Source organism: Alteromonas infernus (assembly GCF_902705815.1).
In genome coordinates, this window is record NZ_CACSIG010000005.1 from 1 (window position 1) to 57671 (window position 57671).

42 protein-coding genes and 5 pseudogenes (1 of these 47 running past the window's edge) are annotated in these 57671 nt (G+C 43.5%); 8 read left to right on the plus strand and 39 right to left on the minus strand.

Features of this window, described 5'->3' with window-relative positions; translation table 11 throughout:
• Together ccoO and ccoN are read right to left on the minus strand one after the other, a co-directional pair.
• A pseudogene (gene ccoO, locus ACX5J7_RS01155) lies at nucleotides 1-502 on the minus strand (cytochrome-c oxidase, cbb3-type subunit II); the annotation flags it as partial.
• A gap of 15 nt (nucleotides 503-517) precedes the next feature.
• Nucleotides 518-1951: a cytochrome-c oxidase, cbb3-type subunit I gene (gene ccoN / locus ACX5J7_RS01160; RefSeq protein ID WP_012518545.1), complete on the minus strand. Its 1434-nt coding sequence runs from the start codon at nucleotides 1949-1951 to the stop codon at nucleotides 518-520.
• Between the two features lie 229 nt (nucleotides 1952-2180).
• Between ccoN and ACX5J7_RS01165 the strand changes: the two genes are divergently transcribed.
• The gene (locus ACX5J7_RS01165; protein WP_015067288.1) at nucleotides 2181-2660 is read left to right on the plus strand and encodes a hypothetical protein; all 480 of its coding nucleotides are present in this window, start codon (nucleotides 2181-2183) and stop codon (nucleotides 2658-2660) included.
• A gap of 69 nt (nucleotides 2661-2729) precedes the next feature.
• On the opposite strand, the gene bfr (ACX5J7_RS01170) is transcribed toward ACX5J7_RS01165, so the two are convergent.
• The 3 genes from bfr (ACX5J7_RS01170) to ACX5J7_RS01180 all read right to left on the minus strand — a co-directional run bounded on the left by bfr (ACX5J7_RS01170) (nucleotide 2730) and on the right by ACX5J7_RS01180 (nucleotide 5378).
• The gene (bfr, locus tag ACX5J7_RS01170) at nucleotides 2730-3197 is read right to left on the minus strand and encodes a bacterioferritin (RefSeq protein ID WP_012518543.1); all 468 of its coding nucleotides are present in this window, start codon (nucleotides 3195-3197) and stop codon (nucleotides 2730-2732) included.
• Nucleotides 3197-3673: a bacterioferritin gene (bfr, locus tag ACX5J7_RS01175; protein WP_014949586.1), complete on the minus strand. Its 477-nt coding sequence runs from the start codon at nucleotides 3671-3673 to the stop codon at nucleotides 3197-3199. Before bfr (ACX5J7_RS01175) ends, bfr (ACX5J7_RS01170) begins: the two co-directional genes overlap by 1 nt.
• Before the next feature lie 133 nt (nucleotides 3674-3806).
• Nucleotides 3807-5378 carry a cation:proton antiporter domain-containing protein gene (locus ACX5J7_RS01180; RefSeq protein ID WP_498705799.1) on the minus strand — a complete coding sequence of 524 codons (1572 nt, stop codon included), beginning with the start codon at nucleotides 5376-5378 and terminating at the stop codon, nucleotides 3807-3809.
• 399 nt (nucleotides 5379-5777) lie between these two features.
• On the opposite strand from ACX5J7_RS01180, the gene ACX5J7_RS01185 reads away from it, so the two are divergent.
• Nucleotides 5778-7409, plus strand: a complete 1632-nt coding sequence (locus ACX5J7_RS01185) for an FMN-binding glutamate synthase family protein (RefSeq protein WP_278385736.1) — start codon at nucleotides 5778-5780, stop codon at nucleotides 7407-7409.
• Between the two features lie 92 nt (nucleotides 7410-7501).
• On the opposite strand, the gene ACX5J7_RS01190 is transcribed toward ACX5J7_RS01185, so the two are convergent.
• Nucleotides 7502-7975 (minus strand): c-type cytochrome, encoded by a 474-nt coding sequence (locus tag ACX5J7_RS01190; RefSeq protein ID WP_015067285.1) that lies wholly within the window; start codon nucleotides 7973-7975, stop codon nucleotides 7502-7504.
• Nucleotides 7976-8176: 201 nt separating this feature from the next.
• On the opposite strand from ACX5J7_RS01190, the pseudogene ACX5J7_RS01195 reads away from it, so the two are divergent.
• Nucleotides 8177-8600: pseudogene (locus tag ACX5J7_RS01195) on the plus strand (universal stress protein).
• Between the two features lie 68 nt (nucleotides 8601-8668).
• Nucleotides 8669-9022 carry a diacylglycerol kinase gene (locus ACX5J7_RS01200; protein WP_012518537.1) on the plus strand — a complete coding sequence of 118 codons (354 nt, stop codon included), beginning with the start codon at nucleotides 8669-8671 and terminating at the stop codon, nucleotides 9020-9022.
• Between the two features lie 23 nt (nucleotides 9023-9045).
• Here the strand turns inward: ACX5J7_RS01200 and ACX5J7_RS01205 are convergent, their stop codons facing one another.
• From ACX5J7_RS01205 to ACX5J7_RS01230, 6 genes and pseudogenes are all read right to left on the minus strand, one after another.
• Nucleotides 9046-9396 carry a hypothetical protein gene (locus ACX5J7_RS01205; RefSeq protein ID WP_012518536.1) on the minus strand — a complete coding sequence of 117 codons (351 nt, stop codon included), beginning with the start codon at nucleotides 9394-9396 and terminating at the stop codon, nucleotides 9046-9048.
• Between the two features lie 219 nt (nucleotides 9397-9615).
• On the minus strand, nucleotides 9616-10890 hold the full coding sequence (locus tag ACX5J7_RS01210; RefSeq protein WP_278385732.1) for a tyrosine-type recombinase/integrase: 1275 nt from the start codon (nucleotides 10888-10890) through the stop codon (nucleotides 9616-9618).
• Between the two features lie 1765 nt (nucleotides 10891-12655).
• Nucleotides 12656-13978, minus strand: coding sequence for a DUF2254 domain-containing protein (locus ACX5J7_RS01215; RefSeq protein WP_498705807.1), 1323 nt, complete (start codon nucleotides 13976-13978; stop codon nucleotides 12656-12658).
• Between the two features lie 54 nt (nucleotides 13979-14032).
• Nucleotides 14033-14170 (minus strand): DUF2256 domain-containing protein, encoded by a 138-nt coding sequence (locus ACX5J7_RS01220; protein WP_024016339.1) that lies wholly within the window; start codon nucleotides 14168-14170, stop codon nucleotides 14033-14035.
• Nucleotides 14157-15697: pseudogene (locus tag ACX5J7_RS01225) on the minus strand (cryptochrome/photolyase family protein). Before ACX5J7_RS01225 ends, ACX5J7_RS01220 begins: the two are co-directional and overlap by 14 nt.
• 3 nt (nucleotides 15698-15700) lie before the next feature.
• Nucleotides 15701-17125, minus strand: coding sequence for a cryptochrome/photolyase family protein (locus ACX5J7_RS01230; protein WP_015067279.1), 1425 nt, complete (start codon nucleotides 17123-17125; stop codon nucleotides 15701-15703).
• A 111-nt stretch (nucleotides 17126-17236) separates the two neighbouring features.
• Here ACX5J7_RS01230 and ACX5J7_RS01235 point away from each other — a divergent pair, with 111 nt between their 5' ends.
• The 3 genes from ACX5J7_RS01235 to ACX5J7_RS01245 are packed head-to-tail and all read left to right on the plus strand — an operon-like array spanning nucleotide 17237 to nucleotide 20188.
• Complete coding sequence (locus tag ACX5J7_RS01235; RefSeq protein ID WP_498705810.1) at nucleotides 17237-17470, plus strand: deoxyribodipyrimidine photo-lyase; 234 nt, start codon at nucleotides 17237-17239, stop codon at nucleotides 17468-17470.
• A complete protein-coding gene (locus ACX5J7_RS01240; RefSeq protein ID WP_498705811.1) occupies nucleotides 17427-18545 on the plus strand; it encodes a DASH family cryptochrome in 1119 nt (372 codons plus the stop codon). The genes ACX5J7_RS01235 and ACX5J7_RS01240 overlap by 44 nt, the downstream gene beginning before the upstream one ends.
• 11 nt (nucleotides 18546-18556) lie before the next feature.
• Nucleotides 18557-20188, plus strand: coding sequence for a cryptochrome/deoxyribodipyrimidine photo-lyase family protein (locus ACX5J7_RS01245; RefSeq protein WP_498705814.1), 1632 nt, complete (start codon nucleotides 18557-18559; stop codon nucleotides 20186-20188).
• Here ACX5J7_RS01245 and ACX5J7_RS01250 read toward each other — a convergent pair.
• Nucleotides 20185-20473: pseudogene (locus tag ACX5J7_RS01250) on the minus strand (hypothetical protein). The gene ACX5J7_RS01245 and the pseudogene ACX5J7_RS01250 overlap by 4 nt on opposite strands.
• Before the next feature lie 206 nt (nucleotides 20474-20679).
• On the opposite strand from ACX5J7_RS01250, the gene fabA reads away from it, so the two are divergent.
• Nucleotides 20680-21198 (plus strand): bifunctional 3-hydroxydecanoyl-ACP dehydratase/trans-2-decenoyl-ACP isomerase, encoded by a 519-nt coding sequence (gene fabA, locus ACX5J7_RS01255; protein WP_014998413.1) that lies wholly within the window; start codon nucleotides 20680-20682, stop codon nucleotides 21196-21198.
• Between the two features lie 94 nt (nucleotides 21199-21292).
• Here fabA and rmf read toward each other — a convergent pair whose 3' ends face one another.
• The 26 genes and pseudogenes from rmf to ACX5J7_RS01385 form a co-directional block, all read right to left on the minus strand.
• Nucleotides 21293-21469 (minus strand): ribosome modulation factor, encoded by a 177-nt coding sequence (gene rmf, locus ACX5J7_RS01260; RefSeq protein WP_015067275.1) that lies wholly within the window; start codon nucleotides 21467-21469, stop codon nucleotides 21293-21295.
• Between the two features lie 301 nt (nucleotides 21470-21770).
• Nucleotides 21771-23528, minus strand: a complete 1758-nt coding sequence (locus ACX5J7_RS01265) for a DUF3466 family protein (protein WP_498705817.1) — start codon at nucleotides 23526-23528, stop codon at nucleotides 21771-21773.
• A gap of 12 nt (nucleotides 23529-23540) precedes the next feature.
• Nucleotides 23541-25481 (minus strand): ATP-binding cassette ATPase Uup, encoded by a 1941-nt coding sequence (uup, locus tag ACX5J7_RS01270; protein WP_012518500.1) that lies wholly within the window; start codon nucleotides 25479-25481, stop codon nucleotides 23541-23543.
• On the minus strand, nucleotides 25478-25711 hold the full coding sequence (locus ACX5J7_RS01275; RefSeq protein WP_020743623.1) for a glutaredoxin family protein: 234 nt from the start codon (nucleotides 25709-25711) through the stop codon (nucleotides 25478-25480). Before ACX5J7_RS01275 ends, uup begins: the two co-directional genes overlap by 4 nt.
• Nucleotides 25708-27807: a bifunctional 23S rRNA (guanine(2069)-N(7))-methyltransferase RlmK/23S rRNA (guanine(2445)-N(2))-methyltransferase RlmL gene (rlmKL, locus tag ACX5J7_RS01280; protein WP_498705820.1), complete on the minus strand. Its 2100-nt coding sequence runs from the start codon at nucleotides 27805-27807 to the stop codon at nucleotides 25708-25710. Before rlmKL ends, ACX5J7_RS01275 begins: the two co-directional genes overlap by 4 nt.
• Nucleotides 27808-27878: 71 nt before the next feature.
• On the minus strand, nucleotides 27879-28886 hold the full coding sequence (gene pyrD / locus ACX5J7_RS01285; RefSeq protein ID WP_015067270.1) for a quinone-dependent dihydroorotate dehydrogenase: 1008 nt from the start codon (nucleotides 28884-28886) through the stop codon (nucleotides 27879-27881).
• 69 nt (nucleotides 28887-28955) lie between these two features.
• Nucleotides 28956-33794 (minus strand): NAD-glutamate dehydrogenase, encoded by a 4839-nt coding sequence (locus ACX5J7_RS01290; protein WP_015067269.1) that lies wholly within the window; start codon nucleotides 33792-33794, stop codon nucleotides 28956-28958.
• 196 nt (nucleotides 33795-33990) lie between these two features.
• Nucleotides 33991-36311 (minus strand): annotated as a pseudogene (locus tag ACX5J7_RS01295) (efflux RND transporter permease subunit).
• A 15-nt stretch (nucleotides 36312-36326) separates the two neighbouring features.
• Nucleotides 36327-37373 carry a WD40/YVTN/BNR-like repeat-containing protein gene (locus ACX5J7_RS01300; protein ID WP_278385710.1) on the minus strand — a complete coding sequence of 349 codons (1047 nt, stop codon included), beginning with the start codon at nucleotides 37371-37373 and terminating at the stop codon, nucleotides 36327-36329.
• 79 nt (nucleotides 37374-37452) lie between these two features.
• Entirely contained in the window at nucleotides 37453-38820 is a 1368-nt protein-coding gene (locus ACX5J7_RS01305) for a DUF1329 domain-containing protein (RefSeq protein ID WP_278385708.1), read from the minus strand.
• Nucleotides 38821-38831: 11 nt separating this feature from the next.
• A complete protein-coding gene (locus ACX5J7_RS01310; RefSeq protein WP_278385706.1) occupies nucleotides 38832-40892 on the minus strand; it encodes a DUF1302 domain-containing protein in 2061 nt (686 codons plus the stop codon).
• 336 nt (nucleotides 40893-41228) lie between these two features.
• Nucleotides 41229-41471: a DUF2835 family protein gene (locus ACX5J7_RS01315; RefSeq protein ID WP_015067264.1), complete on the minus strand. Its 243-nt coding sequence runs from the start codon at nucleotides 41469-41471 to the stop codon at nucleotides 41229-41231.
• Nucleotides 41458-44067 carry an aminopeptidase N gene (gene pepN, locus ACX5J7_RS01320; protein WP_498705823.1) on the minus strand — a complete coding sequence of 870 codons (2610 nt, stop codon included), beginning with the start codon at nucleotides 44065-44067 and terminating at the stop codon, nucleotides 41458-41460. The genes ACX5J7_RS01315 and pepN overlap by 14 nt, the downstream gene beginning before the upstream one ends.
• 46 nt (nucleotides 44068-44113) lie before the next feature.
• On the minus strand, nucleotides 44114-45589 hold the full coding sequence (nhaC, locus tag ACX5J7_RS01325) for a Na+/H+ antiporter NhaC (RefSeq protein WP_015067262.1): 1476 nt from the start codon (nucleotides 45587-45589) through the stop codon (nucleotides 44114-44116).
• Between the two features lie 71 nt (nucleotides 45590-45660).
• Nucleotides 45661-46995 carry a sodium-dependent transporter gene (locus ACX5J7_RS01330; protein ID WP_020743615.1) on the minus strand — a complete coding sequence of 445 codons (1335 nt, stop codon included), beginning with the start codon at nucleotides 46993-46995 and terminating at the stop codon, nucleotides 45661-45663.
• Nucleotides 46996-47077: 82 nt separating this feature from the next.
• Complete coding sequence (gene prc, locus ACX5J7_RS01335) at nucleotides 47078-49120, minus strand: carboxy terminal-processing peptidase (protein WP_498705825.1); 2043 nt, start codon at nucleotides 49118-49120, stop codon at nucleotides 47078-47080.
• Nucleotides 49121-49122: 2 nt separating this feature from the next.
• Nucleotides 49123-49791 carry an RNA chaperone ProQ gene (proQ, locus tag ACX5J7_RS01340; RefSeq protein WP_012518489.1) on the minus strand — a complete coding sequence of 223 codons (669 nt, stop codon included), beginning with the start codon at nucleotides 49789-49791 and terminating at the stop codon, nucleotides 49123-49125.
• A gap of 16 nt (nucleotides 49792-49807) precedes the next feature.
• On the minus strand, nucleotides 49808-50098 hold the full coding sequence (locus ACX5J7_RS01345) for a hypothetical protein (protein ID WP_012518488.1): 291 nt from the start codon (nucleotides 50096-50098) through the stop codon (nucleotides 49808-49810).
• 2 nt (nucleotides 50099-50100) lie between these two features.
• Nucleotides 50101-50556 (minus strand): free L-methionine (R)-S-oxide reductase MsrC, encoded by a 456-nt coding sequence (locus ACX5J7_RS01350; protein WP_012518487.1) that lies wholly within the window; start codon nucleotides 50554-50556, stop codon nucleotides 50101-50103.
• Between the two features lie 12 nt (nucleotides 50557-50568).
• Complete coding sequence (locus ACX5J7_RS01355; RefSeq protein WP_498705826.1) at nucleotides 50569-51285, minus strand: SIMPL domain-containing protein; 717 nt, start codon at nucleotides 51283-51285, stop codon at nucleotides 50569-50571.
• A gap of 319 nt (nucleotides 51286-51604) precedes the next feature.
• Nucleotides 51605-52726, minus strand: coding sequence for a pyridoxal-phosphate-dependent aminotransferase family protein (locus tag ACX5J7_RS01360; protein ID WP_498705827.1), 1122 nt, complete (start codon nucleotides 52724-52726; stop codon nucleotides 51605-51607).
• A 501-nt stretch (nucleotides 52727-53227) separates the two neighbouring features.
• Nucleotides 53228-53752 carry a gamma carbonic anhydrase family protein gene (locus tag ACX5J7_RS01365; protein WP_498705828.1) on the minus strand — a complete coding sequence of 175 codons (525 nt, stop codon included), beginning with the start codon at nucleotides 53750-53752 and terminating at the stop codon, nucleotides 53228-53230.
• Nucleotides 53753-53762: 10 nt separating this feature from the next.
• A complete protein-coding gene (gene tesB / locus ACX5J7_RS01370; RefSeq protein WP_498705830.1) occupies nucleotides 53763-54623 on the minus strand; it encodes an acyl-CoA thioesterase II in 861 nt (286 codons plus the stop codon).
• A complete protein-coding gene (locus tag ACX5J7_RS01375; RefSeq protein ID WP_498705832.1) occupies nucleotides 54616-56490 on the minus strand; it encodes a protein kinase domain-containing protein in 1875 nt (624 codons plus the stop codon). The genes tesB and ACX5J7_RS01375 overlap by 8 nt, the downstream gene beginning before the upstream one ends.
• 93 nt (nucleotides 56491-56583) lie before the next feature.
• Nucleotides 56584-57462, minus strand: coding sequence for a 23S rRNA (adenine(2030)-N(6))-methyltransferase RlmJ (locus ACX5J7_RS01380; protein ID WP_012518447.1), 879 nt, complete (start codon nucleotides 57460-57462; stop codon nucleotides 56584-56586).
• 168 nt (nucleotides 57463-57630) lie between these two features.
• Nucleotides 57631-57671, minus strand: the final stretch of a protein-coding gene (locus ACX5J7_RS01385; protein WP_015067256.1) for a dihydrolipoyllysine-residue acetyltransferase. The gene runs 1621 nt beyond the window's last position; the window shows 41 of its 1662 coding nt (coding positions 1622-1662); the start codon falls outside the window, past its right edge; the stop codon is at nucleotides 57631-57633.

Sequence of the window (57671 nt, forward strand, 5' to 3'; positions counted from 1 at the left end):
CAGCCCTAACTGTTGTTCTAACNCTTCCATTTTTTTAGCTGTTAACTCGCCGTCAAGCGTGTTTTCCGCAAGCCAAGGGAAACCTGGCATGTTCGACTCTGGTACTACGTTACGAGGATTAAGCAGGTGAACACGATGCCATTCATCGCTGTAACGACCACCAACACGTGCAAGGTCAGGACCAGTACGCTTAGAGCCCCAAAGGAAAGGGGTGCTCCCATACTGACTCACCAGCAACGCTGTAGTGACCATAACGCTCTGTTTCTGCGCGAAATGGACGGATCATCTGACTATGACAACCTACACAGCCTTCACGAATGTAGATGTCACGGCCTTCTAGCTCAAGCGCGGTATATGGACGTAAGCCTTTTACCGGTTCCATGGTTTGCTGTTGAAACATCAACGGCGTAATTTGCACCATGGCACCAAAGCTGATAGCGATAAGAATTAATACCGTTAACAGACCGACATTTTTTTCAATTAACTCATGTGCGTTTTTCATTATTCGTCTCCTTAACTACGCTGGCTGAGTCGCTGGATCTGCAGCGATACTGCCTTTAGGTGCACGAACGGTTTTCCATGTGTTGTATGCCATAATGAGCATACCCGCTACCACGAAACAACCACCAATGAAACGAACCACATAGAACGGCTTAGACGCTTCTAATGACTCAACAAAGCTATAGGTTAACGTACCATCAGCATTTACTGCACGCCACATTAGACCCTGAAGTACACCAGACATCCACATTGCTACGATGTATAGAACAACACCGATAGTAGCGAACCAGAAGTGCACGTTAACTAGCTTGGTGCTGTACATTGCACGCTGACCAAATAGCACTGGAATTAAGTGGTAAATTGAACCAATTGAGACCATTGCTACCCAACCTAGTGCGCCAGAGTGTACGTGACCAATTGTCCAGTCAGTGTAGTGAGATAATGCGTTAACGGTTTTAATTGCCATCATTGGGCCTTCGAAAGTAGACATACCGTAGAAAGACAATGAAACAATTAAGAAACGCAGTACTGGGTCAGTGCGAAGCTTATGCCACGCGCCAGATAGCGTCATGATACCGTTAATCATACCACCCCAAGATGGAACGAATAAGATAATAGACATCACCATGCCTAGTGACTGAGTCCAGTCTGGTAGGGCAGTGTAGTGAAGGTGGTGTGGACCAGCCCAGATATACAGAGAAATAAGTGCCCAGAAGTGAACAATTGAAAGTCTGTATGAATAAACCGGGCGACCAGCTTGCTTAGGCACGAAGTAATACATCATACCAAGGAAGCCCGCAGTTAGGAAAAAACCTACCGCGTTATGGCCGTACCACCACTGCATCATAGCGTCTACTGCGCCTGCATACAGTGAATACGATTTAGTGAAAGATACCGGAATAGCCATGCTGTTACCAATATGAAGAATTGCAACAGTTAGCATGAACGCACCTAAGAACCAGTTCGCTACATAAATGTGCGAAACTTTACGGATTACTAGGGTTCCGAAGAAGTTGATGATGTAAGCGACCCAAACCAGTGCCAAAAGGATGTCAATTGGCCATTCTAGTTCAGCGTATTCTTTAGTGCTGGTTAAGCCCATAGGTAGGGTAATTACAGCTAAAACAATAACGGCTTGCCAACCCCAAAAGGTAAATGCGGCAAGTTTGTCACTGAACAGTCTTACCTGGCAGGTACGCTGAACGATGTAGTACGACGTTGCAAATAGCGCACAGCCGCCGAAGGCAAAAATAACGGCGTTAGTGTGCAACGGACGCAAACGTGAGAATGTTAGCCATGGTGTGTCAAAGTTAAGCATAGGTGCAAATAACTGCGCGGCAATAAATACCCCTAGGCCCATACCAATGATACCCCAGACTATGGTCATGATGGTAAATTGCCTAACTACTTTATAATTGTAGTCAGGTTGTGCTTGGCTTATTTCACTCATTTTAATGAATCTTCCACTTCAAATGAACTATGGTCTCCAACTGCCGGAATAGTACGGTCGAGACGTGTATCAGCTAAGGAATAACGCTTCACACCGAGCTTGGAAAGAGTAATAATTATTGTCTCCAAGCCAGTTGGTACGCGGATGATAAGGTTTTTAATTACAAAAAGATACCATAAACTACCTAAGCTTGATCTCCGTCAATGAAGAAATACACAAAATTTAAGAAATGCTAAATAACGATAACAATAAACGATCAAAATTTTTACATTCCCAGCTTCCATTAGTGGCTATTATTGTTGTAGCCGTGTGTGTATACCTTGCACATAAATTCCAGTCATCGGTGTTAAAAGACACGAGCGTAGTTAATGGAATAGGAAACAGCTGCAACTTTGTCAATGAAACTTGCGAATTCTTAATTGATGGCGAGGTGGCCATTGCCACATTTTCAACTATGCCTGAACCTGAAGAATCGGTAACGTTGAAAATTTTAATTCCTGAAAATCAAGAAATCGAGAGTGCCTGGATTGAAGGGGTAAACATGTATATGGGCAAAATTCCCGTGCTGTTAGATAACGATGGTCAAGGAAAGTGGTCAGGTTGGTTTATGTTAGGCAGTTGTAGTGAGCCAGTTATGAAATGGCAATTGCGGTTAAATATTGAAGGAAAGGACAACCCCCACTATTTATATTTTGTGACGCAACAATAAGTATGGCAGCACAATAGATAACGGCTGCGCGATGCAGCCGTTATTACTTTACTATGTTTTTTTCACAACTTACATTTGCGACTGTAAGTAGTTCGAAAGGCCAATTCGCTTAATCAGCCCTAACTGTTGTTCTAACCAATGCGCGTGATCCATTTCTGTGTCATCAAGAAGAACAATAAGCATGTCGCGGGTCACGTAGTCTTTCTCAGTTTCACAAAGCGCGATGACTTCACGTAGTTTTGCGTCAACTTCGTATTCCACACGCAAATCGCTCTCAAGCATTTCTGGTACGTCTTTACCCACTTTAAAGCCTGTGCGCTTTGTCATATCAGGGGTGCCTTCCAAAAACAGCATGCGCTCTATGAGCTTTGTTGCGTGACCGCGTTCGTCATCAAACTCGTGATCGATTCGCTCATACAACTTATTCAACCCCCAATCGAGATACATTTGAGAGTGAATAAAGTATTGGTCCATGGCTGCTAGTTCGTATGAAAGCAGCTCATTTAAGCCATTGATTATTGCTTGATTGCCTTTCATTAGTCATCTCCCATTACTTGCGCTTGCAGGTAGTTTTCAATACCCATCGCATCAATCTGATATTCTTGCGTTTCAATCCAGTCTAAGTGCTCTTCTTCATATTCAAGAAGGTCTTCTAATAAATCGCGAGACACATAGTCTTGTTTCTCTTCGCATAATGCGATGGCTTCGCGAAGTAGGGGAAGCTGCTCTTTTTGAAAACGCGCATCGCACGACAGCATTTCTACGGTATCTTCACCAATATAAAGTTTACCTAGCGCTTGAAGGTTAGGTAGCCCTTCTAGGAAAAGAATACGCTCAATGAGATCATCGGCTTGCTTCATATCCTTGATGGACTTCTTGTAATTCTTTTCGTTTAACTCGGAAAAGCCCCAGTTTTTAAACATACGGGCGTGCAGAAAGTATTGATTTATCGAAGTAAGTTCGCTTGTGAGCACTTCGTTCAATTTTGCAACTACTTGTTTATCACCTTGCATTGTGTAAACCCTATTGACGTATTTGCCGCAAGTATAGACTAATATTTGTGATGCGTCAAAATTCCTTTGAAAAACAGCCGCTTACAAACGATAACGTTTCTCAATTCATCCATTGTTCGCATTTAGAACTGCATCACTGTTGCGCATGAGCATAGGCAAGGCTTTCTTCCGCAAAACCCAGCCCAGCTTCAGTGAAGAAGTTAAACACTTTATCTACGCCATTTTCTAGTAAATGAGACACTTCATCTTCGTAACGAGCGATAGCTGCGACCTTGCCCGTATAGCCTGCATTTTTGAGCTGGCGCGTAATATTGATGGAATCCTGAATTGACGGTAACGCCAGTAAAACAAGCTGAACTTGTTGTATATCAAGGTTATCCCACAGATCAACGTCTTCGCCATCACCACAAATTACGTTAAGGCCTTCGCTTGCCATTTCTTTGATTTTAACTCTGTCAGCATCCATGCCCCATACGTTTACTTCACTTAGCTTAGAAAGCGCGTTAAATGCTCCACGGCCTACGCGGCCCATTCCTAAGACTAAAAATTCGGCATTGTGCAAAGTAGGATAGATATCTTCTTTTAATCGTTCAGGCTTCTCGAAGCGTTTTATTGTTTGTTTGTATTTGTGATAGCGAGAATGAGAATTGCGATACAGCACGCTGGTAAAAATAAATGAAATAGACACTGCAAGCGCTATAACCACTAACCACGAATTAGCCAGCAATCCAAGCGATACAGTAAGTGCGCCAACTATGAGCCCAAACTCGCTGTAGTTTGAGAGCACCAAGCTACTTAAATAAGCCGTACGGCCTCTTATTCGCAGTGAGGTAAATAGCCCGAAGAAAAGCGCTGCTTTAAGAGGAATAAACAAGCAGAATACGATGGCCAGCACTATCATATTTAAATCTGGAAGCGCTGTTAGCCCTATAGTGAGGAAGAACCCAATTAACAGCAGATCTTTAAAGCTTAATAATGATTTGGCAAGTTCTGATGCTTTTTCATGCTGCGCAAGCAAAATACCAAATATGAGTGCACCCAAATCGCCCTTTATATTCACCAGTTCAAATAAATGATATCCGCCGAGCGCTAGGATGAAGCCGGTGAGTGGTAATAATTCACCGTGTCCTGATTTGTTTATCATTTTGTTTATGAGTGGCATGGCGGGGAATAAGGCAAGTAATGCAAGCGCCCATACCGAAGGAAGCTTGCCTGTGGCTACGACCAAAAATATTACGGCGAACACGTCTTGCATAACTAAAATGCCAATAGCTAAACGCCCGTGACGGGTTTTGCTTTCACCACTTTCTTCTAACACCTTTACCACGCAAACGGTGCTGCTAAAGCTTAAGGCAAATGCAATAAGAGCAGCACTTTCCCAAGTAAGACCGTCTACAAAATTAGCTGCTATCGTCCCCATAGCAAATAAACAACAGGTAATAACACCTACCCAAACTAAGGTATGTGTGATGCTTCCAGCCCAAACCTCGCGACGACTCAAGTCACGAATATTGAGCTTTAACCCAATGGTGAAGAGCATGATAGTAATACCCAAATTAGCTATTTGGGTTAAATCTTCGGTTAAGGTATAGCCTGCGAAATTTAATAAAAAGCCAGCAACGAGATAGCCGACAAGTGGAGGAATGCCGATAAGCTTAACCGTTAAACCGCACGCAAATGCGAAGAGAAGAAATGCATACTCCATGAATTACCTTTCAAAATAGTTATACGTAAAAACCGTAGCCTTTAATAAGGGTACAACACTTTTATATCTGGATAAGCTATCGATTTTTATTATTGATAGTGGTTATCAGATACCAAGTGTTTAAGGTGTAAATACTTTCTGTAGATTAACATGCAATAGCTTGTTTTCGCAGCTAAAAAGCGTGTTTTTATTGCTGAGTATTTTTTCTGTTATATGCGTGTTCTATCGCACTAATGGTAACGCGTAACCGATAGGTGTGCCTAATAGGTTGTTCAAATTAAGTTTTCAAATCAGCTATTTACCGCCAAGGCAAATCTAGATCTCACTTTTGGGTGTATTGAAGAAGGTTAGTGGCTTAGTATGCAAATAAAACATGACCAAAATAAAGAAGGACTTTAAATGCGTATTACAATATTAGGCGTGCTTAGCATGTTGGTTGTTTTTAATGTAGCAATTGGTTTGCTTTGGACTCCCATTTGGTGGTTTTTGTTACTCTCTGTCACCCTTCTTATTTTTGGCTTATACGACGCGTTTCAATCAAAACATGCCATATTGAAAAACTTTCCATTGATAGGTCGAGTCCGATGGACTGTTGAAGGCCTTAGACCTTATATACAGCAGTATATTATTGAAACCGATACGGGTGGCGCGCCTATATCGAGGATGTTTCGGTCAATTGTTTATCAGCGTGCTAAGAATAGCCGCGAGACTATTCCATTTGGAACGCAACTCGACACCTATAAAGAGGGATATGAATGGATTGGCCACTCGTTATCTGCCCGCGAAGTTGAGGAAATGGATGAAAACCCCCGCATTACTGTTGGCGGACCACATTGTAAGCAGCCCTACGAAGCCAGTGTGCTGAATATCAGTGCAATGAGCTTTGGCAGTTTATCTAAAAACGCAGTACTTGCCCTAAATAAAGGGGCGCAGAAAGGTGGCTTTTATCACAATACCGGTGAGGGCGGTCTGACGCCCTACCACTTAAAACATGGTGGTGACATCGTTTGGCAAATTGGTACGGGTTACTTCGGCTGTAGAACCAAAGACGGCGGCTTTGATCCTGACTTGTTCAAGGAAAAGGCACAGTTAGACAACGTTAAAATGATAGAAATAAAATTGAGTCAAGGCGCTAAGCCAGGCCATGGCGGCATTCTTCCTGCGTATAAAAATACCCCTGAAATCGCTGAAATAAGAGGGGTAGAGCCGGGGACTCAGGTCGATTCTCCGCCGCGACATAAAGCGTTTTCGACGCCATTGGAGATGATTGATTTCATTACTGAGTTACGAGAGCTAAGTGGCTATAAGCCCGTTGGCATTAAATTAGCGCTTGGAAGGAAAAGTGAGTTTATTGCTATGTGTAAAGCCATGGTTGAAAAGGGCGTTACCCCCGACTTTATTACCGTAGACGGTGGCGAAGGTGGAACTGGCGCGGCTCCATTAGAGTATACGAATTCCATTGGCTTTCCCCTTCGAGAAGCGCTGGCGTTTGTAGATGACTGTCTTACTGGTTTCGACCTTCGGAAGAAGGTTAAAATTATCGCATCTGGAAAAATAATTACGGCGTTCCAACTCGCTAAAAACCTAAGCTTAGGCGCCGATTTATGTAATAGTGCGAGAGGCATGATGCTAGCTTTAGGCTGCGTTCAATCACTGTCTTGCAATACGAATAAGTGTCCAACTGGCGTAGCAACACAGGATCCAAGACTTGCCCGCGGATTAAATGTAGAGGACAAATTTGAAAGGGTTTACCGTTTTCATAGAAAGACAATTCACGCACTGATGGATATTTTATCTTCTACCGGCCATGTTAAAACCAGTGAGCTAAACCGAACTCATATTTTCAGGCGGGTCGATCAGTGTCACGTCGCACGCTATGATGAGATTTTTCCGTTAGTGAAAACCGGAAGCTTCCTTACTGATGAGGTACCTGAACGGTTTAAGCTTCACCTTAAAGAGGCCAATGCAGAAAGCTTTATGCCGTGTAGTTTGTTAGCTGAAGTTGAAAAAGAAACGAAAGACGTTTCGTAAAGCGCTACTAGCAACGAGAACGGTGATTTCATGAAAAGGCATTTACACTCCTGGCCAATTTCTCTAAGACCAGGCGTGTACGTGCTTTTTTGCTATTCCACTTTCTTTTCTGGAATACGTAATTGATAAAGACGATAGTCACTGGTTCTATAAGGTGAGACTTTATATTTTGGTTGAAGGTATGCCACCAAATCTATGAGCTCGGAAACGGTGAGTTCGTCATTAACAACGCGCATCAAGGAAACACCATCTTCACTTGTAAAGCTTGCAGGCTGTCGGGGTGTCAATTTGTGTGAAGGATTGATGATGCTTGTCACAAGTTCTGCATAAGTCTTAATTCTGCCACTACTTCCGCCTAGCGGTATAGGTTTAACCAACAAGTATTGGGCGCTGTCATCTTCGCCTTCGCCAGCAATTCTATGGCAATCTTGGCACTGATATTTTTTAAAAACCAGATAACCTTGTTCCGCGTTGCCTTCGGGTAAACTAAACCCTCTGGGTGATTTTGCGCCTTGCTCACAGGCAAAAAGCAGAAGCGTAGCTAGCAGTATGATTGCGGTCTTCATCACTTATTCCTTCTATTACTTTACTATTAAATGATATCTCAAAGCTCAGTTGATAAATTTAGTATGAAGTAGCTGTTGGAACTTATATTGACCTAGCGCAAAGTATTAACAATAAACACAAGATAATCTCTTGTTATCAAGTTTACGCAAAAGCAAAGCGATTATTTGGCGTTAACTGTTTATCACAACGGGAGAAAAGCTATGCAAAGCTACAATACGATTTTAGTACCTATAGATGTGTATTCTGATTACAACGTGGTAGTAGAAAGAGCGATTTCCATCGCTGGTAATAGCCATAAGCTCCACTTGCTATATGTCGCATACCCCCAAACTAATATGGAGCCCTACGGTTTCTTTTTAGAAAAAGATTTTTCACAAGAGGTAAGAGAGCAAGCCTTAAGGCAGCTAAAAGATGTGGCAGCAAAGCATGATATTCCCTATAGCCATGTCAATGTTGAAATAGGTTCGCCCGCTGATGAGATTCACCATATGGCTGAAAAAACTTAACGCCGATCTCATTGTTGTAGGCACCCATGGTCAAAGTGGTTTGCGGCTATTACTCGGTTCAACCGCAAATGCTGTGCTTCACGGTGTAAAAACAGATGTGTTGGCGGTAAAAGTATAGCGATGTCATTCGACTGTCATGAAGCTTCGCTAGCGTGATGATTTTTGTGGGAATGAATAATACTAAAAATGATCAAACGGACAGGGTTCTCTAGGCTTCTTTTTGCAACCCATTATTCAATCAAAGGACTGCGTGCCGCATTTAAAAGTGAGGCGGCGATAAGGCAGGAATTAATGGCGATGAGCTTATTAGTCCCCACGGCTTTGCTCTTGAACATTTCAACGGTAGAAAAATTACTGCTTATCGTGTCGTTGTTTATTGTCTTAATCACAGAGCTTCTCAATACCGCGATTGAAAAGCTCTGCGATCATATAACAACCGACTTCCACGAACTCATTGGACGAGCAAAAGATATTGGCTCGGCCGCTGTCTTCGTTAGCCTCTTGCTTGCTATTATTACTTGGTTATCAATTTTATGGTAACCAAGTAATAATACGTGGGGTTACTAAAGCGACTTTATTTTTTTGTCACACGACTCATTAACTAACGTTCGAATAGTGCTGTCTAAATTCTTTATGTGCGAATAGTGAATTGAAGTTTCGCCACCCTTACTGATGTCTTTAATCGTAAATACTACATCGTCATCTCGTGAGGTAACGCAAATGCGTACGAAATCATCAGACTGTGCCAGTGGTACATGAAGATATAAGGGCTCATTATGAGAGTTCAGATACTCAACCGCTGCTTCTTTCGATTTAAAGGGGTCTTGTTTCTCTGGTTGAACATGCCAAGACGAAGAGGGAACGACTAACTCTGCCAGTAGTTTGCCGTGCTTTGTATCGATTCCGCTACTCATATATAACTCCTTTACGTAAAGCAAAAACATGTCGTACTTGAGGTGATTGAATACCTACACCGTACGCAAACTAGATTCGATAATGTATGCAGTTGTTACGCAGGGAATACGTATTTAGATTGGTAAAGATAACAAAGCGTTGCAGAGTAGGGTGCTGTTGGTATTGACCAATGTTACGCGTAACCTTTTAACGAAAAATACTTTATTATTTTCAGTGGGTTATCGATTGCGTTTGGCGGACAATTTCGCCATGCCGCCCCGTTTTACATTCGCTTGTTTAGTATAATGCCCCGGCATTTCTGGAGATTGCCAGCCCCCGGCAAGCTGCAGTTCGGGTAAAGATGCGCCATCTTCTGCAAGCGATACTGCGCCGCCAACGCGACCACTGTGTGGCGTAATATTTTCGGAAATTCCAGCACGATGGGCAATGCGTCGCCAAATACGATAGACACTTGAGTAATTAAGAACGTTTGCTTTATGACTTGGTATTTGTTCGTCAAAGGGCAATAGTGCCGTTTTATGATTCGTCAATCGTCGAAAAAGTATGCCTTTGTGTAGCCCACGTAAATCTGAAACATGTCGGGTTTGTTTGGTTTTAGGGCAAGTATTTGCTTCATTTATATACTCTTGGATCATAGAAACCGTACTGGAGGAAACATACCTATATTGACCTTGTCCAGATTGATCACTCTTAGAAGAAACCACAAGCAGTGTATTATTCCTGGCAGAAATATCTTCTACACAGACTCTTACTAATTCGTCTGCACGCAGTAAGGCATCGAACATAAGGTTAATAATGGCAATATCTCTTAGTTCTAACAAAGAGTCGGGAATAATAGCGTTATTTATTTGTTCAACCATTTCAATGGTAAGCGGAATGGCCTGTTTGTGTGTCAAACGATACTTTCTATTTTCAATAAGAGACAGTCTTATAAAATCTCTTAAATAGGCAGAACGGATGATGGGGTTAGGCAATTTAGCAACACCTAAAAATTTACTGAGCGCAGACAGACGACGTTTAATCGTTCTGTAGGCGAGGGGAGAACGACACAATTCTTCTACATATTGCTTTATACATAATTCATTGTGGCTAAAATCGTCGGTGAAGCCTTGCAGATTAGCCTGCTTACAAAAAATTGCGAATTCGTTGTAGTCACTAATATACGCACGTTGCGTGTTGTACGGTAACTTAGTAAAAATTTCTCGGTAGTAACTTTCAACATCATGCGTAGATGAAGAACGTGAAGGCGAAACGAGTTGCGAATTGACACCTCCTTTAGTGGAGCCACTACCAGAATCGTAATAACCGGAAGCGTGGCTGCTATTATTGCTATGATCCAATGAATCACTTGTCGCTTGCCGCTTCACTTTATGAGGGTGTAAATGTGTTATCTTTTGCTTAGATGACATGAATTGGCCTGCATGTAGCGCGTTCAATAAGATTGTATCTTTTATAAATAATTTTGTAACGTATTGATTTAAATAGTTATTCACGCATGATAACTGTAATTATCATGCGTGAAGTAACAAGGTAATCCTTGTATTAGCGCAGGTCTAACCATACGTTTATTCAATAAATATAGGCTTACAGAACGCGTAATCGGGATACCTTGCCTGATAGTTCAGTAGTATTTCCTATTAGCTCAGTAGTATTTCCTATTAGGTGCCACTTTACCACATGACTGTATGTTTATACAGTCTTATGCTAATTCCCGCTTAGTTTAGTTGTCTAACGGCTGCCTTTTTAAACAGAAGCAATAGAATTTCGCGATTTGCGCGCAATTTATGTTCAGATAAACGCGTGCGCTGTGTGAAATCTATAAGGCAATACCCTTATTATGCCTATAGATTTCACGTAGCGTTGCCTGAAAAATGCACTAAAATAGGTGGCAGACCGAAGACCTCTGGCCGTAGAACGACGCGCTAAATATAAACACAAGGTCTTGAATGGCTTGTTTCATCCATACTCATGGTTATCACTTTTTTGATACTGCTATCTTAGCGGAATAGGTGATAGCAACGTGGCCAATTTACCTACCACAGTTAAATGGCGATACTCGTACCGTTTTCGTTTTTCGGCTTTCAGACTGGCGCTCAGTAAGCAGTATTTCAATATCTGAACCACGATAAGTCATCCGCTTTTACATTAAGTTCCTCTGTGTATTACGTAAATACTTTATTCATGATTAACCTTGTTGTACTGACGCCGAATTAAATATAGTGCTTGCAATTAAACATGCTGAACTTATTAATGACACGTTTTTAAATTGCTTTTATCGTTTATTAACGAGTATTTCTTTAATCTCAATACCTTATATTTATCACTTTACTTAGCCCAACAAATATTACTTATTTAGATAGCGTGCTTTGTATTAAGTACTAAATAAGATTGTTATCGATAGATTACAAAGATTGTAGTCTTGTATTCTTTATTATCAACCGAAGCCTTTTATTTGAAAAAGGCGACGTTTAATCATCTATAGGTTGTTATAAATTAGCTTTTTAAAACCTGTCGAGCAGGACTCATTCTCAAGTATACGGTTATAAATGGTTTGCTAGATTTATTTAAGAAATAAAACGTAACGAACAAAACCTATATTTAAACTCGTGTTTTATAACCAGAACCTTTTAATTCCTAATCAGCGGTAAACCATTCATAACGCTTTAAATATCTACATCTAATAACGCACTAATTAATAGTGCTTTAATTTTCTTTTTATTAGAGTATTCATATATCATATTTAACATAATATACATTATGCGTAATTGTGTATGTGAACGATGAGGGCGATGATGTCGCTCTATTTGGTTGGTTTGTTGGCTGTGATTACTCACAGACTTTTATGCGTGGCTGCTGTGTTGGCGTTTACGCTTGTGCGTGAACGTTTCACTTACAGCGGTACTTTTGATTTAAAACCGCTCAGATAATTTGATTTAGGCGTAATAAATTGGGTCGTGAAATTGAATCGTACGCTACGTAAAATGTGCGGCATGATTACCCTGATTATTTAATTTCATTCACGTAGCGTCACGGTATGAAATTCTACTCATGGCGGCGACCGATAAGAAATTCAGATAGAGATTGAGTGAGAATGTGACAAGCGCGCTTTATACCGTGCTTTAAATGAAAGGTTTTGAGATTGAATTAAGATACGTTCATGCTTAAAAAGAAAAAGCCATGCCTCATACTAAACACAATTATGGCCTGGCTTTGTTTATATTAAAAACTGATAAACTTACAATTAAATAAGTCAGATATTTATTGCGCGTTACTGCCATTTTTGAAAACCTTGTCTAATCGCTTAACGTCTTCATCATAGCTTAGCGCTATTTTACTGCGTTCGTAGCTTTGTATTGCTAATTTATTGGCGGCCTCAACAAACGTGTTATCTACGCGATTAAAGCAGGCTTTTATCGTATTAAGTGACTTTTGAATACGTATCGCTACTTCAATGTTGGCCGCGCCATCACGCGCAATACTGGTGTAAGCATCATCAAACAAGTCATCTACATTTAATGCCGGGACAGATACAGCATCATATTTATAATGTGGTTCGCCGTTATCATGAGTTTTAAGCTTAATGTTTTTACGCTCGTTTTGACGACTATCTTGTTCGGCATTTTTATACCAAATAAGTAATAGCCGAGTAATACTGCTAATGGCGTTAATAGCCGTACCGTGATCGTTTACTGATGGTGATAAAGCACGAGATGCGATTTCTGCTAAAACAATAAAGCCGAAGCGCGGGTCAGCTTCGAAAGAGCGGGCTTCGCCTATTTTAAAAGCGCTGATAATGTCTTCGAAATCTGCATTATACTTTACGAATGCGATGGGCTTATCGGGTGTAACAAATTCCCCCGGAAGCATGGCCACATTTACAAAGTTACCATTGGTTTTGGCCCACTTGTGCAGTTTTGCGATATCAATTAATTGAATATAGCCAATCTCATTCGTGTAAATAGCATGACTCCCCTGCTCTTTTATCTCATCTTGCGGCACTGCACCTAAACATGGCGCTCCAATTCTATTGCTTATGGCGCGCCCAGTGGCGTGTTCAACTTTTATTAACGTGGAGCCGACACGGCCCAATCGAGCCACACTGTCTACCCAACGTATAAAGGTTAAAATAACAACAGCGAAGACCAAGCACGTTAAACAAAATAAGATAAAGACCCCAGCTTTTTCGAAAAAAGCGTGGTTTATAGCAGTAATGCCAACAGCACTATAAATGAATGCACCAATGAAAACAGACAGTGCATTTTGTGAAACGTCATCGGAAATAATTAGGCTTAACGAGCGCGGCGTTGAAGATTGGCTGGCTGAAGCATAAGCGTTAACCATAGTTCCTGCAGAGAATGTGGCAATTACCATCATGCTAGACGCCATGATTGACAGTAATGTCTCTACAGTTTCAGACTTTATTTCAGGAATATGTTCAGCAACTGACGTGCCATCGGCAACCTTTGCGATAAATACAGCGATAAGTGATAGCACACAAAATACAAGCGGCTTCAACCACAACTTCTCTTTAAAGCTGTAAATGAGAAATCTTAATTTGTCTACGGTAATTGGGGCTTCCATTCTTTTACTCTTATTGTTCGATTCTCTTGATACGTGCGTTACTCTATTTTTGATTCACCTTGGCTTTTTCGCAGAAGCACAACGTTTGGAGCAGTACTTCACATTCTCCCAATCTCTTTCCCACTTCTTGCGCCATGTGAATGGCCTATCACAGACCGGGCAGATTTTGGTAGGTAAGTCAGACTTCTTCATTTTTAGTTAGCTTTGATAGAAATATCGTGGCGTCCTGTTTCATGGTTTCTATATTTTCTTCTTTCATCCGCCCATAGGTCTTATAAATCATTGCCATACGGTGATTGTTACTTAACTTTTCTTTATGCTTATCAATAAAATGCCAATAAAGATAGTTGAAGGGGCAAGCTTTTGGTCCCGTTTTCTTCGAAACCTGATAGCCACAGTTTTTGCAGTAGTTACTCATTTTGTTGATATAGCTCCCGCTTGCGACGTAGGGTTTACTTGCTAAGTTTCCACCGTCGCTGTACAAAATCATTCCCGCGACATTGGGCAGTTCAACCCATTCATAAGCATCGGCATAAACCAGCAAATACCAAGCTTGTACCTCTTCAGGGCTCAGTTCGGTTAACAAGCTGAAATTGCCTATTACCATTAGCCGTTGAATATGATGAGCATAGGCGTTTTGCTGAGTCTCTTTAATGCACTGACGCATACAGTTCATGTTGGTCTGCGCATCCCAAGAAAAAAGAAGGTAACGCTCTACTATTATCGAAGTAATTATCGGTCTTCAAGTTAGGCATGAAGTGCCAATAGAAACCGCGAACATACTCGCGCCATCCCAGAATTTGTCGGATAAACCCTTCCGCAGAATTTAGCGGCACTTGCCCTGCGTGGTAGGCTTGTTCGGCGGCTTGAATGGCTTCTTTCGGTGTAAGAAGGCCACAGTTTAAGTAGAACGCGATATGTGAATGATAAAGCCAAGGCTTTCCCTCGACCATAGCGTCTTGATACTGACCGAAATTTGGTAGCCTCTCTTCGATGAAGCTGTTCAAAACGCTGAGTGCATCTTTTCGCGTGACCGCAAAGTGAAAATTATCAATATCGCCAAAATGTTCGCTGAATTCACTTTTTACTAATTCGATAACATCTGAAGTAATATCGTCAATAGCGAATGTGGTGTGTTTTGGCACCTTTTGGGTTTCAGGCATAGACTCGCGATTTTGCGCGTCATAGTTCCATTTCCCCCCAAATAGGGTTTTTACCATCCATCAACACATTGTGCTTGCGCCTCATTTCCCGATAAAAGAACTCCATGCGAAGCTGCTTTTTTCCATCGGCCCATTCACTAAATTCATTGGGGGTAGAGAAAAAGCGATTATCTTCGCAAATAGTAACGGGTATACCTAGTTGATTTTGCCACTGCTGCATGCTTTTAAGCAGCCGATATTCCCCAGGCACAGTTACCTTAACTTCATCAAAGTGCTGCCGATTTAACGTATGCTTTACTTGTGCAAGTAAATCACCCTGGTTGCCTTCATCGGTATAGTGGACGTAGTTAACCTGATAGTTATTGTCGCGCAAATGTTCAGCAAAATGACGCATGGCACTAAACAGGAAAGCGATCTTCTTTTTATGATGCTTTACATAGGTAGCTTCTTCCCGCACTTCTGCCATAAGAATGGTGTCTTTGCTTTTTACGGCGCCCGCTATTACTGGTAATGAGTCGGTGAGCTGGTCACCTAGGACTAAAATAAGTGCTGCCATTCCCTACTCTTTTAATGTTTGAAACGCGTCTAGTGCTCGCTGGCGTGATGCCTTTAAATCAACAATAGGCTTAGGGTAATCCTTACCAAGCTCAACACCCGCCTCTTTCAATATAGCAGATGGTGCTTCCCAGGGCTTGTGGATGTATTTATCAGACAGTCCATTTAGTTCGGGGCAATATTGACGAACATAGCCGCCTTTCTTATCAAACTTTTCACCTTGGAGGATGGGATTAAAAATTCTGAAGTACGGTGCGGCATCTGCCCCTGAGCCTGCTACCCATTGCCAACTAGCGCTATTACTGGCTAAGTCGGCATCAAGTAAGGTATCCCAAAACCAGCGTTCACCTTCATGCCAGCTCAATAACAAATTTTTGACTAAAAATGATCCCACAATCATGCGAACGCGGTTGTGCATGTAGCCTGTTTGCCACAGTTCACGCATACCCGCATCAACAATAGGAATTCCTGTATTACCGGTTTGCCACGCTTTTAGCGCTTTTGCGTCAGTACGCCATGGAAATTTATCAAACTTATCGTTGAAGTTTTTATTCGGTAGCGTAGGAAAGTGAAACAGAAGGTAATAGCTGAATTCTCGCCAACCAAGTTCACTGAGATAAGTCTCGATACTTTTGTCTTCGCTAGTCCCGAACCTATCTTTTATGGCATACCAAACTTGGTTTGGTGACACTTCGCCAAAATGTAAATGCGGTGACAGTCGTGAAGTTCCTTTCGCCGAAGGAATGTCTCTGCCGTCTTTATACCTTCGTGCTGAGTTTTCAATAAAGTCAGACAGATTATCTGCCGCGCCATCTTCGCCAGGCGTCCACTCCTTGGCAATGGTATCATCCCATTTTATGGTGGGAAGCAACGCTAACGCGGCTAAGCCATCGCTGTTATCGTCAACATCTGCATAGGTAATACGTGCTGGAGGTGCCTTCGGGTAGCGTGGCTCTTCAATCTGTAGACAGCCATTTTTGTAGTAAGGGGTAAAAACTCGATAAGGCGTACCATCTTTTTTGAGTACCTTCATTGGCTCCCACAATAAACTACCGTTAAAGCTATGCGCCTCGTAGTCACTATCTAGAAGTGACTTTTTAATGGCTTTGTCACGGTTAATTTGCCATGGCTCGTAACACCGGTTCCAAAAGATAGACGATGCATTAAAGGACTCCATGAGCTTTGGAATGAGAGTTTGTGGATCGCCTTTAAAAATTTGTAGATGACCGTTCAGCCGTTTGTTTAAAGATTTTAACGAATGGTGAAGCCACCACTTGCTTGCACCGCCAGGCATTCTGCCATCTGGCGCACTTTCATCAAATATGTAGATGGGAACGATTTTTCCCATGTCACACGCTGCATTCAATGCAGGGTTGTCTTTTACGCGAAGGTCTTGTCTAAACCACATAATGCTTACAGGAACGGTCACTTTTTTTCCTCAGATATTGCACTTATTTCTAATATTTATCGTATTTTAACTATTACGCCTTAAACCGGATTCAGGATCCGGTAAATAAATAAAAAGTACCATTAAAATAGTATGATAAATCAACAGATTGAAGATGCAGGCTTGAGTGATGTTCAAAGAGGTGTTTTTTGGTTTCGACATGATTTAAGACTTCATGACCAGCCCGCTATTGCTGAACTATGCACAGCGGTTTCTCAAGTGACATTCACCTATATCTTAGATGACAAATGCTTTGATGATGCCGCTTTCGGTTTTTTCACCAATGGGAAAACACCGGCATACTTTTTTATTACAAACCTTAAGTGATTTAAAACAGCAACTTAATCAACGAGGTCATGAACTCCTTATTCTCAAGGGTAATACTGCTGAATGTATAGTGCAGTTGCTCAATGCCGGCGGGTACACGCATTTAGGAGTAAGTCAGCATTGTGGCTTCGATGAAACTGCCCAACTCAATACAGTAAAGCGCTTTTTCAACACGCTTAGGGTTATTGAAACGCCAACGTTTGGGCTATTTGACGCCGAAGTATTACCTTTTGATATTGAAGACATGCCTGATGTTTTCAGTCCGTTCCGTAGAAAAGTAGAAAAGCACTGTACACCGTTACCTGTTCTAGAGCGCATCGCCCAATTACCAGACGGGTTTATGCCTAATATTGATAAGCAGTATATTTTAGACATCGAGTTGAGTTTACCTAAGCCCTCGCCTTCATCATTTATTGGGGGGGAGTCGGCCGCACTTAACCATTTAGAAACCTACCTATTCGATTGGAAGGCAGCGGCAACGTATAAAGAAACTCGGAACACCTTAGATACGTGGAAAGACAGTACTAAACTTTCAGCGTGGCTAGCGAATGGGTCTCTGTCAGCGCGCGAAGTTATAAGACAAGTTCAGCGCTTTGAACAAACCATAGAGAAAAACGACTCAACATACTGGGTATATTTTGAGTTGTTATGGCGAGAATTTTTCCATTGGTTACAGTGCAAGTATGGTGCTAAGTGGTTTCGTATTAGTGGTATACAAGGTAGAAAGCCCACCACCTGTCACGACCCGGAAACCTTCTCTCGCTGGTGTAAAGGAGAAACAGGTTATCGCATTGTAGATGCATGCATGCGCCAACTTGCCGAAACCGGTTACATGTCAAATCGAGGCCGCCAGCTAGTAGCAAGTTGTTTTGTTCATGAATTACGCCAAGACTGGCGATATGGTGCAGCGTGGTTTGAACATCAGCTTATTGACTATGACGTGGGAAGTAACTGGGGAAACTGGCTTTACCTTGCTGGCGTTGGAAGCGACCCTCGTGGACACAGGCAATTCAATTTACAAAAACAAACGGAAATATATGACCCCGATGGTCGCTTTCGTAAGGCGTGGTTGTAGTACCTAGCTGTATGTTGAGCGACAACACTAAACCGCCTATTACAATAATATGGTTAAAGCGAGATCTTCGCTTGCGAGACCATGAACCCCTTTTTCGTGCTGTCGCATCTAATGAACGTATTCTCTTACTTTATTGCTGGGAACCGTCATTAATAGAAGAACCGCACATGAGCGTGCGTCACTGGCACTTTATTCAGCAAAGTATCGACGATATAAATGGTCAACTGCCAGAACATGTCAACGTACTAACGCTGCATATGGAGGCCGTTGATGCCCTAGCCTTTATTTCACGGTTTTACACGATTAACGCGGTTAGAAGTTACCAGGAAATAGGTTTAAAGGTTACGTATAACCGCGACTTACGGGTCGCTAACTATCTGAATAATAGGCGCATCCCCTTTTTGGAAGCAAAATGTGGCGCGGTAATAAGAGGATTGCCTCATCGAGCGCAGTGGCAAGCTAACTGGGAGGAGTATTTTGCTGAAAGCACCTATGATTACGACCTAAAGCGTGTAAATTGGGTTAAATGGAATGTGCATGTTGATATACAAAAAGCGTCGCTAACACTGAGTGAGGTTTCTGCTTTATATGCGGCAAAAAAATATATAAATAAGGATTACCTGTCAAAATACTGTGGCGTTTTATCCGAAGACGGCCTTATAGATTTTAGCGCAATGCAGCCCGGTGGCGAACGGCGAGCGTGGCAAGTACTTAAGGACTTTTTTAATGATCGCGGTCAGTACTATCACCAACACATTTCTAAGCCCGAGTACGCAAGGCGTGCTTGTTCTCGTTTGAGCCCATACCTTGCTTGGGGCAATATCTCGATTAAGCAAGTGTATCAAAGTGTACAGCGCCAAAAACATAAGAAACGAGCGTTGCCAATACACGAGAAAAAGCGCTGGAGCCGTGCCCTGTCCGCGTTAACATCAAGGTTACACTGGCATTGCCACTTTATTCAAAAATTTGAAAGTGAACATAGTATTGAATGGCGCCCTATGAACAGCGCATATGAAAACTTCCCTTACATAGACGGGCCGGAAGCAGAACGTCGCTTTTACCACTGGAGTATTGGTCAAACGGGCTATCCTTTGGTTGATGCCTGCATGCGTGCACTTAGGCAAACTGGGTATCTCAACTTTCGCATGCGTGCCATGGTAACAAGCTTTTTATGCCATCATTTAAATGTACATTGGATCAAGGCTGCCCACTATCTTGCTACGCAGTTTTTGGACTTTGAACCAGGTATTCACTACCCTCAAATTCAAATGCAAGCAAGCGTGACCGGTATTCACACGGTTCGCCTATACAACCCTGCGTCTCAGTCTAAAAAGCTAGATCCAGAGGGTGAGTTCATCAAAAAGTGGGTACCTGAGCTTGGTTCACTGCCCAGTGACGCGGTACATGCGCCTTATTCGCTGTTACCGCTTGAAGCGCAAATGTTCGACTTTGCCCTCGACCGTGACTATATCGCCCCTATTGTGGACATAGCTCAACACAACCGCGCGACCGCCAAACGCTTGTGGGATTACCGGGAGCGAGATGATGTTATAAAAGAAGCGAAGCGCATCATACATCGTCATACAATGCAAAATAGCCCCAGCCGAGCGTGGTTTAAGTCCAAGACGACTCAAAACCACTAGCGGTTATTTTTTCGAAGCCATTCGGTTAACAGCTTAATTTGCCCACACTTATAAGAGGCGTACATTAAGCGCATGGCATTAGACATAGCCTCGCTGTCAGTCCAGCCTGTTTTTTCACGGATTTCATCGTAACACGCTTTCGCTTCTGGGCTAACATAGCCCCTAACTAGCTTTTTACCAGCTTCTTTTTGTCTTTCTCTAAAACGACGCTGTTTATCAGCATTGGCTTTTGCTCTATCTGTCTGACTTTTTTTTTTGGGGCTTTTTTGTTGTTTGTTCTGTCATAGTTTTCACACAAAGTTACGTTATGGTAGAGCTTAGGGTAATGGCTGTTTAAATATTGCGCTTGTAGAGCGATATTTGTACGGGCTAAAGTCACTAAACTATATTAGCACGCGCTTTTCTTCAGAAAAATGACTGTTCAGAGTTGTTTGGCGTACAAGTGTTCGCTAAATTAACACCGTCACTTTAAAAACAACAACGAGTTGGGAATGTCAGAGAAGAAAAATAGTTTTAACAGAGAAGATTTACTAGCATGTAGCCGTGGCGAAATGTTTGGTCCGGGTAACAGCCAACTTCCCGCACCGAATATGCTTATGATGGACCGCGTCGTTTCAATTACTGAAGACGGCGGCGAACATGGCAAAGGCGAAATTATCGCTGAATTGGATATCACGCCTGACTTATGGTTTTTTGATTGCCACTTCCCAGGCGATCCGGTCATGCCAGGATGCCTTGGTTTAGATGCAATGTGGCAATTAGTGGGCTTTTTCTTAGGCTGGAGCGGCGGCCCGGGTAAAGGCCGAGCACTAGGTGTGGGTGAAGTAAAATTCACCGGTCAAATACTACCCACAGCTAAGAAGGTAACATACAAAATCACCATGAAACGCGTAATCAAACGCAAGTTATTTATGGGAATGGCCGACGGTACAGTTGAAGTTGATGGTCGCGAGATTTATGTAGCGAAAGATCTTAAAGTTGGTCTTTTCCAAGATACCTCTAACTTCTAGTTAAAACGTTAGTTAGTTCAAAGCGCTATCAAACACGAAAAAGCCCCTTTTCAGGGGCTTTCCTTTTGCATAATCAGTTGATAAAAGAGAAGTGTTATTTAACACTTAATCCTAAGTGCCTATCTTCTACTGCCTCGCGCCATCCACCTAACCACTGTGAACGTGCATCGTTTTGCTGAAATGGACAATTTTCCTTTGCACGACCGCTAATACCAGCTTGATAGCCTTTTGCGTGAGCACGTGTCAGTTTATCTCTTTTTTGTCTTTTCATTGATTAGCCTCTTTCGTTTGTTGGACGTACAACAAATCATTTTCTCGAGCGCTCTACATCATTTCACTTGATAGTGCCGGAAAAGTGATTGCGTACACTACTTTGATAGTGCAATTAACTAAATGGTTCAAGAAAAATAAAAAATTAAAGGCCTTGACAAACTTTAAATAGATGAAGTTTCTATGAAATTTATGTTACATTTTTTATGCATAAATATGTCGCAATTTGTATTTTTTAGGCATAAAAAAAGCCGCGTAGGTGCGGCTTTTAAAGGTGGATTAAAGTTTAAGCCACTATTCAACTATTTTTTAACACGTCTACGCATAAACGTTGCTGCAAATAGGCCGAAGAAAGCTAACCAGCCCGTTGAAGCACCGCTACGCTCGAACGGTTGCTCATCTTCTGGAATTTCGCACTCATCAATAGAGCCATTAGCGATAGGTGATAATTTTACCGCTACGACAGTATCGACTTCTACGGTTTCACCGTCAGTGTTGATAATGTCAGCACCCGTTACATACTTACTTGTAGCTTTAATACGTGCATTAGCAATAATTTCATTGTCATCGTTAATGTCTACAGCTTCTAACAACTCATAGCTGTTATCACATGACACTAAATCATTTAAGTCGATAAACTCTTCAGTATCGATGTTATACATGAACGCTGCCGTCTCTCGCAGGGTATCGCTTGTCGCATCGACATCGGCTTTACCCACAACAACATTATTGTTGTTTATTGCGTTGGCCGTTACACCAGCGCTTGAGAAAAAGCCTGATGGGTAGTGTTGCTCTTGGGTATCTAAGTTATATACAAATAAGCGCGAACGAGCGATATCACTTTGCGAGCGCAGTACTGCCCCTGTTACCCAGTTCTCATCATTAATGGCAATGGCTTGGCTGAGAAGATTTTCTTCTCTTGGAAGAAGCTCAATGGTTTCGCCATCTCTGAAAACGGTTGCTACACGCTCGCTTTCGCTAAGGCCTGAAGCGTTAGGGCGAGTAATAGTAACTCTGTCACCCGTTAGCCCTTCTCCAACGGCGATACCTTGATTATTAATGTCATAGGCATAGGTGAAATAGTGACGTTCATCGTCTTCATCTGGCTCGAACAGCAGCGGGTAAGTTTCAGTGCTTACCACATCGCCATTTACGTCTATTTGCCAAATAGTTGCGTTTACTTCAGAGAGTAAAACAAAGCCAGGCAAATAGTTTGATGACGTGTTGATGTAGTAGCTAGAAATACGCGGTACCGCAAAATTGCCATTATAAACGGTAAACAAACAACGGCCTTCAGACTGGTCTCCACGCAGTTCGTCATCAGTACAGGTTTCTATAGCGTCATCGACATCATCTCGAAAGCTTACGGTACTAAACCCAGCTACCTGCAAATTAGCGTTTATTGCACGTGCTGAAGAGAAACCGCCTGCTGTTGTGTCAATGGCTGGCAGAACTTTTGTTTCACCTGACGCTTGAACAAAACCTTGCTCTGCCGATTCGCGGTACGTGTAGTTTATCGTATCGCCATCTTCGTTTTCATACGGGTCTAGTACTACTAGCCCCGTCGAATCACCAACAATAAAGTTGCCATTTAAGCTATCTCTGCCTGTGACCTCGACAGACCGAGTATAATCATCGAACTTATCTGTTACTTCATCAAGGCCTGGTACTAGCGAGATATCTTGCGTATCGGTCACATAAGTTCTGAAGGTAGCAAGCTTTTGACCTGTGGTCGCAGTGGTATTTTGCAGCAGGTAATTTACGATAGTCGTGTAATCAATATCTGAAAACACGCCTTGTCGTGCATCTTCTTCATTCTCTAAGCTATCGCCACTGACGTCAAAGAAGGTGGTGTCTTCTTCAAGTTGCTCAACGTCAATCGGCGGATTGTATTCAAGTTGAACCACAGACAGCATTTTGCCTGCGTTATCAATTGAGCGAGCAAAATTGTTTCTAGCGGTATCCTGTAAAGGAAGAGGCGTCACTGAATAGGTCGCGGCGAATGCCGAAACACTTCCTGTTGCCAACAGAACGGCGGCGGCAAGCTGAGTTCGTTTCATTTAAAATCCTATTTACTGCTGATTATCTTCCAGCATACTTTCTAGTTCATCCCAGCGCGCATATTTCTGGGAAAGTAATTCTTCTTTTTCCGCCAGTTCGGCTAATGCCTTGGCAGTGGTATCGCTGTCTTGTTTAAAAAAGTCGGGATCGTTGACTTTTTCTTGCATGACCTCTAGCTCTTCCTCTAGCGCTTCTAACGCTTTAGGTAAAGACTCGAGTTCACGCTGATCTTTGTATGATAGCTTTTTCGTCTTACGTGGAGAAGACTTAGCACTAGGACTATGTGAACCTGAATTAGTTTCATTCTTTACCTTGGCTTTTTCGTCCTTTTCAATTTGCTGACGTTTTTCTTGTTGCTCTTTATACCAGTTTTCTACGTCAGTGAAACCCCCAATGAATTCCCTTAACAAACCGTTGCCTTCAAATACCACGCTACTGTTAGCAACGTTATCAACAAATTCCCTATCGTGGCTCACTAAAAGCACGGTACCGGCATACTCGTTCAGTAAGGTTTCGAGCATTTCCAAGGTTTCAACGTCAAGGTCGTTAGTTGGTTCATCGAGCACCAGTACATTACTGGGCTTCAGCATGAGTTTCGCTAACATTAAGCGGTTCTTCTCTCCGCCTGAAAGTGACTTCACAGGCGCATTTACGCGTTCTGGCGTAAATAGGTAATCTTGCAGGTAGCTAATTACATGACGGGGATGGCCGTTAACCATAAGGTCGCGCTTGCCATCACCCACGGCGTCAATCACTGATTTTTCTAAGTCTAAACCGTGACGATGCTGATCGAAATAAGCAACTTCCAAATTTGTGCCTTGCTTACAATTACCCGAATCCGGTTGTAACTCGCCTAAAAGCAGTTTTATTAGCGTACTCTTACCACTACCGTTAGGGCCAATTAACGCCAACTTGTCGCCACGAAGTACATTTAAATTTAAGCCTTTGACGATAGGTTTACCTTCAATGCTGTAGCTTAAATCTTTAACCTCAAACACCATCTTTCCAGAGCGAGCCCCTTGGTGCTGATTAACCACAGCATTCCCTTGTACCGCACGCCGCGCTCTGCGTTCTTCTCGTAACTTTTTGAGGGCACGTACCCGGCCTTCATTACGTGTTCGGCGCGCTTTGATACCTTGACGGATCCATACCTCTTCTTGTGCTAGCTTTTTATCGAATTCCGCATTTTGAGAGGCTTCAACATCGAGGTCGTGCTGCTTTTTCTCTAAGTAGGTTTCATAGTTGCCGGGGTAGCTGGTTACCGTACCTCTATCGAGGTCCACAATGCGTGTAGCCATTGCACGAATAAATGCACGGTCGTGGCTCACAAATACTATCGCACCTTGATAGTTACTCAGGCTTGTCTCAAGCCAGCGTATCATTTCGATATCAAGATGGTTTGTTGGTTCATCTAACAGCAATAAGTCTGGCTGGCGAACAAGGGCTCTCGCGAGGGCTGCTTTTCTGCGCCATCCCCCAGATAGCGTAGATAACGAAATTTCTGGGTCCAGTTTCAGCATTGTTAGCGTTTGCTCAATTTGCTGCTCAAACTGCCACGCGTCTCTTGCCTCTAATTGTTCCTGCAAACGCTGAAGCTTGTTTAAATTTGCTTCGCTTGGGTCCTCACCCACAATTCGGGTTTGGTGAAAGTAGTCTTTTAAGGTTTCACCTACATCTGATAGCCCTTCGGCGACATAGTCAAACAAGGTGACGTCTGTGGTTTGCGGCGGGTCCTGCTCTAATCGAGCGATGACCGTGTTATTTTCGATGATGCGTTGCCCATCGTCGGCGATAACATCACCGGCAATAACTTTCATCAGGGTAGATTTGCCGCTGCCATTTCGGCCAACTAGACAAACCCGCTCTTTTGGCTGCACGACAAGTTCAACGCCGTCTAAAAGCGGCGGATTTCCATAAATGACAGTGATGTTTTTTAACTGCAAAATGCTCACTGAAGAAACTCCTCTAAATCGGCGGCGGAAAATGGCCAACCAATTTCTTTATTATTATCATCACGCTTCAACACGGGAATACGCGCACCGTACAAATGATACAGTTCGGTGCTATTTCGAATGTTCACTTTCTCTATGGTAAGCGAAGAAAACCTGGATGTGCGCGCAAGTTCGATATCGGCTAAATCACATAAACTGCACTGCGGACCGGTATAGAAGTATATCTTCATGAACGCAACACCCAGCACTGGTGAATTTTGCCCTTACGAGCAAAGTCTTCGGGTATGGTTTCCTTGGTAATATTTTCTACCTGTAAACCAAGTGCTTTAACCGCAGTTTCATCAAGCCTAAAACCGCGCTTGTTGTTAGAGAAAATGATTGTCCCCTGCTCTTTTAAGCAGGCCTTAGCGTCGGTGAGCATTTTCACATGGTCACGCTGCACATCCCACGTATTTTGCATGCGCTTTGAATTTGAAAACGACGGTGGGTCGATAAAAATCAAATCGTATTTGCCTTTATGCGTACCAAGCCATGTTGTGCAATCAGCCTGGATAAAGGCATGAGGACCGCTTAGTTTATTAAGCGCGACATTCTTTTTCGCCCAATCCAGGTAGGTGTTAGACATATCTACCGTGGTAACTGATTTTGCGCCACCCATAGCCGCAAACACTGATACGCTCCCCGTATAAGAAAACAGGTTCAGCACGTCTTTACCTTGAGATAAGGCTTTTACCTTTTGGCGTGTGTTTCGATGGTCCAGGAAAAGCCCGGTATCTAAGTAGTCGGTTAGGTTTACGAGAAAACGTGCGTCATTTTCGAACACTTCCATCATTTCGCCAGATTGATTAAATTTCTCGTACTGATTGGTGCCCTTTTGCTGAGCACGTACTTTTAGCGCAATATTTTTAGGCGAAACGCCGGTTACGGCTGGCAGGTGAAGTAACACTTCCTGAAGGCGTTTACGGGCCTTGTCTTCAGATACCGTTTTCGGCGGAGCGTATTCTTGTACGACCAACCAGTCGCCATACCTATCCACCGCTACATTGTAATCAGGTAAGTCGGCATCGTATATGCGATAGCAGTTAGTATTGGCGCTCTTGACCCAGCCTTTCATGCGTTTCAGGTTTTTCTTTAAACGGTTGGCAAATTCGTGATTGCCCGCATCTTCACTAAATTGAACGGTGTTTTGTTCATCTAACACATAGTTAGCTAAGCGACATTCTAACTTACCGTTATTCATGGCATAGTCTTTGGTTGCGCGAAGCTTCAACACCCGTAGCAAGTCACGGTTGCTGCTAAGCAGCGATACATGCCAGCCTTTCCAGGCTTCTTTAAAGCGCTTACCCCAATCGCTAAAAAGCGGGATGAGCGACGTTAATTCACCTAAACGCTCGCCGTATGGTGGGTTAGACACCACATAGCCTCTTGTAGCCACAGGTGGAGACGATTTCGTAGCGTCTTGCTGAGAAAAAGAAATATCGTTGAATACGCCTGCAAAATCGGCATTTGCTTTGGCAATGGCCACCATTTTGCGGCTAAAATCACCGGCGTATATACCGCCACCACAGCTTGGCTTTTGCACCGAAATTGCATCTTCAAGTAGGCTATCCCACAACGTCGCTTCATGACCAAGCCACTTAGTAAAACCCCAGTATGAGCGCTTGATGCCCGGCGCAATATTGCGGGCAATGTAGGCGGCTTCTATAGCAATGGTTCCCGACCCGCACATTAAATCGACCAGGGGCGCATCGGTATTTTCAGTCCAGCCACTTCGCATTAGCATCGCGCTTGCGATATGCTCTTTGAGCGGTGCATCACCAGTTTCCTGCCTGTAAGCGCGCTGGTGCAAACTTGCTCCAGCTAAATCAATGCCTAAAATCACGTTATCGCGATGTAGCCTTGCGTAAACCGAGATATCTGGCGTTTTTCGCTCTACCGACGGGCGAGGCAGACCTTGCTCAACGAAAGAGTCAACAATGGCGTCTTTTACGCGAACCGCACCAAATTGGGTATTTTTGATAGCGAAGTTGGTTCCAATAAACTGTACAGATAACGTATGACGTGAATCCATCTGCATTTGCCAGTCGATACCCATTGCTGTGTTATAAAGTGCTTCAGCATCACCCGCTTTGCCCGATGCTAACACCCAGATCACGCGATTTGCTAAACGCGACCACAAACAAAGTTTGTAAGCGTCTTCCTTACTACCTTCAAACTGTATAGTGCCTGGTCCTTGCTTTATCTGAGCGTCTGGACAAAGAGTTAGCACTTCTTGTTTTAATAGTTCGTCAAGACCGCGACTGGTCGTAACCAGAATAGTATTCATTCATGTACCTGTAGTTTATGTACGTGCTTAAATCATATAAACACGTACATGAGAAATTGGTTTCGGGGGTATTATAACGCGTTTACGATGCGTTTAACGAGTGACGGGCCTTGATAAATAAAAGCCGAGTAAACCTGAACAAGCGAAGCCCCCGCATCTAGACGTGCCTGCGCCGCCTTTGGGGAGTCTATACCGCCTACACCAATTATAGGAATAGCGCGATCTAACGCTTTATTTAGCTTACGCGTCACCTCTAGGCTCATATCTGTCATGACCGAGCCGCTTAGGCCACCCATTTCATCGGCGTGTTTCAGGCCTTGTACTGCATCTCGCGATAAAGTGGTGTTCGTTGCAATAACGCCATCCATCTTACTGTTTATAAGTGAAGCAGCAATGCTTTCAATTTCTACGTCACTTAAATCTGGTGCTATTTTAATAAAAAGCGGCACATATTTACTGTGCGTTTGTGTAAGGGTTTCTTGTGCAGCTTTAAGGCCGACAAGTAACTTATCTAGCGCTTCACCGTATTGAAGGTTTCTAAGCCCCGGTGTATTTGGCGAGGAGATATTGATGGTTACATAACTGGCATAGGGATAAACCTTGTTTAAACAAATCAGGTAATCATCGAGGGCATTGGCCTCTTCAGTGTCTTTGTTCTTACCTATGTTAATGCCAATCGGGCCCTTAAACTGCGCTTTTTTAACTTGCTCGATAAGATGATCGACACCTTTATTATTAAACCCCATGCGGTTAATAATGGCGTGTTTTTCAGGAATTCTAAACAAACGAGGCTTCGGATTACCCGGCTGCGGCCGTGGTGTAACCGTACCAATTTCAACGAAACCAAAACCCATACTTGCAAATGCGTCAATACAGTCCCCGTTTTTATCCAGACCAGCAGCAAGGCCAATCGGGTTATCGAATGTCATGCCAGCCACAGTGACAGGCTTTTTGACTGTGGGTGCGCTGTAAATCCATTTCAGCGGTGTATGTTGGGTCTTGTTTAACCAGTTAATGGTGAAATCGTGACTTTTTTCAGGCTCACACTGAAGTAGAAATTTTTGCACTAGGGATTGCATGGTGGTTTCGATCGCTCGCTAAAAAAAAGCCCTGCTAAACAGGGCTTATATCTTTAAGGTGCGCCTATTCTAATGGTTAGACTTCACGCTTAAAAGCATCAATTCACGTAAAGCGACAGAAAATTTCGCAAATTCGTGTGTCGTACTGGTCTTAAACTCTGACATCATGTGATACCAGCGCTTAAGTAGTACCTGATTGCTTTCAATCCATTCATCTAAAATTTGATCAGCGTCGCTTATATCCCCACGTGATGCTAATAAGTTAGCGGCGATAGAGCGCTGTTGCCAATCAAGCTCTTCTCGATATGAGGCACGTGCTAACGCTTGCCAATGGTTACTTACAGCCTGATTGTTAATCTGATCTAAGAACCAATGCAGTTCTAAACGAGAGCCCAGTTGATAATAAAGCTTAGCAACAACATCCGTATCGTGCTTGTCTGCTTCCACAATTTGAGCCAGGTCGAAACTAGAGAACATATTCGAGAAGCTCGCCACTTGATAGGCGATATCTTGTGGCACACCCTTATCAATATATTGTTGGGTGGCAGCTTCAAGCTGTTTGTACTCACTTTCCACTAAATAGTGCTGCAAATTCTTAGAAAGAATATCAAAGGTGCCGCGATAGCTTTCAATTGCCTCTTCGATACTTTGCGACTTATTGCCGTGTCGAATGTACCAACGCGACGCGCGACGCATTATTCTGCGCGCTTCATCTAGCATTTTAAGCTGAAGTTTTGCTGGAATTGCATTGTCTAATTCTTCTATACGCGCCCACAAGGTCTTCATGTTGAAGATACCGTGCACAATAGCGTAGGCATTGGCAATTTCGCTGACGCTGGCACCCGTTTCTTCTTGCATTCTAAATACAAAGTTAAGGCCCATGTCATTAACCATATTGTTGGTTAATTTCGTTGCAATGATTTCGCTTCGAAGCGGGTGTTGCTGCATGTGTGTAGCGAACTTCTCACGCAGTATTTTGGGGAACGCTTCTACTAATAGCTTGCCGTGGTAAGCATTGTCAGTAATTTCAGGAATATTGAGTGCGTCTTTAAGCACCATTTTTCCGTAAGCAATCAAAACGCTCAGCTCGGGGCGCGTCAAACCTTGATCGGTCGCCACGCGGTCTGATATTTCATCATCACTTGGAATAAACTCTAGTTCGCGGTTTAACTGGCCTTCGCGCTCTAAGCCGTGGATGAAGCGAAGTTGCTCTTTTAGCTGCTTAACGCCAGCTAGCTCGGTAATGGAGATAGACTGGGTTTGGCGATAGCAATCTTTAAGTACAATTTCGCTAACATCGTCGGTCATATCGTAAAGCAACTTATTGCGCTGCTTAAGGGTTAGCTCACCGTCGTTAACCAAACTATTAAGCAATATTTTAATATTTACTTCGTTATCTGAGCAGTCGACGCCACCTACGTTGTCAATAAAGTCGGTATTAACACGACCGCCGTTTGCGGCATATTCAATTCGACCTAATTGGGTTAGGCCAAGGTTACCACCCTCGCCTACAATTTTCGCTTGAACATCGCGGCCATTAACGCGTAAGTCGTCGTTGGCGCGATCGCCTACTTCAGAATGCGATTCTTTTTTGCTCTTAATGTAGGTACCAATACCGCCATTCCAAAGAAGATCTACTGGCATCTTTAGAATGTTATGAATAAGTTCATTAGGGGTCATCGTTAACTGACGTGTGCCTAACCACTTTTTCATTTCAGGCGTTAGTTTTATAGATTTTGACGCACGACTAAATACACCGCCCCCTTTCGATATCAGCTTGCTATCGTAGTCTTCCCAGCTAAGGCGTGGGTTTTCGAACAGGCGTTGGCGTTCTTTGTAACTCGCAGCTGCATCCGGGTTGGGATCGAAGAAAATGTGCATGTGGTTAAATGCAGCAATCAAACGGGTATGCTCTGAAAGCAGCATACCGTTGCCAAACACATCGCCCGCCATATCACCCACACCCGCGCAGGTGAAATCAGTGGTCTGGCAGTCTATGCCAATCTCTCTAAAGTGGCGTTTAACTGATTCCCAGCCGCCACGAGCAGTGATACCCATTTTCTTATGGTCGTACCCAATGCTACCACCAGAGGCAAACGCATCACCTAACCAAAAGCCAAAGTCTTCTGCGATACCGTTAGCAATATCAGAGAACGTAGCCGTTCCTTTGTCGGCCGCAACCACCAAGTAAGGGTCGTCATCGTCAAGGCGAACTACATCTTTAGGTGGAACAATTTCACCGTTAACAATGTTATCGGTAATATCCAGTAAGCTGGTGATAAAGATGCGATAACACGCTTGACCTTCTGCTTGAATAGCCTCGCGCCCTTGGCCTACAGGTAGATTCTTACAGACGAACCCACCTTTTGCGCCAACCGGTACGATAACCGTATTTTTAACTTGCTGTGCTTTTACCAGGCCTAGTACTTCGGTTCTGAAGTCTTCTTGACGGTCTGACCAGCGCAGGCCACCGCGTGCAACTTTACCGCCTCGAAGGTGCACACCTTCAACCCGCGGGCTGTAAACAAAAATTTCAAATTTCGGTAAAGGCAGCGGCATTTCAGGAATAAGTTCAGGCATCATCTTAAATGAGACATAAGATTTCTCATCGCCTGCTTCATCATTCTGATAGAAGTTCGTGCGCAAAGTGGCAGACATCATATCAAGGTAACGACGAATTATACGGTCGTCATCTAAGTTACTAACGTTGTCTAGTTGTGCCTTGATGGTGTCTAAAAGTGCCTCTTCTTTTTTCTCACTACGCTTTTTCTTCGGATTGAAGCGCTGGTCGAAAAAGTCCACCAGTAAACGGGCAATGTCTGGGTAATTAGCTAACGTATTAGCAATATAGTCACGACTGAAGGAGCTACCGGTTTGACGCATGTACTTAGCATAAGCGCGCAATACGGTTACCTTACGCCCCGTCATGTTCGCGCCTAAAATAAGGCGGTTGAATGCGTCGTCTTCTAACGTTTTGTACCACACCTTTGCAAACGCGTCTTGGAACAGGACTTGCGCCTTTTCCATGTCAAAATGCTGGCCGCTTTTGTGCAGCATGGTGAAGTCCATGACCCAATTACGCTCACCTTCTGAACATGTGATTTTATATGGGCTCTCGTCGATTACGCGTAACCCAAAATTCTCAAGCATAGGCAAAACGTCTGATAAGTGAATAGGCTCTGCGCGATGGAAAAGCTTAAGCTTAACCACCTGACTGTCGGCGCCTTCTTCTTGCGGACGATAGAACAACATATCAAGGGTATGGTTGTCGTCAAGGGTCTCAAGTTTGCCGATATCAACCAGTGCAGCCGATGGAAGGTTGTGTTCCATGTAGCTTCGAGAGAACGCGTTGTTATACTTGCGTTCTAGCGCTTTGCCTGACGCCTCACCGTGGGCGGCTGAAATTGCTGACGCTAGTCTGTCGTTCCACGTTTTGGTCAACTCAATAATGTTTTGCTCTATTTCCTTCACATCGAATTCCGCGTTGTTGTCGTTGACTCTCGCAATATAGTGCGTACGGGCATATACAGACTCTGAGAAGAAAGTAGTAAATTCCACTTCCTCTGCTGCACCTAAGGACGCTTTTAAAAGCGCTTGTGTTTCTTTTCTTAGCTCAGTGTTGTAGCGCTCTCTTGGAACAAAAACCATGCATGAGAAAAAGCGGCCAAATGTATCTTTTCGAATAAACAGACGAGAAATACCGCGCTCTTGCATCTGAAAGATGCCCATTACAATTTGAGCAAGTTCTTCTGCCGGCGTTTGAAGAAGCTCATCACGAGGATACGTCTCAATAATGTTTGCGAAGGCCTTGTAGGCATGGGTACCTGGTTCAAAACCTGAGAGCTCACAGATTCGCTTAATTTTCTCTCGAAGAATAGGTAGTTGGGTAACGCTATTATTGTAAAAAGAAGCCGAATACAAACCTAGGAAACGATGCTCTCCCACAACTTGACCATCTTTATTAAACTCTTTAACACCCACGTAATCCATGTAGGCAGGTCGGTGTACGCGAGCGCGTGAATTGGTTTTAGTTAGAATTAACGGATTCTTGCTAAGAGCTTCGGCTCTTGCTGAAGCAGGCAAGCGAGACAACAAACGTTCTCGGTCATTAATCGAGTTTTTTAGCAACCCAAGGCTAGTATCGTTTTGCGGTATCCATCTATGATCACCTTCAATAGCTTTAACGTCGTAATAACGATAGCCCATCATGGTGAAGTTATGGTCGCCCAGCCACTCTAAATACGCTTTCGTCTGCTTTTTCGCGTCTGCAGAAACAGGCCAATTAAACGTAGCGCTCTTTTTTATCACTTCTTGTAGTGTGTTAGTCATTCCCTGCCAGTCTTTGACGGCTAGAGACACTTCATCAACCACTGAATAAAGCTCTTGCGTTAATGCATCAATGTCTTTTTTCGACGTTTGTGTATCAATTTCAATAAACAGAACGGTTTCTTTTCTCGCGCCATTAATAGTCTTCCCCGGCTCTGCAAACGCTTCGACTTTGTTTGAGTTGTCTCGCTTGATGCCAATGGGGCTATGAAGAAATAAATGAGCGGTAATATTTAGTCGGTTCAGCAACATACGCACAGAATCAACTAAAAATGGCATATCCGAAACGATAATTTCAACAATCGTATGACTAGAGTGCCATCCATGCTTTGCTATTTCTGGATTAAAAACGCGAATATAAGGCGATGTATTATCGAACTTTGCTAGTCCGTTCCATAAACTAAGTGTTGCACCATACAGGTCGCTGTCGTTGCGATTTTCTAAGTCATCGCTTGATATGTTTTTATACAACAGACGTCCGAATTGCTGCACAAGAGACTTCTGCTTGGTATCTACTTTCTTGTCGATAAGTGCAAATACATTGTCTAGCAGTACTGAGTGTCGCTGTGAGGTGACTGTCATTTGTTAACCTTTTTTGAATGTCGTAATACCAATCCGACTTGGTATAAGTACCGAGTACCAAACTATTTTCTCTAATAAATGGCGCTAATGAAAGCCCATTTTTAACCTTATATTAACAGCATAGATAACTATGCAAAAAAGACCCAAAAAAAAGGGCCTAACGGCCCTTTTTTCTGCTTAGCTATGCAAAAATAATTTATGCACCGGGGTCGTTCTTATTCCACCATAGGAATCTTGCAAGTGCGGGCAGTACAATTATTGCCCCAAGCATGTTTACTACGAACATAAATGTAAGCAGTATACCCATATCCATCTGGAACTTAAGTGATGAGAACACCCATGTGCTCACGCCTATTGCTAGCGTAATACCGGTAAATAAAACAGCGCTTCCACGCTCTTTAAGTGCGGCGAAATAAGCTTCTTGAACCGTCGCACCTTTCTTCAACATTAAGCTCTTCGTAGAGAGTATATAAATACCATAGTCCACTCCGATGCCCACGCCAAGTGCGATAACTGGTAACGTAGAAACGGTGAGGCCAATTTGAAGGTATGTCATCAGTGCTTGGGCCAATACTGACACCACGTAAAGTGGGATAACCACTACTAAGGTCGCTCTGATTGAGCGGAAACTAATAAGACATAGCGCAATTACCGCACCGAACACGTAAAGCATCATTGGGTCTTGCGCTGCACTCACTGCTTCATTAGTTGCGGCCATTACCCCCCGACTGGGCCAGACGCTAAGCTAAACTTCATATCGTCACTTTGGTATTCAGCGCGATATGACTTAACGGCGTCAACGACGCGAGAAATCGTTTCAGCTTTATGATCTTCCATAAACAGGATTATAGGCATGACCGAGCAGTCGCCGTTTAATAGACCTGATGATGTTGGAACACGAGAAATAGCTTGAACTAAGGTTTGCTGGTTGCGCGGAATGACTTGCCACTTGACGTTACCTTCGTTGTAACCTGCATTTACAATTTTCGCTACCGAGGCCAACGATACTGCCGATTGAACACCTTGTACGTTTTCCATTTTCCACTGGAAGTCATCCATGGCCTTCATCACGCTATGCGATGTACATGCCTCTGGCGTAGTTTCTACCAAAATGGAAATGTAATCGACCGTAACTTCGTACTTGTCGGTAATAAGGAAAGTGTCTTGGTTGTATCGCGACGTCTCATGAAGTGCAGGTGCACCAGCATGCAAGTCCCCTATTTTCATATTCTGCGCTTGGAAGTGCCCGAATACAAATAAGATAGCGGTGACAATTAAGATGATTGCCGCCGGCTTTTTACGCGAACACGCAGCAATTACTTCCCAAAATTTTGAATTGGCGTTTTCCTTACCAGCAAATTTCTCTACATACTTCTGGTCTAGCTTTAAGAAACTCATAAGGACAGGAAGTAATAAAAGATTGGTAAGTATAATTACCGCAACACCCATACTTGCTGTTATGGCTAGCTCGCGAATGATACCAATATCAATAACCAGTAGCGTCATAAAGCCTACAGTATCAGATAGCAAGGCGATACCGCCTGGAACTAAAAGGTTTCTAAATGCAGCCATAGACGCTCGCTTCGCACCAATACCAGTCACTGCTTGCTTTTCTACAGCGTTAATCATTTGAACGCCGTGACTTACACCGATAGCAAATACAAGGAAAGGTACCAGAATTGACATAGGGTCCATGCCAAAACCAATGGATGTCAAAAGTCCCAGCTGCCAAATAACAGCAATAATTGAACAAACCAATGGTAATACGGTAAGCATGAGGCTTCGCGAGAAGAAATACACCATAACCGCTGTGATAGCGATAGCAATGGCGAAGAATAGAAGTACATCTTTAGCGCCATCGGCCACATCGCCAATCATTTTCGCGAAGCCGATAATATGAATAGAAGTGTTATCGTTTTCGTATTGACCGCGAAGTTGCTCTTCAAGCTCTGCTGCCAGTGCTAGGGTGTCTAGCGGCTCACCGGTTTGAGGGTCAATATCAAGCAGTTGGGCTGTCACCATGGCGCAGCTGTAATCGCTTGAAACTTGTCGACCAACAATATTGGCCTTCTCAACGTTTGCTGCAACAAGCTCTAGGGCTTCGGGATTAGATGAATTGAAATCAGCCGGAATTACAGGCCCGCCAGCAAATCCGCCCTCTACAATCTCGGTAAAGCGGGTTGACGGAGAAAAAAGAGAAATAACCAGAGAACGGTTAACACCATTAATAAAAAACAACTGATCGTGAACATTCTTAAGGGTATCGAAGAAGTTTTGATTATAGATATTGTCGTTTTTATCACACACGGATACTAGAATATTATTTGCCCCACCAAAATCTTGGCGATGCTCAATATAGGTTTTCATGTATTCGTGATTTAGCGGAATGTTTTTTTCAAAACCTGCGTCTAGGCGCATTTGTGAGGCTTGGTAACCTAGAAAAACCGTCGCAATGGTGAATAACGCCACCACAATCTTTCGGTTACCAAACACTAATTTTTCAAGGAAATGGGTCATTGTTCTTATACTGCCCTATTTTAAATTCAACGTTTTAATGCCATTTGCGGTAACAGCAATGCTTGTACCGTTAAACTGTGTGGCATTTAAAAGCGCGGCTTTATCTTTAATCTGAGATACGACAATGCCATCGTCAGCTTTGCAATCCGAAGGGTTGGCATAAGGGTCACGCATGCTAGTTGGAAGTGGGCGCTGTGCGCTAACCATCATTCCGTTGTTACCTAAAGCATAAACCTTCGACTCAGAGCCAATAAGAATTGAGTTAAGCGTACTGGTTGAACAGGTCTGAACGTACTCCCATTCACCTTGGTTTTTATTTACAAAAATGTTCCCGCGAAGGCCCACCGCCAAAACGGTGTTTTCATCTAACGGTTTAATATCGAAGAATGACCCTGTGTAATCAACAAAATAGCGCTCCCACGACTGTCCCATATCGGTACTTTTGGCAAGCAAACCTGCTTCGCCCGCAAGGTAAAGCGTATCACCGTCAAGGGTAACGCGATTAAGGTGGGGTAATATAGATTCAAGTTCTTGTTGATAAAACGCCTCGTCTTCTTTGCGAACCTCTTCGAGATATTCTTGATCCATGGGGTCAAGCAGGCTGGCATGACGCTCCGCAGCCCACGTCTTCCCACCGTCTAAAGTACGATAAAACAGGCCATAGGCACCTGTAGCGATACCTTGCTTATCATCAAAGAAAAATACATCTAAAAACGGGCGTTGAAGATCAGGTTGATAATTTTGTATCTCCCAGGTTTCGCCCTTATCTGAAGAGTGAAGAATGACAGCGTCGTGACCTACTGCCCAAATATTTTCGCCAACAACCGTAGTTGCTGTAAGCGTTGATTGAGTTGGTACGGCTTTTTGATTAAACGCCTTACCATCTTCTGACACTAATACGTGACCGCGTTCACCGACAATAACGACAAATGAATCAGCGTCTATGTCCAAAAGAACCGATTGCTCAACCAATGGTGCCATGAATGCTTCTTCGGCAAGTGCAGCTGTAGAGTAATTAACTGCGAATGTGGCGGCAATGCACGCTGTAATGGTTTTTTTCATAATTAACCATTCCCCCTATTTATAATTGTCTGCATACAAAAACGGTTGGCAATTGCCAACCGTTTGTTGTGTAAGGCGATTAGCGCATACCTTCTCGTCGTAACGCCTGAGGCGTAAATTCTACGTCTCGGGGGCGTACGGTGAAGTCGTACATCTGCTCTTCGTTATCAAGGCCAATGGCTAAGTAACGACGAGAGTTCAAATCGTAATACGCATCTAGCGTTGACCACTGTGTAGGAACTTCATAGTAGTTCACACCATAAGCTACACCAACTCGATAGAGTTCGCCACGATTATCATACATATCAGCAACTTGAATTTGCCAGCTATCTTCATCAATGAAGAATACACGTTTTTGATAAATGTGACGGAAACCTTCTTTCAGCGTTGCTTCAACAACCCATACACGGTGTTTTTCCCAACGTGTAAGGTCTGGGTTAACGTGATTTGGCTTTAGAATATCTTCGTAAGAAGCACTATCTGAATGCAGTGCATAGTTATTATACGCTACATACATTTCTTTCTTACCAACGAGGTTCCAGTCATAACGGTTTGGAGAGCCGTTAAACATATCAAAATCATCGGTAGTACGTAGGCCATCAGCCGCTGTTCCTGGCGTGTCGTAGGCGATATTAGGTGCTAGGCGAACACGACGCTGACCGGTGTTATACGTCCACGCTTTACGCGGCTCTTTAACTTGGTCAACCGTTTCGTGTACAAGCAACGCTGTCCCTGCCAAACGTGCTGGTTTAGTTACCTTTTGCTTAAACATAAACAAAATGTTGTCTTCTGTAAGCTTCTCTGGCGTCGCGTCTTCTTCTGCATATTTAATAAGCAACTGCTCATCAAAACCAATAACGTTATAGTCGCCGCCAGTAGTTACTGCTGCTTGTCCGCCGTTACGTTGTACGGCTTCGCCGCGATAGCGAAGAATATGGTTCCATATCGCTTCTAAGCCATTTTGTGGTACAGGGAATGGAATACCCAATACTGCACCCTTAATGCCGTTACCATCGTCAAGCAATTCAGCGCGTGTTGCGTTTACCTTAGTTGCATCATAAATCGCCTGAGGGTTCGACGCAGAACGACGGGTTGGGTAAACCGGCATGCGGAACGTTTCTGGATACGCTTCAAACAGTTTTTTCTGGCCTTCAGATAAGAAGTCCGCATACTCTTTGTAGTTTTGTGCGGTTATCTCAAAAAGCACCTTATCTTCTGGGTATGGGTCAGGGTGATGATCACCTACTGTGTAACCAGCCGGTGCTGAGGTAATACCGCCAGTCCAAGCAGGGATACTGCCATCAGCATTACCCGCTTTTTCTGCGCCAAGCGGCGTAAGTTCGTTACCCAATTTGTTTGCGTCTGCTTCAGACACTTTAGCCATAGCGCTTGCACCAGATAAAGCCAGTGACAAGGCCGCAGCGATAATTCCTACTTTTCTAATCATAAAAACCACTCTTAGATTGCGTATTTGATGTTAAATGAAATGAAGTCTCTGTCAGATAGCGCATTAGTTGTACCAATGCCGCCCCAGAACGCACTGTAAGACGCCGTTGCAGACCATTTACTTAAATAGTCGAACGTGAAAGAAAGTGCAGCAGACTTAACATCTTCTGTGAAAAGGAATAATGGATCTGGCGTAGTACCCTCAACGTCATGAGAGAAAGTACCGCGAACGCGAAGGTTCATACCAGCAAATATTGAGTTGTAATCAGCAACCGCCAATAAGCGATAGCCCCACGCGTCGTCTGTCGCAAATGGGTTAGTTTCAGGGCCGTCTGAAAGACCTTGATGTAAGCCTTCACGTGAGTTTCCGTTAATTGGTTCAAGTGACGGTGTGCGAGCAGTACCCGGTGCGTTCAAACGAATTACGTCTGGGTCTGGCATATCAACAACGTTTACATAACCTACTTCACCTAGAAGCACGAAATTGTCAGAGCCAAATTTAGGACCAAATACATGTGACGCGGTGAACTGCATTTGCCATGTATCAGAGAAAAGGAAACCCTCTGCAGTTTCACCTGGGCCAACCGCTCTACCAATGTTATTTAGCTGAGAGATTCCCTCAAGATCTGGACGTAGACCTGCGTTAGCTAACTGTTCAGGCATACCCATGTAAAGTAACTCTACATCATCTATTTGAAGTGGTTCATCTACGCGATAGGCAAATTCACCAGCAAGAGCCGTAGTACCAATGTTGGTGTTAAAGCTCATACCGTAAAGTTTGATGTCTTCTGGATAGTAGAATTCAGACTGCGTGAACGCACCCAACTCTGTAATGTTATCTCGAGTAACCGTGTTAGTGGCTAGGAACGCTAGGTCTGCCCCGATACCTTCAGCAGTAAAGTCTGATGTTTTACCTGAAATAAGCGGGCGCTGGCTGTGATAGTTAATGTGATAGAAACTAAATTCTGTTTCATTCAAATTCTCAGCGAACCACGTCAAGCGCAAGCCATATTGACCTTGGTCGTCTGCATCATTATGCGCATCATCCGAGAAGCCACGAATGGCAACTTTTGTCGGATAAGCGAGATAAGCCTGAGATATATCTGCAGCATCAGCGCCTGAACGTAATAAATCACCGTAACCATTCAATGCAGTCAATAAATGATCTAGGTCAATATCAGGGTTACCACTAAAACCTAATTGAATATTCTGGCGTTGACCGCCCTCACCTGCAAAGTCGTTACCCGCGAAGTAGCTGCCCGACACAGGGAGCCAGCTGCGTTGCCACTCATATTGATAATAACCTGAAATACTCACCGTATCGGTAAGGCCCAAAGACGCATAAACCATACCTACCGGTAAGAATACTTCTTTAAGTTCGGCACCTGGTGCACGAGCACGCGTTACATCCACAGGGTTGGTCGTGTTAATACCATGCTGAATGAAAGTACTCTCACCCCAGCTGATTACTTGGCGGCCAACACGAAGGGTAAGTGGCTTGTCGCCAATCCACCAATCGCCATAGAAGAAAGCATCGTACAAACGAACGTCTGTACATAAAAGGTCTTCCGCCTCTGGATCTTGACACAGGTCGTATTGGTTGCCAGTTATTGGGTTAGAATATGGACGATCACCATCCATTTGCTCAAAATCATAGAACCAGAAACCCCTTGCGAAGAAACCGTAGTCACCGAAGTTAATATCTAATTCATGTGTACCTGAAATTTGCGTTGCAAACGCGTCACCTGGATCGTGTGCAAGGTTACCAAGGTCACCATTAGTAGAATAAGCACCATCGGCTAAACCCCACACATCGCCACTTGGGTATAAAGGATTGAATGCTGCGTGATAACCGCTCCAATCGAACTGAGGGTGGTTACTGTTACCGATAAGGTCGTAATCTCGTGCTTCAGTTCGAATGCTAGTAGCTAAGGTAAATGTTGAATCTAAAGATATACTCACATCACCTACCTGCCAATTTGCAGCGTGTACAGGTACTGCAGCAGCACCTAACAGTGAGAGAACTCCCGCTGCTACCGGTGATATCTTAAAAGCGCTAGGCCCATTTTTCATATTTTTATACTCCCAAGTCGATGTGACTTAATACGTGACATCATGACCAACCATAACGATTAACAAAATCATTACATCATTTTGCCATAACCGCAAGAACTAATCCTACCAGTTAACAAAATTTACAACATTAGTCGTATCAAATAGTTATTGCTTTATTGTGAGTATAAAAGGCATTTATAATCTCGCAGGAAAAATGTACAGATTTGTTGTGATTTTGTATTTAATGCGCTTTTCAGGGGTGTGAGCGATATGTGAGCTTAACTAACCTAAACAAGGAAGCTGCACGAGAGAGGTTGTGAAATGAAAACGACGTGCAGCATAAGTTCAAAGGCCCTACGCGAGCCTTTCAAAAGATTTAATTTTTTTATTGATATCAACGACCATCCTGAAACGGCCCTTTATACCCTGTGATGTTACAAACTGGCGAAGCCGGTTTGTAGGTACTTGTACACTAAGGCCTGACTCGCTAACCATAACAACATCAGGCATAGTTGGGGCATACAGCACCTCACATTGTTTGTAAGGTGCGTTTATTGAAAAGTAAAAGACAGCGTCAGTCGGGCTAATGCTTGTCATAAGCAAGGCTTTTACTTACTTTTTCGAACACGTCTTTACTTAAGCCTTTATGATTTAATAAACGCCCAAGCTGCTGTTTCATCAATACTTGATGTTCGTTTGCAAACCCTTGCCACTGCGTTAGTGGTGTTACAATTCGCGCTGCTACTTGCGGGTTAACTGCATCGAGCTTAAGCAAATAGTCGGTAACAAACTTATACCCACTGCCATCTAATGCATGGAACCTTTCGCTGTTATAAAAAGCAAAACTTCCAATAACAGAACGTACGCGATTCGGGTTACTCATTGCGAACTGCGGGTGTTCACAAAGCATGGTAATAGTGGCAAAAATCTCGTCACGATTTTGCGTAGCGTGAAGCGCAAACCACTTGTCTAATACCAGTGGGTCGTGATTCCACGTTGCTTCAAATCGTGCCATTAGGGTATCAAATGTCGCGGAATTACAATGTTGAGCGCTTCTTAGAGCCCCTAGTGTATCGGTCATGTTATCTGCAGCATCAAACTGCGCGACAACAGCGCCTTCATGTTGAGGTAACCGTGCTAAGTGTGCAAGCACCACATTCTTGCAGCGACGTTGGTTTACTGCGTCTTGCGTGTAACTGTATGATGCTGCATCTATGTTGTTAAATACTTGCAATAATTCTTGCTCAAGCGCTTGTGCAAATTGATCACAAAATGCTTTTCGCGCTTTCGAAAGTGCAGAAACGTTAATGTTACTGCGGCTTTGACACAAGGTTTCAAATGACGGGATAACTAAGCACTCACCTAACAACTCAAGATTACTTTGCTCTTGTGCAATTGCTTGCTTGATGCCTTCCCAAATATCATTGCTAATCGCACTGCCTGGTGCATCTTCAATCTGTTTAATACAGCGGTCGTATAGGGTCTGCATTGCATCCCAACGATTAAACGGGTCTTTGGCATACTCAAAGATAGTGAGCAGTGATGCTGTATCAAGTGGGTTTTCCACTTTAGCCGGCGCAGAAAAATTACCCAACACCACAGGCGTTAATGAAGCATTTTCGGCATTTACGGTAAAACTCATCGAGGGCGCATTCAAAATTACCATGCCATTTTGAATCATCGACTCATTATCAGTGTATGTATTTCCTTCATCATCAATAATTTCAATGTTTACCGGAATATACAGCGATTCCTTTTCACTTTGATCAGACGTGGCGGGCGTATGTTGTGACAAGGTAAACGTATGGATAACGTCATCATTGTCATCGTTTTGAATTTTGTGCTCGACAGAGATAACCGGTGTTCCGGACTGACTGTACCAACGTGCAAACTGGGTTAAATCTAAATCGGTAGCAGACTGCATAGCTGAAATAAAGTCGTCACATGTTACCGCTTGCCCATCATGGCGTTTAAAGTACTCATCCATTCCACGCCTAAAGCCATCTGGGCCTAAAAGCGTATGGAACATACGGATCACCTCAGCGCCTTTATCGTATACCGTAACCGTATAGAAGTTATTCATTTCAATCACTTCTTCGGGGCGGATAGGATGACTCATTGCGCTGGCGTCTTCAGCAAATTGGTGCTCTCGCATGACCCGCACATGTTTAATGCGATTACTAAGCGCTGATGTCATATCAGCACTGAACTGCTGGTCTCTAAATACCGTTAGCCCCTCTTTAAGACTTAGCTGAAACCAATCTCTGCAGGTGACGCGGTTGCCTGTCCAATTATGGAAGTATTCGTGTGCAATCACAGATTCTACATTGAAAAAATCATCGTCTGTCGCGCTTTCTTGGTCGGCCAGAACAAATTTGCTATTAAAAACATTAAGCCCTTTGTTCTCCATTGCCCCCATATTAAAGAAGTCGACGGCCACTATCATGTAGATATCAAGGTCGTATTCTAGGCCAAAGACGTCTTCATCCCACTTCATCGCCCGTTTCAATGATTCTAAGGCGAACACTCCTTGAGACTTTTTACCTTTATCAACATAAAGCTCAAGGGCGACTTCTTTACCACTGCTTGTCGTATAACTATCGGTAAGTAAATCAAAATCACCGGCAACAAGCGCAAAAAGGTAACAAGGTTTTGGGTGGGGGTCGTGCCATTTAACAAAGTGGCTGCTCGCGTCAATATCTCCTTTGTCAACTGGGTTACCGTTGGCTAGCAGCATAGGAATAGATTTATCAGCTACTACAGTAACCGTATAAACTGACAAGACGTCTGGGCGGTCCATAAAATACGTAATACGACGAAAGCCTTCAGCTTCACATTGTGTGCAATATGCGCCGCCTGAAAGGTACAAGCCCTCGAGTGCTTTATTGTGCTCAGGAGCAATAGTTGTCGTAATGACTAACTCAAACGTATCGAGTTCACTGTTAATACTTAGCGTATTGTCACCAAGGGTGTAAAATTCTTCAGATAAAGCTTCGCCATTAACGGCTATGGCATTAAGCTCTAGTCCGTCCCCATCTAGCACTAAGGGAGCGTTGTGCGCGCCGTTACGCGCGATGGCAAGGGTACTAACAACCTTAGTTTCGGTTGGGTGAAGCGTAATGTGTAGGTCAACTGTCGCTATTGAAAAAGCGGGCGGCTGATAATCCGCCCGGCGTTTAGCTTGAACTGACATAGATCCTCCTAAAAGAAAGCCTACGTGGATGTAATGGAACGTTTTTTTAAACGGTTTCTTTACTGTTTACTTCAACCGTAGGTGGTGTGATTCGTAAAATCTTAATACCTAAATACGCATAGATAATAGCAAGGATCGGATTGATAACGTTAAAGAAAGCATAAAACACGTAGTCAAACGGATTCACAAGCAATACGCTGTGCATATAAGCACCACACGTGTTCCATGGAATAAGTGGAGAGGTAAGCGTGCCGCCATCTTCAAGGCTACGAGACAAGTTGAGTTGATCTAAACCACGCTTTTTAAACTCTTCTTTGTACATACGCCCTGGCATAACAATAGATATATACTGGTCAGCAGTAACAAGGTTTGTACCAAAACAAGTAAGAATAGTACGGCTGACCATATCGCCCGCCGATTTTGCGCCAAGTAAAATAGCAGATACCGCGCGTTTAAGTAGGCCAACCCGTTCAAGTACTGCGCCAAAAGACATTGCGCAAATGATTAGCCAAATAGTATTAAGCATGGATGACATACCACCGCGAGACAGCAAGCTATTTAAGTTCTCGTCGGGTGTAGAAAAGATTACGCCGTCAAAAAGCGCCGTCCACACGACTTTTAGTGCGCCAACATTGGCTGAGTCGTCGCTGCTTGCCATAGACATTACTACATCCCACTGAAATACCACTGCCCAAACACCGCCTAACAGCGCACCGATAAATACCGCAGGAAACGCAGGCATTTTTTTAATGGCAAGTGTAAGCAATACAACCAACGGAATAAGCAGGTGCCAACCTAGGTCGAAGGAGGCATTTAAAAGCTGCTGCATTTGTTCAATGCGCTCTGCCTTAGCTTCGCCTACTTCACTGAATCCTAAGATGGTAAATAAAATAAGCGCGATAACAAAGCTTGGGATAGTAGTCCAAAGCATATAGCGAATATGTTCAAACAAATCGGTTCCAGCTACTGCGGGTGCTAAGTTTGTTGTTTCTGACAACGGAGAAATCTTGTCGCCGAAATACGCACCAGAAACCACTGCGCCTGCGGTTATCGCCGCTGACATTTCCATACCTGCGGATACGCCCATTAGCGCGACACCGACGGTAGCTGCGGTAGTCCAAGAACTTCCAATACTCATCGCTACAACGGCACAAATTAAACATGCTGCGGCATAGAAAAAAGAGGGGTTAAGTAACTCTAAACCAAAATATATTAGGGTTGGAACCGTACCTGCTAGCATCCAAGTACCGATAAGTGACCCAACAGCAAGAAGAATTAAGCAGGCACCTAGGGACATAGAAATACCGTCAACAATGCCCTTTTCTATCGTTTTCCAGCTATAGCCATTTTTCATGCCAATAATAGCAGCTAAACCCATAGCGAGAAGAAGTGCAATTTGGTTCGGGCCGTAAGACGAGTTATCAGCGAAAAGGTACACTGCGCTTCCCATCATTACTATAAGAGCAAGTATAGGAAGAAGTGCATCGAGAAGTGACGGCGTTTTTAATTCTTTATTCGTCATTGTCGTTTTTAAAAACCTTATTATTGTATTTACAACGGGCTACGCGTGTTGAATTCATTGTACACCGAGGGTTAAAACACCGAGCGATAGAACATCAACGCTATGATTACTGGGCAAACAAAGCGCACATACCACGGCCAGATTTTCCAAAAGATGCTGTGCTCAGCAAACTGATCGCCTTGCTTTAGTTCTTCTAATATTGCGTCTCGTCTCCATACCCACCCTGCAAATATGCAAAGCGCTAACCCTAGTAAGGGTTGGCTGTACTCGGTGGTAAGCGCAATAACAAAGCCAAACAGCAATTCAAAATTAAGAATAATGACGCAGCTCAAAATGAATATAATGGTGGCCATCAGCAACACGGCTTTTTTGCGTTTTAAGCCTTTGCTTTCCACCATATAGGCGACCGGGACTTCTAGCATCGATATTGACGACGTGACCGCAGCAATGGCCATGAGTGCAAAAAACGTAAAGGCTACAAACAGACCGACAGTGCCAATGGTTTCGAATAAGGCAGGCAGTACCTTGAAAATAAGTGAGTCACCTTGAATTAACGCACCTTCTGGCGTAAAGATTTCCACACCGTTATTTAAAGCGACGTACATAGCGGGAATAATTAGCATACCTGCAATAACTGCCACGCCAATATCAACCAAGGCTACAGATGCACCAATGGTGGGTAAGTTTTCTTTTTTGCTTAAATACGAGCCGTAAACCAACATAGTGCCCACGCCTAAGGACATGGAAAAGAACGCCTGCCCCATGGCGTTGATAAGTAACTCTGGGTCTAACACGCGTGAAAAGTCGGGCACTAAATAGGCCGCCCAGCCTTCTGAAGCACCGGGTTGCAAACTTACATATACAATCAACGCAAGAATGAGAATAACCAAGGTGGGCATTAGTCGAACCGACCACTTCTCTATACCTGCTTTTACCCCACCCACAACAATAAATGCGGTTAAGCTCATGAAAAGAAAGCAAAATAAAATGTTACGCGTAACCGAAGAGGTAAGCAGCCAGTCACTTGCGCTAGATAGCCCGACTATATTGACTGCCGAGTCAGCGAAGTAAACCAGCATCCAACCGCCAACAATGGCATAAAAAGCGAGAATAAGTGAAACCGTAATACAGCCCCATATACCAGTCGCTCTACCAATGAAGTTACCGGATATTTTGCCTAAGGCATCAACCATGTTAGAACGTGAGCTGCGCCCTATTATAAGCTCAGCCATTAGAACGGGGTATGCAAGTACGAATGCGAGAAGTAAGTAGACGAGGACAAACGCTGCACCACCGTTGCTCGCTACCTTGGTGGGAAAACCCCAGATATTGCCGAGTCCAACTGCCGAGCCTGCCGCTGCTAGCACGAACCCAATTCTAGAGGAAAATTCGCCTCTGATAGCCATGTTATTTCCCTTTATTATTGTTTTAATAATTTATAGACACAAAAAAAGGGCTGGCCCTAGACCAGCCCTTTCTTCTAATCATTTAGTTTCTTGTTATTGCGTAACGGCCTGTTTCAATCATATCGAAAGTTATATTGGCCGCTTCATCTAAGAATGGGTCTAATTCTTCCATATCTTCAGGTAGGTCGTCCAATGTTGAGACCGTTTCCATTCCCATACGCTGTAAACGTTCGTTAGCACGAGCAAGCGACTTTTCTTCCGCTTCTTTTTTCTCTGCTTCACGTTCAGACTTAACTAATGAAATAAAATCCTTGTCTTTATTTTCTTTATATTCCTTGATGTCTTCATGAATATAAGAAAATTCAGGATCTTGCATAATACGCTTATTGTGTTTAGCAGTCAGCACATCTAGCGCCGCGGTGCCATCAGCAAAGGTAGTGTAATTTGCACGATTAATGCTATCCCACGGCAATGCATTTTCAGCCTGACTCTCTCCCCACTCTGCAGGTTCTACGGCAGATGGATAAAGGATATCTGGAATTACACCTTTGTGCTGCGTGCTTCCGCCATCAATGCGATAGAACTTAGCAATAGTAAATTGAACACTACCTAATGGATTATCGTACAGGTCGTAAATTTTGCCTAAGCCGCGATGTTGTTGCACCGTGCCCTTACCAAAGGTTTGTTCACCGACGATTAATGCTCTGTTGTAGTCTTGCATGGCAGCTGCAAATATTTCCGACGCAGAGGCGCTGTATCTATCGACAAGTACAGTTAACGGACCGTCGTACGCAACTTCACCATCGGTATCGCGGTTTACGCTAACCTTACTTTGGCCATAACGAATTTGAACCACTGGCCCTTTTTCAATGAATAGACCTGTTAGCAGTGTAGCTTCGGTAAGTGACCCGCCGCCATTACCGCGTAAATCAACAATTACCCCTTTAACATTTTGTGCTTTTAAGCTTTCAATTTCTTTTGCAACATCCATGCTTAGGTTGTTGTAAAAACTTGGGATAGTAATAACGCCAAGGGGCTCATCTGCGTGAGGGCCTGTTTCAGGGACATAAACCTCAGACTTAGCAGCCCGATCTTCAAGTTTGATCTTATCGCGGGTAAGGCTTACAACTGACGTGGTTTTCGACTCGGTCGCCCCTTTTTCGACTTGAAGACGAACCGTACTACCTTTTGGCCCTTTTATAAGCTCAACCACTTCGTCCAAACGCCAGCCGATAACATCGACGAATTCTTCATCGTCTTGCGCTACACCAACAATTTTGTCTTCCGGCTTAATTGCACCTGACTCATCGGCAGGACCGCCTGGAACAACACTTTTAATAACGGTGTAGTCGTCTTCACTTTGTAACACCGCGCCTATTCCTTCGAAAGACAAGTTCATGTCCATCTGGAAACGTTCGGCATTGCGGGGAGATAAATAACTTGTGTGCGCTTCAATTGTGCGTGCAAAAGCGTTCATTGCCGTTTGGAAAACGTCTTCGCTTTTTGCTTGCTTTGTACGTTTAATGGCACGTGTATAGCGTTTAGTTAGAAGCGCTTTCGCTTCTTCCCATGTCTTGTCAGCAAGAATAAGATTCAGCGCATCGTATTTAACACGTTGACGCCAAGTTTCATCTAGCTCGGCTTTATTCGCCGGCCACTCAGCGTCTTCTCTGTCATAAAAGAACTTGTCTCCTTCTTTTTCGAAGTCGAACGGCCCTTTTTCTAATAAGTCTAACGCGAATTCATAGCGTTCTATACGGCGTTTTGCGCTTACATTGTACATGTCATAAGCGACTGACAGGTTGCCTTTACTCAGCGCATCATCGAATAGCGTGCGATATTTTTCAAAACTCACAACGTCAGATAACAGTAAAACTTGCTTATTGTGATCTAACGAATCGATAAAGCGCTGATAAACTCGTGCCGAGAGGACGTCATCCAACGCGATTTCCTTGTAATGCGCCCTAGTGAAGAGTGCGCTTACTCGCTTAGCCGCAACACTGTGCTGAGATTCCTGCTGCAAAATAGGAAGCTCGTCTACTTCTGGTGTTGACGTAACAGCACCTGCTCCTACCCCAACGGTAAGAAAAGCACTGGCGATGGAAATTCGAAGGATGTCTCTCATATTTACGACCTCTTGGAGCGTGCCAAACGTAAAGCGTCTGCGTTTACTTTAACTACCATGCCTGAGTCTAGTTGAACGTGAATACCATCTTTAGCAACTTCGGTGATTACTGCTGGCATAGGTGCTTTACCTAATTTAACGGTAACTTGCGTACCTTGTTGTAAATCGCTATCTGTCAATTTCGCAGGTGGTGTTGTGTTTGGTCTGTTATTTTTCGGTTTAGTTCCGCGCTTAGTATCAGCATGGTCCGAATTTGCAGATTTTTCACCTTTTGGACGGTTAAATTGACGTTTATCTTTGCGCTTGGGCTGTTGAGCTAGCTTAGCTTTGCGCTTTTCGGCAGCTTTAGCTTTGCTTTCATCTAGCTGTTGTTTAGCGTGGTCTGCATGCTCTTTTTCAATAGCATCGCCTTCTACGCCGTCTAAGTCCACGCGATTAGCACCTTCTTTGATGCTGTACAAATAACGCCAGCTGTTGGTGTAATGGCGAAGCGTTGAACGAAGTAATGTTTTACTTACGCGTTCATCTTCTTCTAAACGTTCGGCAAGATCTTGAAAAATACCGATCTTGAGTGGGCGGGCCTCGCCTTCAATGCTAAAACATTTCGGAAAGGTCTCTGCAAGGAAAGCTATTACTTCCTTACTATTGGTAAACTTCTCTGGTGATTCCATTAACTTTCTAAATTATTCAGGAGATTTCATCGTTAACTGCATCATCCCAAGTTGCCAGCGTGTGGTCAACCCAATCAAGCAATTCGTCGTCATCTATTTCTAATAAATGTCTATCTTGTTGCCAAGATTCCCATGCGTAGTGCAAAATTTGCTCTAAACGCTGTGTTTCAATATCTTCTTCGGCGTTGTCATAAACGGCATGTAGGATAAAGTTTAAACGTTCAGATGCCTCATCTGGGTCATCGTGAAAGTCTTCCATATCCTCAAACGTAGATAAAACAACGTGAATATCAACACTGGATTTCATAACTATTTCTGCGAATCCATAAGAATTTGAGCAATTTCAACAAGCCCTTTTTCGTCTTCTTCTGTAAAACGTTCAAATACAGGACTGTCGATATCAAGTACACCAACAAGGCTGTCATTTAGCACAAGAGGAACGACAATTTCCGAGTTTGATGCTGCATCACATGCAATATGACCTTCAAACTGATGGACATCAGCAATACGCTGTACGGTACGAGTACTTGCACTTGTACCGCACACGCCTTTCCCCAGTGGAATACGAATACATGCGGGTTGACCTTGAAACGGACCTAATACCAGCTGTTCTTCTTTGTAAAGATAAAAACCAGCCCAATTCACTTCTTCAAGGTGGTTGAATAAAAGCGCACTGATATTGGCCATATTGGCGATAAGGTCGTGTTCACCAGAAACCAAGCTTTTAGCTTGATTGATTAACTGGCTGTACTGTGGTTCTTTCAAACGATATTCCTGCTATTGAACAATTTTAAATGAGACATTTACACGCGCTTCAATACGTTCTTGACCAGGCAGCGACATAGACATGTCTTTGGCAAAAGCTTCGGCGCGCATTACTGGAATCGGCATATTGCCACCAGATTCAGAGATTGCAACTACTTCACCTACTTCAACCTCTAATTCTTTCGCTAATAACTGTGCACGTTGCTTTGCGTTCTTAACCGCTGCAATAAGTGCTTTTTGATAAGCATCACCTTCACCAACAGAAATAAAGTTAAATTGTTGTATGCGGTCAACGCCTCGTTTCAGTACGCCATCGAGTACTTTGTCATAGGTTTCTAAATCAGTCGATGTAACAGTGATATCGCGAGATAACGTGAAGCCTTCTTGCTGTCTACCTTGAGGCGTATTTATATAGCGCGGTTGTAAGCGAACTTGCATACTTTGTATATGCTTTTGTTCAATGCCCTGCTCAAGCAGGAACGTAACAATAGCGCGCAAATCTGAATCGAGCTGGGTATTGAGTTTGCCTACCGTGTTGCCCTGCTCTTCCACAACAAGCGTTACAGAGTAAGCGTTGGGCGTCACCTCTATGGCACCTACCCCTTGTACACTTATGCTAGCGCTCTCGGCGGCTTGCGCACAGACAAATGGCGTTAATAACGCCAAGAACGCTGATGCTATAAGCGCTTTTGAAGTAATTGCATTTTTTTTAAGCGAAAGTAGTTTCATAGGGTTTCCTTATTGATGGTGTTATTTAATGTAATCATCTTAGGTCTCATCAGACTTAAATGACAATGATTACTAAATACCAAGGATAAGCGTTTATAACTGAATAGTTTATGAATACTCGGGCTAACCGCATAGTAACACTGAATATGAGCTAGGTTATCTGATACGTCGGTGAAAAGTAGTTTTTATACGGTAAGGGCGCCGGGAAGCGATGAAAATAGTTGCCCCTTAGGCAACCAACTGGTCCTAGCGTCGGTGTTCACAAGCGGGTGAACACCGACGCTTAAGCTTACGAGACAAAAGCCTGTGCATTGGGGCTTTACTTTAATACAGCTCGAAGCGCAGCAAGGCAGTGGTCGATGTTACGCGGCTTGCACGCGTATCCCATTAAACCAATGCGCCATACTTTGCCTGCGTGTTCACCCAAGCCAGCGCCTATTTCTAGGTTGAAGTCTTCCAACAGTTGCTTGCGAACCGAAGCATCGTCTATGCCTTCTGGAATTTTTACTACGTTTAACTGAGGTAAACGGTAGTGGCTATCTACGGTTAAATCTAATCCTAAATCATGTAGACCAGCAGCCAGCTTAGCATGGCCATTGGCATGGCGCTTCCACGCATTTTCTAATCCCTCTTCTCTTAAAATAAGAAGCGCTTCATACATGGCATACATACTATTTACTGGTGCCGTGTGGTGATAAGCGCGCTTAGCGCCTTGCCCCCAATAGCCAACAATAAGGTTCATATCTAAAAACCAGCTTTGTACTTTGGTTTTCCGGTTCTGTATAACGTTCACTGCTCTTTCACTAAATGAAACAGGTGAAATACCTGGAACGCAGCTCAAACATTTTTGTGAACCTGAATAAATTGCATCAATTTCCCAACCGTCTACATCTAACTCAATACCACCTAACGAAGTAACGGCATCAACGATACTTAGGCAGTCGTACTGTTTAGCGAGAGCACAAAGTGCCTGGGCTTCATTACGTACGCCAGTGGACGTTTCGGCGTGTACGAAAGCAAGTACCTTGATAGCAGGGTCTGCTTTTAACGCATCTTCTACTGCATTTAAATCGGTTTGCTCGCCCCATGTATTGTTGACGGTTATCGCTACCCCGCCACAGCGTTCAACATTTTCGACCATGCGCATGCCAAACACGCCGTTTATGCAAACCAGGACTTTATCGCCTTGCTCTACAAGGTTCACAAAACACGCTTCCATTCCCGCCGAACCAGGTGCGGAAATTGGCATTGTTAACGCATTCTCGGTTTTAAAAGCGTACTGAAGTAGTTGTTTGGTCTGGTCCATTAATTCAATGAACAACGGGTCTAAATGACCAAGTGTTGGCCTTGCCATAGCATTCAGTATACGAGGGTTAACGTCGGACGGTCCAGGTCCCATCAAGGTGCGTTCAGGGGGAATAAAAGTAGATAGCGATTGCATAATCCATCCTCTTAGCGATGTAAGGCGTGTTTATAATATTAATATCGTAATCCATAGTCACGATAACTTTCGACATACTACAATGTTAATAAAAAGGAACAACCACCTGTTCTCAAGATAAATAACATGAATGGGAAATTAGTTATAGATTCTAAATCGTATATATAGAACGCTAAGTAAGAAGCACTAAATAAAAGTAGATAGCAAATGGGTAGTGAAATAGCCGTTGAGCGAAGCACATCCGACCAGATTGTAGTCACTTGATAAGCATAGAATTAGTTCTACAATTAGCCCAAGTTAAGGTGTGTAAGATAAATTTCACACAATAATTGTTTAAAAAGCATTCAGACGTATTCTATAATAGTATTCTGTTTGGAAGATTTTGTTAGAACTCTCCCAGTAAAAGTTAGCGCACGGCTCAGCAATGAGCCATTCCCCTAGGCCCGGAACGTTTGTTCTGGGCATTTTTTATGGGGTACGCGAAAGTTAACCTAAAAGATACTACTCGTTTATTAACGTTAGTGACGCTAGATAGTTTTTAGCGTTCTCAACATAATGCGCCGCCGACGCTTGTAGTTTAGGCTCTACGCTACTATCGAAACTTCTGATTACTTTTCCGGGTGAGCCAACAACTAAACTGTAATCGGGAATTTCCATGTTTTCGGTGATTAGTGCGTTCGCGCCAATAATACAATACTTGCCAATTTTAGCGCCGTTCAGCACAACAGCATTGATTCCCACCAGCGAATAATCGCCAATTTCACACCCGTGAAGCATGACTTTGTGCCCAACAGTTACACCGGTACCAAGAGTTAGTGGAATACCCGCGTCTGTATGAAGCACACTACCGTCTTGTATATTAGTGTTTTCACCCACTGTTATCTTGTCCATATCCCCGCGTATTACGGCATTGAACCAGACGCTAGCGCCTTTTTTCAGTTCAACATTACCAATAACGTGGGCGCCCGGCGCAATAAATACGCTTTTATGAACATCAGGTGTTTCTGAACCTAACTTATAACGCATGCCTATCTCCCTATTCATCTACTTTTCTCATTAACCCTTCTTGCATGGTTGAGGCAATAAGTTCACCACTTTGGTTAAATATTTGACCTCTAACCAAGCCTCTAGAACCACCACTAAAAGGACTTTCCATTGCATATAACATCCATTCATTCATGCTAATTGGGCGATGAAACCACATAGCATGATCAATGGTTGCAATTCGAAGAGACTTATCGGTCACTGCAACGCCGTGTGGCTGTAGCGAAGTGCTAAGAAAGTGGTAATCTGACGCGTAAGCAAGTGCAGCTTGGTGCACGGCTAATTGCGCATCCATTGTGTCTCTTGCTTTTAGCCAAATATAACGAGTAGGCTCACGCTTAGCTGAGTGATATGAATTAGCAGCATCTACAGTGCGAATATCTACCGGTTTATGGTAGCTCAATGCTTCTTGCATAGGACGCGCAATTTTGTTGAAGTTCGCTTCGTAAAACTCTATGTCAGACTGAACGTCTTCAGGCGCCGGAACGTCTGGCATGGTGGGGTTTTGATGCTCCATACCTTCTTGTGGCACCTGGAAAGATGCCGTCATGTAAAAAATATTTCTGCCATCTTGTATCGCTTTCACTCGACGCGCTGAAAAGCTTCTTCCGTCGCGTACTATTTCAACATCGTAAACAACCGGTTTTTTAGCATCGCCTGGCAATAAGAAGTAGGTATGAAATGAGTGCGCCACTCTGTCTGGTGATACTGTCTCATAGGCTGCCGCCAGTGCTTGCCCCAAAACCTGCCCGCCAAATAAAGCTCTAAAGCCTAAATCCCAGCTCTGACCCCGATAGATGCCAGCTTCCACTGTTTCGAGTTCAAATAGTGACGATAGTTTAATTTCAGACATGTTGTACGTTCTCTTCAATAACTGCTTTGGGGTTTCGCGGATAATACTTCTCGGGCAATTTTGCTTTGTGCTCAAAAAAGCGTGTATCTTTATAGGGTAACTTCATAAACCCTGATATGCCTAGCCCTTTTATGTTAGGAATTTGTTTGACAAGCTTTGCTAATAGGGTTTTAAACCGCTGCTCTTGACTATGATCGAGCAACGTATAGTAATTGTGAATTTTGAGGTGAGTTGGCAATGCTTCAAATATTATACACCCTGTGTGATGTATGGAGTTAAGCTGAATAATGGTATCAATGATATCTTGTGGTAGCTTTAGTAGCTCATCCGGGTCGTCGCCATCTTCAAAATAAGAGTGAGTTCTACTTTCATCTTTTTGCGCTGACACTTTTGATAGTTCATAGGGAATAGCCATAGCTTTTGAAGGAATAAATTTTTCTTCCTCGCTCTCACGCTCAATATGAAGCGTATTTTTAGCGTTAAACATACAGCACTTAAAAACGGCGGGTTTGTGAATGGCGCTAGCCAGGTTAATAACGTTATTAACAGCCAGTTCAAACGCTGCCTTCAACGTTTCATCGTATAAATTAAGGCTCGAATCAACATATATGCCTTCGGGCTCCCAGCGCACGGCTATGCCGCCAACAACAGGATAGCGGCCTAATCTACTGATTGCCGATACAAACGCTTTCTCAGTATCGCCCATACCTTGAAGATAGTTTTTATAATAGCGATCAAACTGAGCATCGTCGATATAGCGTAATTCCTCTACACCTTTTTCATCAAAGCCATTCGTTAAACGCGCTTGCTGCCTTAAATAGGATTTCCTCGAGCTGTATACAACGGTTTCTATATCTGCTCGAGTGTGAGTCAGCCATGTAGGAATTAACGGTGTGTATTGATGAGGCGTATCGTCGGTAAATACCATGTTTTTTAAAACGTGAAGATGATTAAACAAATAGTCACCGCCCTGGCGCCGTTTTACCGGGTCTTCACTAAGCATATATTCCAATATATTGGCTAACATTTTAGGCAGGCCTAACGACGATGGTGTAATGACCTTACTGCCATAACGGCAGGATTGACCCGACGCTAGTGCGTAAAGGGTACTGGCTAACCCCTGTTCGTCAAAACGTGGGCTTGAAAGTGCGCCGTTTAGCTGCTCCTCGCCAATAAAATAAACATCACCAAGTCGCGCATTAGTTTGGTGAAGCTCACCAGACATCAAGTCCATGACATTATTGCCAACATATTGACCGGAAATGTCTGTTTGAGCGAACACCGACGACCCCCAATCTATAAGCCCAACCGTCTCAGTAGCTTTATCCCATACTAAATTTGACGGTTTAATATCTCCATGAACAATGGGTTTTATTTCGCCGTTTTCGCTGTATTGCCTGAAGTTAGATAAAAGCTCTCCCACCTGAACGGCAATTTTTACGATGATACGCGGCGGTAAAGGCCCGGTTTTAAGGCTTACTTTCTCTAAATCTTCACCTGGGGCTAAGCCCATTACTAAGATAGACTGCTTGCGGATTTGTTGGTATTCGATAAAGCGAGGGACAAACTCGTGATTGATGTGAGAAAGCATAAACGCTTCCTCTTCTAGTCTGTCTTGTACGTGCTGAGGTAGCGTTATTCGTGAAAATTTAAAAACCCTTGCTTCACCGCTTGGGTCGCTGCCTGCAAACGCGAAACCAAAGGCCCCTTTACCTAACAGTTCAATATCCCTATAGCCCAAGCTTTCTAACTGAGAAATACATAAATTCACCCAGTCTTTCAGCTTTTTTGCGTCGGCGTGAGAGAGCAGATAAATTGACTGTTCATCTGGTATATAAAAGTGTTTTAGGCCTTTAAGTTGCGACATCGTGTTACTTTCACTTTAACGTTTCACTGCCTGCGAGCGTGACCATGCATTAATTTTGCTATACTCAGCGCTAGCTGCATGGGCGAACTACCATCAGTGATCTTCGTTTATCCAGCTCACATGGGTTGATGCACTACTGTCACTGCTTTTTGCGCCTAATTGCAGTACAACGTTCTGTAACGCTGATTCAAGTTGGCTATCAAGCTGCCATGGTGGGTTCAAAACAAAAACCCCAGAACCATACATGCCCGCTTCTGGAGTATTTTTTTCTACACAAATCTCGGCTTTAAAACAGGGCTTTCCTAAGGCGGCAAGCTTATCGCACATAAGTTCGCTTGCCCCATGTTTAGCGCCAGCCCTTTCAGACAATAGGGGGTACCAAACTACGATTTGCGCTTGTTGCCAACGTTTGAAAACTTGTTCTACACCTTTTATTACCTCGCCATATTCGGATGCGCGCTCGTAGGGTGGATCTATTAAAATAGCGCCTCGATTAGGTTTAGGTGGCGTAAGCGCTCTTAAACCTTCGTAGCCATCTCGCTTGTGAACATGCATTTTACGCAAATGCAATTTACCCATATTGGCTTCTAACTTATCGAACTCGGCGGGGTGAAGCTCCATTAAGTGTAAGTTATCGGTAGCGCGTTTCGCTGTCGCACTTATTGCAGGTGACCCGGGGTATTGATGCTTTGCTAAGAAGGGTTCACATAACGTCAGATAATTTTTCAAAAGCTCTGGTAGCGAATCATGTTCAGCGCCCGTGTTTATAATTCGCGAAATGCCTGTTTCGTATTCTTTGTTTTTCGATGACATTGCATCGTTTAAGTCGTACGTACCAGCACCTGCATGGGTATCGAAAAGAGTAAAGGGCTTATCTTTCTTCTTTAGTGAATTGATAACGCCTATCCAACATAGGTGCTTTATAACATCGGCATGATTACCAGCGTGAAATGCGTGTTGATAACTAAGCACAAAACCTCTGAAACATTGTTTTTCATATATAGCCTATGATAACGCCATAGCCGCACGAGGTACACAAAACAAAAAAGGGTTAATACGCCTATGTATCAACCCTTTTGTTGTTAATGCAATTTGCTTGGTACTTGACCAAGGCCATAGCGGTTGCGATTTTTACGCGGTTTACCTTAGATGCATCAGCATTTTTTCAGGTTGCGTTAAGT

Bases quoted from the DNA above. Each gene is read 5' to 3' on its own strand.
- ccoN (WP_012518545.1), bottom strand. From the start codon at position 1,951: ATGAGTGAAATAAGCCAAGCACAACCTGACTACAATTATAAAGTAGTT.
- ACX5J7_RS01165 (WP_015067288.1), top strand. From the start codon at position 2,181: ATGCTAAATAACGATAACAATAAACGATCAAAATTTTTACATTCCCAG.
- bfr (WP_012518543.1), bottom strand. From the start codon at position 3,197: ATGAAAGGCAATCAAGCAATAATCAATGGCTTAAATGAGCTGCTTTCA.
- bfr (WP_014949586.1), bottom strand. From the start codon at position 3,673: ATGCAAGGTGATAAACAAGTAGTTGCAAAATTGAACGAAGTGCTCACA.
- ACX5J7_RS01180 (WP_498705799.1), bottom strand. From the start codon at position 5,378: ATGGAGTATGCATTTCTTCTCTTCGCATTTGCGTGCGGTTTAACGGTT.
- ACX5J7_RS01185 (WP_278385736.1), top strand. From the start codon at position 5,778: ATGCGTATTACAATATTAGGCGTGCTTAGCATGTTGGTTGTTTTTAAT.
- ACX5J7_RS01190 (WP_015067285.1), bottom strand. From the start codon at position 7,975: ATGAAGACCGCAATCATACTGCTAGCTACGCTTCTGCTTTTTGCCTGT.
- ACX5J7_RS01200 (WP_012518537.1), top strand. From the start codon at position 8,669: ATGATCAAACGGACAGGGTTCTCTAGGCTTCTTTTTGCAACCCATTAT.
- ACX5J7_RS01205 (WP_012518536.1), bottom strand. From the start codon at position 9,396: ATGAGTAGCGGAATCGATACAAAGCACGGCAAACTACTGGCAGAGTTA.
- ACX5J7_RS01215 (WP_498705807.1), bottom strand. From the start codon at position 13,978: ATGGAAGCCCCAATTACCGTAGACAAATTAAGATTTCTCATTTACAGC.
- ACX5J7_RS01220 (WP_024016339.1), bottom strand. From the start codon at position 14,170: ATGAAGAAGTCTGACTTACCTACCAAAATCTGCCCGGTCTGTGATAGG.
- ACX5J7_RS01235 (WP_498705810.1), top strand. From the start codon at position 17,237: ATGATAAATCAACAGATTGAAGATGCAGGCTTGAGTGATGTTCAAAGA.
- ACX5J7_RS01240 (WP_498705811.1), top strand. From the start codon at position 17,427: ATGGGAAAACACCGGCATACTTTTTTATTACAAACCTTAAGTGATTTA.
- ACX5J7_RS01245 (WP_498705814.1), top strand. From the start codon at position 18,557: ATGTTGAGCGACAACACTAAACCGCCTATTACAATAATATGGTTAAAG.
- fabA (WP_014998413.1), top strand. From the start codon at position 20,680: ATGTCAGAGAAGAAAAATAGTTTTAACAGAGAAGATTTACTAGCATGT.
- rmf (WP_015067275.1), bottom strand. From the start codon at position 21,469: ATGAAAAGACAAAAAAGAGATAAACTGACACGTGCTCACGCAAAAGGC.
- ACX5J7_RS01265 (WP_498705817.1), bottom strand. From the start codon at position 23,528: ATGAAACGAACTCAGCTTGCCGCCGCCGTTCTGTTGGCAACAGGAAGT.
- ACX5J7_RS01275 (WP_020743623.1), bottom strand. From the start codon at position 25,711: ATGAAGATATACTTCTATACCGGTCCGCAGTGCAGTTTATGTGATTTA.
- rlmKL (WP_498705820.1), bottom strand. From the start codon at position 27,807: ATGAATACTATTCTGGTTACGACCAGTCGCGGTCTTGACGAACTATTA.
- pyrD (WP_015067270.1), bottom strand. From the start codon at position 28,886: ATGCAATCCCTAGTGCAAAAATTTCTACTTCAGTGTGAGCCTGAAAAA.
- ACX5J7_RS01290 (WP_015067269.1), bottom strand. From the start codon at position 33,794: ATGACAGTCACCTCACAGCGACACTCAGTACTGCTAGACAATGTATTT.
- ACX5J7_RS01300 (WP_278385710.1), bottom strand. From the start codon at position 37,373: ATGAAAAAAACCATTACAGCGTGCATTGCCGCCACATTCGCAGTTAAT.
- ACX5J7_RS01305 (WP_278385708.1), bottom strand. From the start codon at position 38,820: ATGATTAGAAAAGTAGGAATTATCGCTGCGGCCTTGTCACTGGCTTTA.
- ACX5J7_RS01310 (WP_278385706.1), bottom strand. From the start codon at position 40,892: ATGAAAAATGGGCCTAGCGCTTTTAAGATATCACCGGTAGCAGCGGGA.
- ACX5J7_RS01315 (WP_015067264.1), bottom strand. From the start codon at position 41,471: ATGACAAGCATTAGCCCGACTGACGCTGTCTTTTACTTTTCAATAAAC.
- pepN (WP_498705823.1), bottom strand. From the start codon at position 44,067: ATGTCAGTTCAAGCTAAACGCCGGGCGGATTATCAGCCGCCCGCTTTT.
- nhaC (WP_015067262.1), bottom strand. From the start codon at position 45,589: ATGACGAATAAAGAATTAAAAACGCCGTCACTTCTCGATGCACTTCTT.
- ACX5J7_RS01330 (WP_020743615.1), bottom strand. From the start codon at position 46,995: ATGGCTATCAGAGGCGAATTTTCCTCTAGAATTGGGTTCGTGCTAGCA.
- prc (WP_498705825.1), bottom strand. From the start codon at position 49,120: ATGAGAGACATCCTTCGAATTTCCATCGCCAGTGCTTTTCTTACCGTT.
- proQ (WP_012518489.1), bottom strand. From the start codon at position 49,791: ATGGAATCACCAGAGAAGTTTACCAATAGTAAGGAAGTAATAGCTTTC.
- ACX5J7_RS01345 (WP_012518488.1), bottom strand. From the start codon at position 50,098: ATGAAATCCAGTGTTGATATTCACGTTGTTTTATCTACGTTTGAGGAT.
- ACX5J7_RS01355 (WP_498705826.1), bottom strand. From the start codon at position 51,285: ATGAAACTACTTTCGCTTAAAAAAAATGCAATTACTTCAAAAGCGCTT.
- ACX5J7_RS01360 (WP_498705827.1), bottom strand. From the start codon at position 52,726: ATGCAATCGCTATCTACTTTTATTCCCCCTGAACGCACCTTGATGGGA.
- ACX5J7_RS01365 (WP_498705828.1), bottom strand. From the start codon at position 53,752: ATGCGTTATAAGTTAGGTTCAGAAACACCTGATGTTCATAAAAGCGTA.
- tesB (WP_498705830.1), bottom strand. From the start codon at position 54,623: ATGTCTGAAATTAAACTATCGTCACTATTTGAACTCGAAACAGTGGAA.
- ACX5J7_RS01375 (WP_498705832.1), bottom strand. From the start codon at position 56,490: ATGTCGCAACTTAAAGGCCTAAAACACTTTTATATACCAGATGAACAG.